Raw genomic sequence first — 40,440 nt, 5'->3', positions numbered from 1 at the left:
CAATAGGTCATCAGTGATAGCATAAATTGTAATTATTTCGTTTAACATTACCCCTCCTAATTTTTCCTCTGGAGGGGATTTTATTGCTTATGCAATGCCACCTGAACACCTGCAAGCATAACTAGCAACTTGGGTTAATAGGGATTTTAGTTGATTGCGATGTTATAGACTTGGTAGGTTCATAAATCCAGAGCTGTTTCAATCCCTAATAGGGATTTTAGTTGATTGCGATAACTTGTAAACTAACTAATTACTAGCTAATGTTGAGTTTCAATCCCTAATAGGGATTTTAGTTGATTGCGATTTCTACTTTTGAGATATTATTGAAACTTTAATATGTTTCAATCCCTAATAGGGATTTTAGTTGATTGCGATTTTATCTAATACTGCTTTAATTTTCTGGTTATACGTTTCAATCCCTAATAGGGATTTTAGTTGATTGCGATAAGAAAGCATCTGGTTGAACTATTCTATTTGGATGTTTCAATCCCTAATAGGGATTTTAGTTGATTGCGATCCATGACAACTAGTTCACTAATCGGTTGATACTTGTTTCAATCCCTAATAGGGATTTTAGTTGATTGCGATCGCTCTTATCAGAGTTACCGTAGAATATCTTGAAGTTTCAATCCCTAATAGGGATTTTAGTTGATTGCGATCCCAGAGTGAGAAAGCCGCTCACAGGTGGGGGGTTGTTTCAATCCCTAATAGGGATTTTAGTTGATTGCGATTTTTAGCTATGAGTTGCCATCCAATATTAGCTTTGTTTCAATCCCTAATAGGGATTTTAGTTGATTGCGATCCTAAGTGTAAAGTTTATGGCTGATTCCGTTGAATTAGCTTTGTTTCAATCCCTAATAGGGATTTTAGTTGATTGCGATGCTGGTTAAATGATGGGTGCAATTCGTCAGTCACTTTGTTTCAATCCCTAATAGGGATTTTAGTTGATTGCGATTTAGTACTCCGAGCGTTTCCTTTAGAATCTGTGTGTTTCAATCCCTAATAGGGATTTTAGTTGATTGCGATGATAAATTAAATTGGATCGCACAATCTCCATCAGTTTCAATCCCTAATAGGGATTTTAGTTGATTGCGATCGTAGGCGTTTGAAAGACTTGTGTTATTTGGTTTTCAAGGTTCAATAGCGCGAATGCAAAAATCATAACATAAAGAGTGGCAATTGTGCTAAATGTAAATAGCTGAAACTCAGTCTACATAAGGTGCGCGGATGGTTTGAAGATGCTACAGCCCTCAAAACCTTGCATATAGGGCAATTCAGCTATTTTTGTATTCCCCCCTTCCCCAACACCTACCCATCCGCGCATCTAGCTAAAAAACTAATCCGATTGAAAAGCTGTTTACTACAGATATCCCAAGATATCCCACTCAACTAGGTCAGATGGCTTTAAGGTGATGCCTAGCTTACGCAACTCCAGGGTATTTACTCATTACTTCAGGCTTTAAGGTAATGCCTACACTTACGCAATTCCAGCATTCCCATAACTAAGCTTATTTGGCAACGTCTTCAAAATCTGTTATTGCACAAGCAAATTCTCTAAAAGCTGTTTTAATCAGAACCTCTTTCGTTCCTCTTTCCAGAGAAGAGTTGCGTATGAGGTCTGTTAATTCTATGAACAACATAGAAAACATAAAACGATCTTGGCGGTCAACTTGTTTCAAACAAGACGATATAAACTGATAAAGCTCTGTTTTTCTGGGTTTGGTTTGTTCATCCCATATTTGCAAACCAAGCCGAAAAGTTCTTAAGCGGATTTCATTTGTGTTGAAGGACGCGTCTTTGTAGCGGACTGATACGCGTTGGGGTAGTTCCATGAGTTTTAGCTATACATATTCAATGTAAAGTAATTATTCACTTATATTTTGGCTCAACCGGAAAAATCTGATATTTTGCACCAATTGCAACAGCCACCATCGGTTAGAAACGAATGACTGGCGTAGAATATAGGAAATTTTGTAGGGTAGTACAAAATTTCTACCCTATGATCGCCAATTTAGAGGATACCCCAGAAATGGAGTATCCCTTGACCAGAAAAAGCTTCAATCAAAATCGCAGAGACAAAACCAATCATTGCAAGCCGACCGTTCCAATTTTCACTCTGAGGAGTGAAGCCAAAACGCACAGCATTAGGATCTTCTGAAACAATAGACGCAGAATTCTTCAAATCTGACATGAGCATAACTCCAAAATTCAAGTGTTGTAGCAGTTATAACTGTCTGTAAAGTAATGTAACAGATGTTAAAAAAAATGCAAGATTGAATGAATTAGGACTTACCCACGCTCTACGAATTCTTTGTCTACGAGACGCTGCGTGATGTTGATGATAACAGCGAATTAGTGCAAGAAAATTGGACTATTAGCTTGAGTATAGACAATGATTTTGGCGATTTTTGATGGTTAAAGTGCTTTTCAAATGCATAGATTTTTCTTATAAAGGACTTCCAAGAAATAAATTATCCATTTTGTGGGGTGGACAACATGAGCGTCCTAAATCTGGGACGGGTGGGGACACCCATCCCACAAGAAAATTTGAGATGTTTTTTTATTTGGAAGTCCGCCCCTACTATGGGATATTTTTTTAACTGGAAGTCCCTTAAAGTTACGCTGGATAAATCCGTAATCTTCTATTTGGTTCTTCGCCAAAACTATGCGACTTGAGGCGATAATGTTCTACCAACTCATGTTGCATTTTGCGAACTTGGGGAGAACGTGGCAATAACTCGACTGGCTGTCCTTTAGGAATCACAATTTGCTCAACGGCAAGTCTAGCTTCTTCCAAGGCATCCATCTCATCATCGCTACCATTGTGCAAAAACAATTGTAGTTCTCGATCGTCGGCCATCTCTGGGTCGTCGATATTCAGCAACCGCCGCAAACCACGGGTAATTTGGGGAATGGTGCTGGACTTAATCATGTGAATGGGTACATGACGAGCTTTGGCCATTTGGCGTAATTTGGCGTGGTTTTTGACGTGCGATCGCAGTGCTAAAATTGCATCGGCACTATCTATATCTTTTGTCAATACTACGGGCAAAGTTAGCACGCTAATCACCTGTTCTAGTTGGTGGCGGCTCACCCCATAAGGGTAAACGTGCAATGGCAAATCTTCACCATTCGGCCCTGGGTGTCTAGTAACAGCATCGAAATCAATGCTCTCAGAATAGTTGAAAGATTCATCCAGCAAACGGTCAAACTCACTGCGCCCAGTTACCCGCTCTACAGGCAATTGCGGTAGTGCAACCATTTGTCCAGATGAACGCCAGCCATTAGACGGTCGCGCCTGTGGGAAAGAATCCTCCACTGTTCCTAGCTGTCCACCACGACCGTTGACAACAGCTAACTGACGTGTAACTGCAATTTTGCCGTGGTCATCAACGGTTCTGGTTTGTGGAGTAGGCTGACGCCCCCGCAACAGATTATCTACGGTGTCAGCAACACTTTCGTGTACTGTCCAGCGTTGGCGTTCCAACATTTCCACCGCAATTTCAAAGGTAGGTGGGGCTTTGCGCTCCAAAACAGTCTTTTGAGAGCCTCGCCGTCTGGCTTCGTCGTCTCCCAACGTCACAGCTTGGATACCCCCAACTAAATCAGCCAGGGTGGGGTTTTTAATCAGATTTTCGATCTGATTACCGTGGGCAGTACCTACCAACTGTACGCCCCGTTCCGCAATGGTACGAGCCGCTAAAGCTTCCAGTTCCGTGCCAATTTCATCAATGACAATGACTTCTGGCATGTGGTTTTCCACTGCCTCAATCATCACTTGATGCTGTTCATTTGGATGAGCTACTTGCATCCGTCTGGCGCGACCAATGGCGGGGTGGGCAACATCACCATCCCCAGCGATTTCGTTGGAAGTGTCAATAATCACTACTCGCTTTTGCAAATCGTCCGCTAAAACACGGGCAATTTCCCGTAAGGCGGTAGTTTTACCCACGCCTGGACGCCCCAGCATGAGAATCGATTTACCAGTTTCTACCAAATCGCGGATCATGCCAATGGTTCCGAATACGGCTCGACCAACGCGACAGGTCAAGCCAATAATCTTACCAGTGCGGTTGCGAATAGCGCTGATCCGATGCAAAGTTTGCTCAATTCCTGCCCGATTATCTCCGCCAAAGATTCCGACTCGTTGAATGCAATCATCTATTTGTTCTTGAGTAACGGGTACTTCGCTCAAATACTCAGCTTGATTAGGAAAGCGAGCCTCTGGGCGACGACCCAAATCCAAGACCACTTCTACTAAACTATCTCGTTTGGGATGACTCTCTAGTACTTGTTGCAGGTCTTGGGGCAAAATGTCTAATAACTTTTGGAGATCGTCTGTAATCGTCATGCGTTCTATGGTGACGTTTTTAGAGATAGCGAGGACATTTGCGTGCAGGAGAACCCGTCCTGGGTATATTTCCGAACGAGCGATTAATGCTCCTGCTGTGACTTGATCTGGGAAACGAGAGAATGGGCAAGTTCTACAGCTTGCCAAAGCAATAATTCATCTTCTTCTAGGCGAACAGTCGCCTTCATATTGGTGTTACTTACCTCCTTATTCTCTAACTGTTCGAGAATTGGTGACAGCAGTACGCGGGCGTAGCTACCGTAGGCGACCCCAGCGATGGAGGCGGAGGGGCAGGGGGCAGGGGGCAGAGGAGAAAAGTTTTCCCCCTTGCTCCCTGCTCCCTGCTCCCTTGCCTCTTTGAGTAGTCTCATTGCCTTTAACTTAGCAACGGTATACTTATTTGTGCCGCCTGCTAACTGCACATATCCTGGTAACTTAGCTGCCAAAACTTTTTGCCCTAATTTCACTGCGGCTATTGTGGTGCCATCGCCAATATCACCACTCATCGGACGACCATCGGTTTGCCAAATTAAAGCACCCTTGAATGGGGCAATCTTCTCGTAGAGCGTTCTTAAGTAATCAATCATCCCTTCACCATCAGGACAGCTGATGGCTAGTAACTTTAGTTTATCAACCCACGGTGAAATTGCTTGCCATAACCGCTCAAATTCTGCCAATCGCCCGACTTTTGTATGGATTTCTACGGCATCTACTCCCGTTGACATTACCAATGGCGCGATCGCTCCTGGCGTTGTCACGTATGAAGCTGTATAAATTATACCATAAGGGCAAACTGGAATGCAACGACCGCAGCCATAACACTTTTTGGATACTACTCCTGAAAAGTCTTCTTTTATACTGTCAAACACAATCGCTTGTGCCGGACAAATCCGTTCGCAGGGTCTAGGGCAGTCTGGAGGACACTCATGAGGATTAAATTCTGCTTTGCGAAAATGGGGGTCTTCTCCATCGTTTAGGCTGACCATCAAAAAGGGTAAATTGCCTTTGTAGTCAAAGCCTCGTTTTTGGGCATCCTGAGCCAGAGATTTGGCTGCTTGTAGCCCTGATTGCGCTGCTGCAATTACTGCTGGATCAGCTGCAACATCTATGCAGTCAGCGCCCGCCAAAGTATAGGCTAACGTTAAACTTCTGACTGCCGGCAAATGCTGGAAGCTGGCTCCGCAGATCAGCTTGAACCAGTCACCTTGTTTGAGAGATTGTAAAGGGGCGAACAGATCAGTCACTATTCTATTATGCGTTTATACGACTAAAAATAGTAGTCTGCGATCGAGAAAAAGTCCGAATTTGCTAATTTAGGGGGCATGGGGCATTGGGGACTGGGGACTGGGGACTGGGGACTGGGGCATGGGGCATTTGTCATTATTATCCTCCCCTGCTCCTCTGCTCCTCTGCTCCCCTGCTCCCCTGCTCCCATGCCCCCCACTCCTCACTGCCGCAGCTGTCTTAGGAGACTGACAATATGACAACTGTATTTTTTGTAGAAGACTCTGCTGAAGATAGAGCTTTGTATCGACGCTTCCTAAAGCGGGACGATCGCTACACTTATGATATTTACGAATTTGAATCTGGAAATCAGGCGCTACAAGCTTGTCAAGGGAAAATACCAGATGTGATTTTGTTGGACTATCGATTACCAGATTTAGACGGGCTGGAATTTCTCACTCAGCTACAGAGGCAAACTTCTAACAGTCAAATTTCAGTAATTATACTGACGGGTCAGGGAGACGAAACGATCGCAGTCCAAGCGATTAAGAGTGGGGCGCAAGATTATCTAGTCAAGGGAAAACTGACTTCTGATAATTTACGTCGAGCGGTTCATGGGGCGATCGAGCAGATGCAGCTAATGCAGCAGCTAAAACAACAACAGGAACAACAAAAGTTAGTAGGAGCGATCGCTCTTAATATTCGCCAATCGTTGAGGCTTCAAGATATCCTTGCCACGAGTGTTCAAGAAGTCCGCCAGTTATTGCACGCCGATCGGGTAATAGTGTATCAATTTACGCCACAAATGCGGGTTAACATCGTCGCAGAGTCGGTATTACCCCAATGGACACCAATCTTAGGACTGGAGATTGAAGATACCTGTTTTCAGGAAAATCAGGGGGGAGAATATCGCCGAGGAAAAATTTGGGCAGCCACAAACATCTACGAAGCGGGTTTAAGTGATTGCCATATTCAACTTTTGGAACAGTTTCAGGTGAAGGCGAATTTAGTTTTCCCGATTTTGTTACAGAGCAAAGAGACTCAAGCTGTTGAACTTTGGGGGCTATTTATTGCACATCAATGTTCTGCCCCGCGAGAATGGCAGACATTTGAGGTGGAATTGCTCAAGCAAATAACGGTGCAACTAGCGATCGCTATCCAACAAGCCGAACTCTATCACAACCTCCAGACCCTCAACACCGAGTTAGAAGCCAAAGTCAAGGAGCGCACTGCCAAATTGCACCAAAGCGATCGCCGTTTTTGTGCCATCTTCAATAATACTTTCCAGTTCATCGGACTGCTAACGCCAGCTGGCATTTTACTGGAGGCGAACCAGACGGCGCTAAATTTTGCCGGACTGAAACTAGAAGATGTCATCAATCGCCCTTTTTGGGAAGCACATTGGTGGACAATTTCACCGCAAACTCAAGCAGAATTAAAACAAGCGATCGCTCGTGCAGCCCAAGGAGAGTTTATCCGCTATGAAGTTGATGTTCTCGGTGCAAATAATCGGGTAGCAACAATCGATTTTTCACTCCGTCCGCTTTTAGATGAGACAGGTCAAATTGTTTTGTTGATTCCAGAAGGGCGAGATATTACCGAACTCAAACAAGCTAAAGAAAAGCTCCAACAAAGTGAAGCACTGCTAGCCACTACTCAACAAATCGCCCATGTAGGTAGTTGGGAATTGAATTTAGAAACGAAAAAGCGCTCCTGGTCAATGGAAACCTTTCGCATCTCTGGTCTAAATCCCACTCAAGACGAACCCGACCAGACGGAACTTCTCCAAATAATTCATCCAGACGATCGCGCCTTGGTCAAAGCCCAACTCGAAAAGATGATGTCTACAACGGGCTATGCCTACGCTCAACAAGCCCCTTTCAATCTTGAGTATCGAATTATCCGACCTGATGGTTCGGTGCGCTACGTTGAATCAAAAGCAGAGATAGCTTATGACCCTCAAGGACACCCAGTTAAACTGTTGGGAGCGGTTATAGATATTACAGAACGTAAACAAAATGAGTTAGAAATCATCCGTAGTCGTGACCTGCTAGAAGCTGTTTATAACGAATCCGCTGATGCACTTTTTTTGATAGATGTCAAAACATTACTGATCGCTGACTGTAACGATCGAGCAGTGGAGCTATTTGCAGCCTCTAGTAAAGCTGAACTGATTAATATTGAAAGTAATACTCTACAAAAACAACCCTTCACTTCCGATGAGATCGCCACCTCTATCGAAGAAATTAACCAGCAAGGGTTTTGGAGTCGAGAAGTTGAATATATTACTAAGCAGGGCAAACCCTTTTGGGGAAATATCGCCGCCAAGCAAATCACAGTCGCTGGTACTGTGATGCAACTGGTACGAATCACGGATATTACTGCCCGGAAGTATGGTGAAAAAGAGCAGCAACGAGCAGAAATCGCTCTCCGAGAAAGCGAGGAACGACTACAATTAGCCCTTGAAGCTTCTGGAGATGCTTTATGGGACTGGAATATTTTGACTAAAGAGGTGTATTACAGCCCTCGCTATTTAGAAATGCTCGGATACCGCTTTGATGAACTCCCACAGAATTTGAGTACTTGGCAGCGATTAGTTCATCCAGACGATCTAGCTTGGGTGGAGAAAATCTTGGCAGCTCACCTCAAGGATAGTTCAATACCGTACAAATTTGACTATCGACTTTGCACTAAGTCAGGGGAATACAAATGGATTGCCAACTACGGCAAGGTTGTGATGCGAAATGCAGATGGTAATCCTCTGCGAATGACTGGTACTCATCGAGATGTCAGCGTTCGACAAGCCGCACTACGCGAACACAAACAAGCCGAAGTAGCCTTAGCCAAAAGTGAAGAACAACTGAGACTAACGTTAGAATTTAATCACATCGGTCTTTGGGATTGGAATATTCAAACAGGCGAAGTTATCTGGAACGACAACCATTTTCGTTTGTTAGGTTTAGAGCCAGAAATATCAGCCAGCTATCAATTATGGCGCGATCGCGTGCATCCAGAGGATGTTGACGGAATTGAACAGACTGTATCAAATGCACTGGCACAACATATTAATTTTCAAGCTGAATATCGAGTGATTTATCCCGATGGCAGGGTTCGCTGGCTCACGGGAAAAGGGCGTGCTGCTTACAACGAAGCAGGCGAACCTCTACGGATGCTAGGAATAATTATTGATGTCAGTGAACGTAAACAAGCAGAAGCAGCTTTGCAAGAAAGTGAAGCCCGATTTCAGGCATTTATGAACAACAGCCCAGTGCTAGCTTGCATCACTGATACAGATGGCTGTGTACTTTACTTAAATCAAATATACCTGCGGACATTTAAATTACTACCCGAACAAGTGATTGGGCAATATATTTCTGACCTCTACCCAGATGAAATTGCTCGGCAGCATTTCGATCACCTTCGCACAGTCATAGAGACAAATCAGGCAATTGAGGTGATTGAATTTGCTCCTCGACCAGACGGTTCCCTCGGTGAATTCTTGGTATACAAATTCCCGATTCTCGGATTGTCTGCACAAAAGCTAGTGGGTAGGGTGGCGATTGATATCACAGAACGCAAAATTCTAGAGCGAGAACTAGCTCACAAGCAAAAGTTATTGGATACCTTCATCAATAATGCACCTGTTGGGATAACCATTCTCGATCGGGAACTGCGTTATTCATTCATTAATGAAGCATTAGCAGAAATTAATGGCATTCCCGCAGCAGAGCATATTGGCAAGACAACGTGGGAGATTGTCCCTGATATAGCACGGAACCAAGATCAAGTCTTTCGACAGGTCTTAACAACGGGTGAACCGATTCTGGATTTGGAAGTCAGGGGAGAAACCCCAAAATTCCCTGGTGTAATCAGGACTTGGCTAGCTTCCTATTTTCCGATTCAGTCTGAAGCTGATGAACCTATGAGCATGGGCATTGTAGTAGTTGAAATCAGCGATCGCAAACGCACTGAACAGATGTTAGAGTTGCAAGCAGTCATTACCCGCAACATGGCGGAGGGAATTTGCCTAGTTCGTGCTACAGATGGCGTGTTTGTCTACGCCAATCCTAAATTCGAGCAGATGTTTGGTTATGAATCTGGTGAATTAATTGGTCAGCACGTATCGATTGTTAACTATGGTGATGAAAACAATACACCTGAAGATGTTAATCAGGCGATTTGCACTGCTATTTTAGAACACCGTGAAGCAATTTATGAAGTCCACAATATTAAAAAAGATGGCACTCCATTCTGGTGTAGCGCTACCGCTTCCGTTTTTGAACATCCTGAGTATGGAAGCGTCCTTGTGGCTATCCAACAAGATATCACCGAGCAAAAGCAAGCGGAAGAAAAAATCAAAGCCTCTCTAAAAGAAAAGGAAGTATTACTCAAAGAAATTCATCATCGTGTTAAGAACAATTTAGGAATCGTCAGCAGTTTGTTGCAAATGCAATGCAGACGAACACAAGATCCTGTAGTGACAGCTATTTTGCGCGATAGCCAAAACCGCATTGCTTCCATTGCCCTAGTTCATGAAAAACTATACCGTTCTGAAGACCTCGCTGATATTGATTTCGCTCAATACATTCCAGATTTAACAACTCATTTATTTGATTCCTATAATGTCAGTTCCAGCCAGATTCAACTAAATATTCAAGTTGATAATGCTAGCCTGGACATCGAAACCGCCATTCCTTGTGGCTTAATTATCAACGAACTGGTTTCTAATGCTTTAAAATACGCTTTTGTTAGTAATCGCGGAGGAAAAATTGAGGTTAAGTTTTATCAAGAATCCGCATCTACTTTGACACTCATTATTAGAGATAATGGTGTTGGCTTACCCGAAAACTTTGATAGTAAGAAAACTAAAACACTGGGTATAACACTTGTCCAGGGTTTAGTCAAGCAGCTAAGAGGAAAACTTGAAATTGACTCTCAACAAGGAACAGAGTTCAAAATTACTTTTACAAACAGCCGGATATGAACATAATTGACCTCTCACCAAACACGCAGAAAAAAGAGACAGTTCGAGTCCTTGTTGTTGAAGATGAATATATCCTTGCTATCAACTTACAAGAAACTTTAGAGTCTTTAGGATATGTTGTTTTAGATATTGCCGATTCTGCCGAAGAGGCAATTGCAAAAGCAACTGAATTACGCCCAAACTTGATTTTAATGGATATCAGATTACGCGGTGAAATAGATGGTATCCAGGCATCAGAGCAAATTTGGCATCATTTGCAAATCCCGATTATCTACGTCACCGGGCACTCCGATCAAAGTACTGTCGAGCGAGCAACGCTGACATCCCCCTTTGGATATATTCTTAAACCCATTAAAGAGCAAGAACTTTACGTTGCGATTCAAACAGCACTCAATCGCTACGATCGCGAGCAATTTTTGAGTTCTGTACTTCGAGGAATGGGTGATGGAGTAATTGTAGTCGATACTGAATTAAATATTAAATACATCAATCAGGTAGCTGAAGCTCTAACAGGGTGGCAATGGAATGAAGCTAAAAACAAGACGTTAACTGAAGTTATCAAAATCATTGATGAACAAACTCAGTTGCCGACAGAAAATCCAATTATTGTAGCCCTCCAACAAGAAACTACTATATATTTAGGCAGTGGTGTTCTACTAGTTGGTAGAAACGGGACAATTATACCAATAGCTGATAGCACTACTCCCCTGAGAAATAACAATGGTGTAATTACAGGAGCCGTATTTGTTTTCCGGGATGACACGCAACGACGGTTAACCGAAGAACGCAATCTTGCAGCTGAACGCGCCCAACAACTAGAAGTTCGAGTGGCAGAACTGCAACGCCTGAACCAATTAAAAGAGGATTTTCTGGCAACAACTTCTCATGAAATGCGAACGCCTTTGTCAAACATCAAAATGGCAATCTCTGTGCTAGAAAATATTCTCGATCGCCAGGGTATTTTAAATTCAAACACACTTCCCCCATCTGAATCTGTAGACCGCTATTTACGTATTGTGCGCGAACAGTGCGAACAAGAACTGGATTTGGTTGACAATTTACTGCATCTACGAATGATTGATGCAGATGTCTATCCATTGGAATTAACATCAATTCAACTCCAAAACTGGCTGCCTCACGTTGCCGAGTATTTTCAAGAACGCGCTCAAGCTAGAGAACAGTCTTTGCAAGTTAGTGTTTCTCCAGATTTACCACCTTTAGTTTCAGACTTGGCTAGCCTGACTGAAATTATCTCAGAGTTACTCAACAATGCTTGTAAATACACTCCACCTGATGGACAGATTGTGTTAAACGTTCAGCTAATTTATATCACAAAAAGTCCGATCGATGAGGATGCTAAATCTGGTGTATTAGATAATTTTCAAGTTCCTTATTTTCAAATCACATTTAGCAATTCTGGGGTGATAATTCCGAAAAAAGAACAATCTCGAATTTTTGAGCCGTTTTACCGGATTCCTGAAACCGAACGCTGGCAACAAAGCGGCACAGGATTAGGTTTAACATTGGTTAAGAAGTTAGTAGAATATCTCCAAGGCACGATTGAAGTTACCAGTTCTCAGGGCTGGACAACGTTTACAGTTCAGCTGCCTTTAAGTTTGTGATGGTATTGGGCATTGGGCAAAACAGTGTTGAGTTAGGAGTTAGGAGTTAGGAGTTAGGAGTTATTCTCCCCCTGCTCCCCTGCCTCACCCTTCAAAAGAGTTCAAACTACGCCAAAATCTAAATAAACGCGATCGCATCTTACTAACATCTTATTAACAATGCAGATTATCCAAAGTCTCCATACAGCGATTCTTGTGACTGACTTAGAACGCTCTGAACATTTTTATGGCAAAGTATTGGGATTATCCAAAATAGATCGTTCTCTAAACTACCCTGGTGCATGGTATCAAGTCGGCGACTATCAAATTCACCTGATAGTTGCAACCACTGTCCCCACGGAAAACCCAAACCAAAAATGGGGACGTAATCCCCACGTTGCCTTCACTGTAACTGACTTAAATGCCGCCAAACAGGAATTCCTCAATCATAATTATCCCATTCAAGCTAGCGCCTCCGGTCGCGCTGCCCTCTTCACTCAAGACCCTGATGGGAATATTATCGAGTTGAGTCAGCAGTAGACCTTTTGCAAAAGTGCTTTTTGCAAGAGAGGGAAAAAGGGTAAAGGTTAAAGGGAAAAGGGAAAATAACAAACCTTTCCCCTGCCCCTTATCCCGACAAATGCCAAGAAGTCTAGTGAGGAGTGAAGAAGGGAATAGGGTACAGGTTACTGGGTACAAATTATTTTCTATCACCTTTCCCCTTTCCCCTTTCCCCTTTCCCCTATTCTGGTAATTTATATTGCCCAACAATACGCTTGGCAAATTCTGGAACGTGCGCTTCTAATTTCTCTGGATGATTGCGCTTTACATACAAATAATTCCGGGTAAAGTGGGAATCAATGGAAAATCGTGCGTATTCTAGACCCTTGGGGCCGATTTTTTCGATTACCACACCCATCAGTTTTGCTGCCCACATCGGTAGAGTAACGCCTTTATCGTAAGCGGGAATACTTTGTTGTACGGCTTCTTTGCGGTTGCCTTTAGACGTTACTGGTTGGGTATCTAACTGGTCTTTCACTAAATCCAGCATTTCCTTACCTGTGTCATTTCTAACTACAATCCATTGCCAGCCGAAGGGTGCGCCCATGTAACCAACAACTAAGTCGGCTAGGGAGTTGACGTAATCAAAGCAACTCATACAGGATGGGGCAAAGACATCTTTGAGTTTGTTGGTCTTCAAGCCAAAGAAAGGCACGGTTTCTGATGAGCCATCTTCATGTTTGAAGTGAACCCGAAAGTCTTGCATAAATTCGTAATGCACAACTGTATCAGGCGAACGGCTGGTGGTTTCTAAGAATTTTTGCAATCCGGCGCGGTTAACGTTGTCTACGCAGGGCGTACCCAAAACATACAGCTTTTCTAAACCAAGTTGTTTTTCTACGGCTCGTAATGCTTGGATTTGGCAACCAACACCAATTACCAACAGCCGCTTCATCCCCGATTTTTCCACCTGTTCTAATATGGAAAGGTTCGGGGAAAGTGTTGGTTTATTTACTCGTGCTGCTAGTATTTCTTCTGGAGTCCGGGCGATGACGGGCATGGGTTGAAAGCGGTCTTCTTTGGTGTTTTGCACGCAGACTACACCTTCAACTAAGCCGCGATTCAACATTTCAATGGCAATGCTGCTCACAATACCCGTCCATTGTGCGCCTTCGATGGGCTGTTGTTTCTTCGCCGCTATCATGTCTTGATGAACACCAAAGTAGAGTTCATCGGGGTTTTCGAGATGACGTGATCGCGTGTGGGTTTCTTGTTCAAGTTCGCCTATTTGCTGATTAATAAAAGCGCAAGCTTCCTTGACATAGTGAATATAGTATGTATCGCATAGTCCGCACTCGCTACAGAGTTCTTTGGCAGGGCGGCGACTGGTAGGTTTTAAGGCTCTGGCTTTTTTGTGTGGAGAAACTGAGGTCATATAAACTTTTTGTTTTATCCAGGAATCGCTTTTATTACAATACCTTCACTGGCTATGAACTTGACGATAGAGATTGAACAAGAAGAGGATGGACGCTTCCTAGCAGAAGTGATTGGTTTTCCTGGTGTGCTGGCTTACGGACAGATACGAAAAGAAGCAGTTGCTAGAGTTCAAGCATTAAGCTTGTTAAATTTGAGTATTTTGATTTTTTCTACTTTACGAAAAGTTAATTGAATATTTCAGTAAAAGTACAAATGTGGTATGAAAAAATCTTTTGTTACTTTTGTTCTAAATTTATTAAATTGAAACGAAAAAAACAATGGCTGAAAAGCGTAAAGAAGACGATATTAAAGAAGCTTCAGGATTCGCAGCAGGCGGAGCAGCAGCAGGTGCAGGAGTGGCAGCTGTGGTTGGAAACATGGGACTAGCAGGAGCATTCGGTGGTATTGCCATTGGGGCAGCCCCAGTTGTAGCTGCTGGCGCTGTAGTTGGACTAGCAGCTTATGGCTTGAAGAAGCTCTTAGATTAAAAAATACAAGAAACAAAAAAATGCTAAACTCTAAAGACTCTAAGACTATACGTGCTATTGCGGTTGCCTCATCTGCTGCTGCTAGTCTAGGCTCAATTACAGTAGCTACAGTTACTTCTACCGCTCCTGGTATTTTAGGTGTTTTGGGATTTACAACAACGACGGTTGTAGCATTGCCAGCAGCAGGAATTGTAGCCACAGCAGGACTTGCAGCTTATGGGGTAAAAAAGGTCTTTTTTGACTAAGCTTTAGATGGTAAAAATTAGTCAAAGATTATAGATAGCCCTTCAGTGAATTTCCTGGAGGGTATTTGCTATTCTCAAAAGGCTTTATCTCAACTGAGGAAGGATGAAAATGTGATAGCACTCAGTACTAAGTAATTGAAATAAAATTTGATTTTTGATACACAGATAAAAGCAGACATTCCCAAACTAGTCGTGGTTGAGCGTAAGAAAGCAAGTGTTTTCGAGATTGTTCTAGTTGGTTAATGATACTAGGTTGATGCCACTGCCGCCAGTAGAACTGCTGAAGATAATCAATTAACCACAGTTGTGCTTCTGTATCTAAATCCTTTTCAATTTTTTTGGCTAACTCTAAGGCGTTACGGTAAGATTTAGGCGCTTTTTTCAAGTCTTCAAGTAACTCAGGGGGAATAGCTTGTAATTGCTCATAAGATGCGATCGCACTTCCAGCACTACCAGCTGCTATACTCAATACTGCCTGATTTGACAAAATTTCTTGATGACCTGTTTGTGTGAGTACAACAGCTAAAGACTGTGCATTTAAGGGATAAAAAGGAATGCGTTGACAGCGTGATACCAAAGTCGGCAACACAGATTCAAGTGTCGGTGCAATTAAAATTAATGTCGCCTGTCCCGGTTCTTCCAAGGTTTTAAGTAAAGCATTCGCTGCGGCTTCTGCCATTGTTTGCGCTTCTTCCAGCACTACCACATTTCTCGGCGCTTCTAAGGGCGGACGACCTAAAAACTCGGTAATTTCCCGAATTTGCTCTAGTCGAATTACCGGAGGGGCTTTACGCTTGAGTCCTTTTTCGGCTGCTTCTGCTGCTGTTAATCGTTGTCCCTGGTATTGGTACGTTGGTTCCACCCACAATAAAGCTGGGTGATTGCCTTGACGCAAACGGTTTTGTAAAGATGCAGTAACTCCCATCCCATTAGAAAATAGCAATTCCACAAAACATCTGGCTGCTAAACTCCTGCCTACACCATCTGGCCCCACAAATAAGTAGGCTGGAGGAACCCGGTTTTGTCTGACAGCCTGAGTGAGTAATTCTATAGCTTGCTGTTGTCCGATAACTGGTGCAAATGGATCGTTAGTCATTAATCAACGTGACAGGACAATCGGTATGGCATAAAGCTAAAATACCTGAGCCTTTGGTGGCAGTTGGTTGATGAGTGCCCAAGTGCTGAGTACGATTCTTACTTTTGTACTCAGCACTGTTTGGGTAAATTAGCAATCAAACCTTAGACGTGAGAAATCTGGATATCTCCGCGTGTGCCAACACAGCACCAGGTTCGCGCTGGAGAGCGTTGTAATACTTTCTCTCGAAGGTATTACCCGTCTCTAACGGTACAATTAGTGTACGGACATCAGCAATCAATTTTTGGAAATCGTCCAGCAATATCGGTTCATCTGCTTGGAGCATTTCATCAACTTGCACAACCATCTCAGAAATGCGATGTAGCCAAGCAAATTGTTCGTGAGCAATGACTAGCTGAAGAAGTTCTCCACTTGATACTCGTCCACTAACCTGTTCGTAGGCAATGCGTTCTGTCTCCAGCAACATCTTGTGAAGGTAGAGTAATTTGTTTCGTAAATCACGCAGATATTGATGCTGACGTATTCTTTCTGTAAGTGTGTTAGAAGTCAATGTTACTTATCCTCTCGTTACAATAGTCTTCAATGGCTTAAGTAATTTCTAAGCATTGAGAATTAGGCATTGGGATGGAATTAGGAAAGAGGGACAGGTAACAGGTGATAGGGAATAATCTATACCCTGTAACCTTTAACCTATTCCTTTCTTCTTCCCCATGCCTTGGTGAATGGAGTTTTTTATCTATTTGGTTTCCTTGCTAAGAAGCATTATAATGAGCATATCTTTATATAACCGTTATGTCTTATATCTGATTAATCATATATTAGCATAAAATTATAAGAAGTACACAGTGTAGAACCAAGCGAGAAAATATCAATTATGGGAAAACCATCTTCATGTCGCTAGCAAATGTAATTTTAGGTCTTCTTCAGCAGCAAGAAATGACGGGCTACGACCTCAAAACGAGCTGCTTCGATCAATGCATTGCCCATTTATGGCCAGCAGATCAGGCACAAATTTACAGAACTCTCGATAAGCTAGTTGAGCAAGGCTGGATTACCTGTAACATTGAGATTCAACACGATCGCCCCAACCGCAAAGTCTACAGTGTGACGGAGCTAGGGAAAGCGGAATTTAGGCGATGGCTAGGGATTCATCAGCCCTTACCGACTATCAGAGAACCTTTACTCGTCCAGTTGCATTTTGCAGATCAGTTGTCGAATGAAACCATCATTCACCTACTAAAGCAACAATTAGCGGCTCGAAGTAAAAAGCTGGCTGAATGTGAAACCATCGATTTGCCATCAATCGGTGATGAATCTGCCAACCGCAAGCAGGTGATGCAAAGGCTGGTGCTGGAGTTGATCATCCGAAGAGAAGAAACTTATATTGATTGGTTGAAGACAGTAATCGAAGTTGTCAGTCGCCAAGAGCCATATCCATTTACCACAAAAGAATTCAGGAGTCAGGAGGTGACTGAGCGACTAGCCTTGAGCGAAGTCGAAAGGAGTCGAAGTGAGCCAGAATTCACAATTGAATTTTGAACGAAAGAACAGATGAATCGTGGATTATTTGTAGGTTTAGTAACTTTAGATTTGATTTACCTTGCTGACTCTGCCCCAAAGAATAATCAGAAGATTGTTGCTACTGACTATACTGTAGCGGCAGGGGGCCCAGCAACAAACGCGGCTGTAACTTTCAATTATTTAGGAAATCAGGCTACAGTCTTAGGTGTAGTGGGTTCTCACCCAATGACGCAGCTGATTCGGGATGACTTGGCAAATTACAAAGTTGCGATCGCAGACCTTGAGCCTATCACTGATTTAGTACCACCTGTATCTTCGATTATTGTCACTCAAGCTACAGGTGAACGCGCTGTGGTTTCGATCAATGCTGTGAAAACTCAAGCTAGCAGCGCATCTATCCCGCCAGATATTTTGCAGAATGTCGATATCGTACTAATTGATGGACATCAGATGGCGGTTGGTGATTCCATAGCTCAAATGGCTAAAGCCAATAATATCCGAGTAGCGATCGATGGTGGTAGTTGGAAGCCTGGATTTGAGCAAATTCTACCGTTTGTGGATTACGCTATCTGTTCAGCTAATTTTTATCCCCCCAACTGCCAAACTGGAGAAGACGTATTTAGCTATCTCAGTGGATTTGACATTCCTCATATCGCCATTACCCACGGACAAGAACCAATTGAATACTTGAGTGGCACTAAAACTGGTATCGTAGATGTGCCGCAGATTCAAGCGGTTGATACGTTAGGGGCTGGAGATATTTTCCACGGTGCTTTTTGTCATTACATTTTAAGCCAAAGCTTTACTGATGCACTGGCACTGGCAGCTAATATTGCTGCTGATTCCTGTAAATTTTTTGGTACTCGGCGCTGGATAGATTTAAGATAATTCGTAATGACGCTCCTGCGGACGCTCGAGTACTCGCTACCGCTACGCTAATGTAATTCGTAATTCGTAATTTAAGACTTTGAATTACGAATTAGTAATTAGTTAAATTAAGTATCGCTGTGCGCCTCTAATCACGTTATATAGCACAAGCCTTGGTGGTTAGGACATCAACAGATGATAAAACTTAGATACAAAAAGACTTTTCATCCAGTCCCCATTACCCCTTATCCCCCTCAGGGGCCGCACCTTCCCCAGTCCCCAGTACCCAGTCCCCAGTCCCTTACTATATATATTTTTAAAAATGAAAGATTTACAAGAAATATTAGCGATCGCTCGTGAGGTAGGTTGGGGCGCAGCAGATATACTGCGATCGTATTACCACGGCACTGCAAAAGACCCTAATTTAGAAGTTCAATATAAGCAGAATGAGCCTGTCACTGTTGCCGATGTCGCTGTGAGTCAATACATTTTGCAGAGGCTACAAACAACTTTGGGTAACGAAGATTTTGCTTACATCAGCGAAGAAACTTATCAATCTTCAAGTAGTGGTAGACAGGCTTCTGCCCCTTGGGTATGGATAATTGACCCTTTGGATGGCACGCGAGATTTTATCAAAAAAACTGGCGACTATGCAGTTCACATTGCTTTAGTCAAGGAAACACGCCCAGTGTTGGCAGTGGTGGCAGTACCAGAGGCTCAAAAGTTATATTACGCTACCAAAGGCGGGGGTACATTTGTAGAAACCCGTAACGAATCTGTTCCTTTACAAGTGTCTTCAGGTAAACGAATTGAGGATTTAACCTTAGTCGTTAGTCGCTCTCACCGCAACCAACGGTTAGATCATCTGCTACAAAATTTACCCTGTCAAAATCAGAAATCTGTGGGTAGTGTAGGCTGCAAAATTGCCACCATTGTTGAGCAACAGGCAGATATTTACATTTCTCTTTCCGGCAAGTCTGCGCCCAAAGACTGGGATATAGCCGCTCCAGAATTGATTTTAACAGAAGCTGGTGGTAAATTTACTCACTTCGATGGCACGCCGTTGCAGTATAACACTGGTGATATCAATCAATGGGGAGGTTTGCTAGCTAGTAATGGTGAATATCACGAACTACTATGTAAAAAAGCAGAAGGTATCTTAGCGCAGTTTGACCATAGCTAACGGGATACTGGATGATGAATATTTTTTAATTTGCTTTAATTTGCTTTTAAGACTTTCGATCGTGGTATGATTAATCTGATTACGAATAATAATCTTTACCTTTTAGTCCACAGCTTAATTTTAAAAACACTAAATATCTGGGCGATCGCGAGTTAATTACGATTTCCGATTAAAAGTGTAACTTGATATAGTACAAGCAAAAAAAGCCAGTCTTTAGAAAGTCTGCAAACCGTCTTTAAAGGTTTGATTTGTGAATAAAATTCACTATCAGACAATATTCAAAGGCTGAATGCTGTGCTACACTCATGGACATAAAGATTATTTTCGGTTGAGTAACTCGTTTTGATTTCTAAAAACCGTCTCTCCGAATTTAACTCTCTACACTCCCTGAATTCGGAGATTTCTATGTCAATTTACGTCGGAAACCTGTCCTATCAGGTTACAGAAGATGACCTAAAGCAGGCTTTTGCAGAATACGGAACAGTAAACCGTGTTCAACTCCCCACAGATCGGGAAACAGGCCGGCCGCGTGGGTTCGCTTTTGTGGAAATGGAATCAGACACACAAGAACAAGCTGCCATTGATGCACTTGATGGCGCTGAGTGGATGGGACGTGATTTGAAAGTGAACAAAGCTAAACCTCGTGAGGAAAGAAGCAACTCCTCTCGCGGTAGCTGGGGTGGCGGTAATAATGCCCGCCGCAACAATAATCGCTACTAAGTCGATTCCTGAAAATTTCACATTTAGAGTCTCCAGCAGATAAAGCCAAAGGCTCGATTCTGCTGGAATATTTTATTTGGTATCTAGTCTTGAACTATTCATCCATATTAAGGAGGAATGAGAATGACACAAGTAGTTCTAGGAGAGAATGAAGGTATTGAATCAGCCTTGAGAAGATTTAAACGGGAAGTTTCTAAAGCAGGAATTTTCCAAGATATGAGAAAAAAGCGTCACTTTGAGACGCCGATAGAAAAAGAGAAGCGTAAAGCAATTGCTAGGCACAAACAACGTCGTCAACAACGTTCTCGCTTCAATTAAAAGTCCAAGCAAATTTGCCCTTCGATTTCACATCTAGCCAACATCTCTTCATTGTTGCCATAGCACTGGCAAGCCACAAGTAATTAGCATACATCAATCAATAAACAACATTGTTCGTAGTATCGCAGTATTGACTTTCGGCGCTACTGAATTATACATGTTTTCAATTGCGTGAAGTATGTATGGGCTTACAGCTAGCTATGTGTCCCTAACTAATATCGTGTCCGGTAAAGACTTATCATCAATCCCGCAGTTCTTGCTGGGGGCTTCTTAGCTGGGGGAAAGAGGAATATTTCCCGTTTCTGCATAGATTACGGGAATTATAACTAATTAACCGGACATGATATTCCTCATCTTCGCACTCACTACTTTGATCGTAAGCGATTATCTGGACATGATATAACGATTACCTGGCATTTCTCCAGGTTACGGTTATACTGCTATCATTGCTGGCTCTACTGGTCAGCTAAATTTACTGAGTATTATTTTACTCAGTGGAATCAGGGTGGCAAATTAGTACTGACTAAATTGAGACATTCTTTAGCTGGAATATTTCAAGGTATTTTATTGTTTTCTTTTTTCTTTTTTCTTTCATCAGTAAATATATAGGACTAGTATTTGATTTCTGAAAAGATACGTAGGGTGTGTTAGCGATAGCGTAACGCACCATCATCAAGGTTTTGGTGCGTTACGAACTGCGTTCTAACACACCCTACAATACTGGAATGTTTCAAGGTATTTTATTGTTTTCTTTTTTCTTTCACCAGTAGATATATTAATTACAACAGACTAAGAATAATATCAAGTCCGGGTAATTCCAATTTAATAAGTAATCACGCGGGCATGATATAAGGTATGGGAACATCAGGGAGAAACCAATCCCCAATAACTAATATTTGAGGAGATTTAATGTGTCTAGTCGTAAATTATCTTTATTACTGAAAATAATAATTGTTTTATTGGTTACTGGTACTAGTAGTTTAGGTATCAGCTTGCTTTTAACCACAAGCGGATTTGAGCATTTGTTGGAAATTCTCAAGCCAAAAAGCGAGAATGCTAAAGCGAGTCATAACAAGCTGATGAGTGCAGATGCACAGAATATAAATCCAGTCACAGAGCAGATGAATGAAGTGCCAAAGGCATTTCAGGGAGCAATCGTTTATCAAGGGAAACTAAAACCGAATGAGAAAGTTATTGCCCTAACTTTTGATGATGGCCCCAGCCCCAAAAATACAGCACAGATTTTAGAAATCTTGAAGAAAAATGATATAAAAGCCACATTCTTCATGATCGGGGAAATGGTGAAATATTTTCCTCAAGTTGCCAAGCAAGTGGCTGCTGATGGTCACATAATTGGTAATCACACATGGCATCATTGGTATCGCCACATGGATTTAGCTACTGCGGCTAGTGAAATCGATCGTACAGCAGAAATCATCTACAAGACTACTGGAGAGAAAACTACTCTATTTCGTCCTCCTGGGGGCTTTCTGAATAATGGACTAGCCGAATATGCCAGAAACGAGAAATACGCCGTCATGATGTGGTCAGAACAATCGGGAGATGCTGAACGTCGTTCGCCTCAAGTTCCAGGGCTGGTCAAAAATGTGCTGAAATATGCAAAACCCGGTGCAATTGTCCTGCTGCACGATGGAGGCGGCAACCGTTCCAAATCTGTCAAGGCTTTACCAGAAATGATCGCAGGTTTAAAAGCCCAAGGCTATAGATTTGTGACAATTCCCCAACTACTAGAAATACAAGCCCAAGAAAAAAGTGTGGAGACAGCAGCATCACCCGTAACAAATCAAGAACATCTAAACCAACAACTTAATCATCAGTGATATCCCAATACGGTTCGGTTAAGGTTTTTTGATGAAAATTATTGCTTGTCAAAGACGCGATAAATCGCCGTCTCTTGCCTTGACCAAACAGTATTGAGTGATATTCTGTCCGGGTAATTAGTTAGTTTATTGGCCAGCAATGCGATTGTTTCGCCTAAGAGGATGTTTGAAAAGTCCTTAACGATGTTGTATCAAATCAGTTTTGTTTGATCCCCCTAAATCCCCCTTTTGAAGGGGGACTTTGATTCTTATTCCCCCTTTTTTAAAGGGGGTTAGGGGGGATCTGAATGTACTAAAAGTCACAGCCGAATACTTTTCAAACAACCTCTAACAATGCCAATGCACCAATCTAAAATCGGGTTTCATACTCAACTTGGAGTTGATTTTCATCCCCCACATCAGTTGAGCCTCGCATCAAAATTTCGTCATTGACTCGATAGAGGACATTGAAACGGAAAGATTCATCGCTAGAAAGAGCGCGTGATAAAGAGGCAGAGAAATTTTTATTAATATCAAACACACCTTCCGCTGATAAATTCAGAATTGAAGCTCTTGATGTTTTTGATTCATCATTATTAATCGATGGAGTCGGAAATATCCGAAATTCACTGAAACCAACAGCTTGTCCGATCGCAGTGATAGTTCCTTGTAAACTACCTAAAATGGTAGAACTAGCGAAATTAGTCAGCCCTTGGCCTGCATCTGCTTGACCAAAAGAACCCAGAATTGAGCCACCCAGCAAAGCAACTATTTCTCCCTTACTACGGCTAGGTTCGCTCGTCAGTTCTAGATTCTCACCCAATTTACTAGCTGGGCCGTTCACCCTCGCTTGAACGGTAACGCTACGTAAAGTCCCAAAGTTGTTTACAGAAACATCACTGACTTCAGAAGACAATGGTGATTCCAAAGTTTGAGTGTTCCTTGCTGATGCTTCCGGTACAATTGCCGTCAGTCGGACATCCAAAGTCGGGTCAAGTCCTTGACTTGGAGTAAACCGCGCAGTTTGTTCGTAGCCCCGCGCCAAGGTAAACTCAGTAGAAAATAAGCTCAGTCGTCCTCCTGTCAAACGAATGGTTCCTTGAGGAAGCGGTTTAGCTAATGTACCATTAATGGTCAAGTCGCCTGTTGCGTCAAACCTCAATAGGGGCTGACTTAATGCCGCTCCTCCTGGTACAAAGCTTAGAAAGGACTGAGTTGTAACCCGAATATCTTTACCTAAAATCAACTTTAAATCTGCAAACGTTACAGGTAAGTTGGGTGGAGTTGCGGTGTTAGTGCTTGCGTCTGTTGTCGCCACTGAGTTAGTGCTTCCGTCTGCTGTAGCTACTGAGTTAGCGTTATTCTCTGCTGTTGGTGTGGCGTTAGGGTTAACTTGTTGTCTATCTAGATTTATGACCTTAGTGTTAGACTCTGCTGTAGCTGCTGATTTTTTTGCAGTAGTAGGCGAGTTGCCAATAATTACCTGACCATCACTCAGTTGAATCTCTCCGCCAATTACAGGTTTTAAGGCTGTGCCGCGAATCACGACATCGCCACCAACACCACCTTCATACAGTCCTGCAAGCTTAAAATTGAGTTTGTCTGCTATTGATACTGTCAGGGGATTCGCTGCGGCTTGTTGAGCATCAAAAATTGGCAAGATACCTGATGCAGTTACTTGCCCTTGATTGTAATTACCTTGGATATTTTCAACGCTTACCGTACTACCATTAAATAGTGCTGTTCCTGTGACATTCGTGAGAGGATCGGATAAGGCTTGAGCGCTAAAGGTAGCATTATTAAATGTGGCGTTGCCGTTAATAATGGGTTCGGTTAAAGTACCTTTAACGTTTAAATCTACTTTTCCTTGACCGTCTACCCAAGCGACTTGATTGTTGGTCAACAGATTTAACAGTGCCAATCCTTCATTTTGCACATTGGCGTCGATGTTGATTTGATTGCTATCAGGTTGCACTTTGGCAAAAGGCAAAGGAGCAGGTACGCTACCTGTAATTGCAACTGGCTGCGTTCCTGTCACGAGTAAGGTACTATCAAAATTCAAGCGAGCGTTGTTGTAATCAAAGTTCACTTGTCCTGTTTGTACGGGTTGTTTGTTAAGGGTCGCATTTGCTAGCGCCACTTTCCCTTGAACTCTGGGGTCTTGCAAACTACCTGCTAAAGTGGCATCAGCATTTACATTACCAGTGATATCTACGGGGTATTTTTCGATAAAAGGCTCTAAAAGTGATAAAGGTAGACTGGCTACATTCAATTTTCCAGATACTTGCTCAGTTCCTAACTGTCCTGAAAACGCCACTAGTCCTCGGTCAATCCCCACACTCAAGGGTGCAAGGGTGACGATACCATCGGCGAAAGTGCCTTGAGCAACGACTGGATTGATGGAATAATTACCCCATTGCCAGTTAGCACCTTGAAAATTAAAGCCAACATTCAACCCAGATTTTAACGAGCCATTGGCTGTAATTGCTCCGCTTAAAGCACCTGTTAATTCTGCAAGGCTGGGTAAAGATGCGGTTTGTTTGGTTTCAGCTTGCTGTTCTTTGGCGATCGCTGTTGTAATATTCGAGAAATATGCTAACTGTGTTTTCAAATCTGCATTCGGCAAGCTGACAGGCTCAGTTTCCAATGCTTCTGCTCCAGCTAACGTCGGAGGCTGCAACCCAGTACTAAGGTCTTGAAAGTCGAAGATATTAAACGCTTGTAAAAGTCTCTGGATATTGGCTTGAGCAAAATTAGCTTGGAATTGAAATTGTGGGTCATTCCCTGCTTGCACATTACCACTGAGAGCAATGTTGCTATCGCCAATCCGCAATAGACCATTAGCCAAGCTAGCTGTACCATCAGCATAATTGATGTTGCCGCGAAATTCATCGGCTGCAACTCTGGCAACGCGAGGCCCTGCGATCGCCACATCTCCCGCAATGGCATAATTATTCAGATTGACAACTAAATTACCCGATAATTGCCCCCCCAGAGGTTTCAATTGATTGTTAGGTAAAAAGCCGCCAACCAGAGCGATGGGAAACTGTTGGGCGTTGATTATCAAGTTATCTCCCTCAGTTCTACCCGTAGTAACTGCCTCATCGCGTTTAACTAAAAATGAAGTGGGACGATAATCTGCGCCTAAGTTAAGCGCAATCCGATCTTGTTTCCCAGCTAATCGCAGACTTCCTCCTTGTCCGCCTTGAAAATTCACATTTCCGGTTAAAAGTGGGTCAAATGCTAAGTTACTCACATTGAAATTCCGCAGCCGGATATTGCCATTAGCTTGGGGTACATCTGGAGTACCTGTAACTTTGCCATTAAAATCCAGTCGCCCTGCTATTGCTACGTCCCCAGGAACTTTAAAACCAGTATTTTGTAAGTTGAAATTCTGCGCCAGTACATTTAAATCAAATCCGGCAATTTGGGGTGCGCCAGTTGGGGGAGACTGAATCGCGATCGCACCATTAGCAGTAAATCCTGCGGTACTTGCATTTTCAACGATAATCTGCTGTCCATTCCACTGAAATCTGGCGGTGAGCGGTTTTGCCAGTTGCGCTATTCCTTGGGGAAGGCTGATTTGTCCGGCGGCGCGAATATCCGCAAGCTGGAAAGATTGGGTTGTGCCTGCTAACTGAATATTGCTATTCAGCCGTCCTCGCAGTTGTGGTGAGAAACGGCTGAGTTGAATTTGAGAAGTTTTGACAGATCCTTGCCAGCGTTGTTGTGCAAGTTGACCTTGAGCTGTGATTGTCCCACCTGCCACGTTCACAACCGCATCGGGAAAGACGATATTCTCTCCTTGTTTGGTAACAACAACTCGTCCGCTAGTGGGATAGGTGGCACTAGGCGCTTGCACCCGCGCGACTGTTTGCAGATTGCTCAGAGTGCCTGAAATATCAGCATTTGCCGAGACATTCCCAATGGTAATCGAGGGTGAAGAATTGTAGGCTTTGGCGATCGCATCCCCTGGTATATTTTTTGCTTGCACATTCAACGCCACCCTACCTTGGGGTGCAAGCTGAACTCGTCCGCTAGCTGTGACTTGCCCTCCCACATCTGGATTTGCTTGAACGCGAGAAACATTGACATTTAACGGTGTACCCAGAGAACCAGAAATTTTAGCGTTCGCAGATATACCACCAACATTAATCGGAGTTGAAATACCATAACCTTGAGCGATCGCATTTCCTGGGATACCCTGAGCTTGAATATCTACGCCTACCTGCCCTTGGGGAGCCAGTTGAATTTGACCATTGGCGGTGATTTGTCCCCCGGCTGGCGGCGTTATCTGAACATTGGAAACATCAAGTTTTAAAGGCTGTTTGCGAAGTGAGCCAGAAATTTGAGCTTTTGCTGAAACATTTCCCACTGCGATCGGGAGAGTAACGCCGTAGGTGCGTGCTAGTATATCTCCTGATATTCCATCAGCTTGAGCATTAAATATTACCCCATCTTTGGTTCCTAAATTAGCTTGACCGCCGCCGATAATCTGACCGCCAGCTGCGGGGACTATTTTCAGATTGGAGACAGCGAGTTGAGATGCAGTTTTAGATGCATTCAAGCGAAAATCAGTGTTGATGGTATTAAATCGAATGCGGTCAACTTGAATCGGTTTGGTGTTACTTACTGTACCGCTGACTACTGGTTGCTCAAGTGCGCCGCCTACCTGAATTTTTGCCTGAATTTCGCCACTAGCTGGAACTGACGAATTTACTTTCAATGTATCTAAGATATTTTTCGCAGTAACAGGTTTTATCAGAGCAGAAACATTAAAACCTGTTTGAGTATTGATTGTTCCATTAGCCTGAATGGGAATTTTGCCAAAGTTTGTACTCAGATTATCTAAAGTAACTGTCTGACCTTGAAATAGAAATTTTCCATTAAAATTAGAAACCGGCTGAGGAATATTTTGGATTTTCGCGGTGATTTGATTAGCTGTAGCTGTTCCCGTAATTGCGATGTCTGAAAGTTTGGGTGGAATCTGAACTCCTAAGTCAGCATTTAAATACCCTGCTTGCAGAGCAATGGGTAACTGAACTAATCGAGTGATATCGGATGCTTGTAAATTTTGTGCTTGTAGTTGGAGGTTAGTTTGTTGAGCTTTTACTTGGGTTTCGCCAACAATTTTAGCAGTGCCTCCCCTTGTGAATTGAGTATTGAAGTCATAACCGATCCTTTGATTTTGATCGGAAAATCGGGCAATACCACCAACTCGATCTAATATGACTGAGCCTTTGGATTTAGTCGGTGCAGTGAATGGCATCAACTCTATATTGCCATCTTGAATTTGAAGTGACTGCAACTCAGTTTGAATAAAGCCTTGTCCTTCCCCAGCCTTAACTTGGGCTGTCACCCAACGACCATCTTTATCTTGTTGAATGTAGACATTGGGTTGAACTAAGGTGACATTTAATGCCAGCTTTCGGGTAAGAAGAAGTTGCAACGGCGAGAACTGCACATCCAAAGCTTTTGCTACCACCCGATCTGCATCGCTGGGAGTGGCTGGTATCGATAGAGAGCTAAATCTCAGACTAGAAAGCGAAAAACGTTCAACGTTCCCAACTTTGACTGGACGCCCCAGTAATTGCTCAAGATTTTGCTGTACTAACGGTGCTAAATCTTTATATACATAGTTTCTAGCCCACCAAGCACCAACTATAATTCCAACTAGTAAAACCCCACCCAAAGCCAAACTGGTACGTCCTAAAAGCAGGAGCCACAGACGACGGTTAGATGGTTCCTGATTGTTTTCTGAATTTGGCGATCGCGTCATGATTGTTAGTACTACCAGTAATATTTTTCTGGAGTGAGGCTAGAGACAAATTAGTTAGTTGTATTAGCAAGTTACAATTTATAGTTTCACAATATCAGGACTTACGCAAGAACTTTGTGGCAAGCTGCTTATATTTTCGAGGCTACGGTGTACACACAAGTGTTGGTGCAGTGTATCTATCCCGCCTCGGAATAAATTCCGAGTCTCATAACGAAAGTCTTCTAAAAGAAGACTAAACTAAATTTCTTGTTTAGTCTTCTTTTAGAAGACTTTAGCTATCAGCCCGGAACTAAAGTTCCGGGCGGGATAATTTGCTCAGTGTGGGACTTTCACTTGAACAGAAATATTGGGTGGGTAGGATTTTTAGAGATGTGTGTACACCTTAGCTCATCAAGTTAAATTTGATACTCAGGCTGTGCTATTAGACATCAACACCCCGGAAATATATCGAGAATATAGCAAGCGAATTAAAAGTTAGGACATCTTGAAAGCGTGGATGTTAGGAATAGTAATGTTTTACCTTCTGCCTTCCGCCTTCTGCCTTCTGCTATAACTACATAATCTTGAATAACAACACATTACTAACAAGATTCGCTACTTCTCTACAAAGTAGCGAATTTGAGCTTTTCGATTACTGTTTTGCAAACTCAATCAATCATTATCAGCTGGATCGTCAATCATTTCTGGTACCAAAGCTGGGTTACTTCTACGTTCTGCTGGTGATTGCTCTCGAATAACATCGTCTATTCTCGCAGGGTGTTTGATTTTGTCCAATACCTCTGGACTTAATTGTGATGGATCGCCTTCTGGATTAGACTTTTCAGCTTGACTAGGAACTGTTTCCTTATTCATAACTATTTCCCTAAACCCTAAACTTATATGCCAAGCTTAAGTTCTTCTATGGTGGGCTACACACTATCTTGGGACTTAATTTCACATAACGGTGGGTGAAAAAGGCGATCGCTTAACGAAACTGAATAAAGGCGTCAGTCACCAGAAATCAGTTGGGTATTTTGAACGAAAGAGTTGATAGTGCAGCGTCTTTGGCTTTGCTCATAAATTCTGACTTCTAAATTTTTCTTCAATAATTGGGGTTTTTGGCTAACCCAGAAAGCAATGTCATTAAAACTTGACATTATATCTGTCGTTAAACACATAGAATGCGATAATTATCATGATTTCATGACAATAAGATCCCAGAAGGGCTGATAAATTCGTGAAACAGCCAAAAAACCTACTTCTGACCCCTTGATCCCTAGATATGCTTAGTGGTTAATATAGACTTAACGAACAGAAATCCTTCGATCCCAAAGAAATGCTGATTTTGGCATCATGAGGAATTGAAAGGATGTTGGCTCAATTTAAAAACAGATTAAAAAACTTAAAAACTGGGCAAGACCAGGAGTCAGTAATAAGAAATTCATCTGGAATGGATGACATTTTACATAGCATTCTTTAACCAGGGGAAATCATTTACCGCTTAAACTACTGGAGGCCAAATTAATGGCAAAAGAACGCCCGCCACTAGAGGAGATGACCTTACGCCAACTACGCAAAGTTGCTAGCGAATATAGCATCTCTCGCTATAGCAGAATGCGTAAATCACAACTGCTGACATCAATACAAGAAGTCCAGCGTAGCAAAAACTTACTCAGTCCATCTCGTTCATTGGAGGCACAAGAAACCGTGGAAGCTGCAAAGTTTGAATTAGGTCAGGAAGATCGTACTGGTGGATCTTTAGCTGATGTTGATGAAGGACTCGCAGATTTGCCCTCTGGCTATGGTGAAAGCCGGATTGTACTCTTACCGCGCGATCCTCAATGGGCTTACACTTACTGGGATGTTCCCAATGAACACAAAGAGGAACTGCGTCGGCAAGGCGGACAACAACTGGCACTACGGATTTATGATGTCACCGACATCGATATCGAATACCAAAGCCCACATAGCATTCAAGAATATCCTGCTGATGAACTAGCTAGAGAATGGTATCTACCAGTTCCAGTTAGCGATCGCGATTATGTAATCGATATCGGCTATCGTGCTGCTGATGGTCGTTGGTTAGTACTAGCTCGTTCTAGTAAAGTACACATTCCTCCCGTTTATCCTTCTGACTGGATTGAGGATGTCCTGATCACTGTAAATTTTGAAGAAGATTTACGTGGCAAAACTCAGTACGAACTAGTTCCTCCTGCCAAGAAGGTTGCAGCTACCGCCAATGGCAATGTTGGTAATGCTGTAAATGGTAACGGCAACCCCATCTACGACGAAATATTTAGTTTAGCAGAATCTGCCGAAGCACTACGGGTTGCTGGCTCTATCTTCGGCTCCCAACAAGGTGCAGCGCGTCCCGAACAAGCTATTAGCTCCTACATTTTCCCATCTGGTGTGGGTATGTGGGCTGTTCCTACCGTGTCTGGTTTAACCGCTTCCGGTGCAGGAATGTCAGGTGTTGGCTTCTCGGCTTCCGCCGTACCAGTGCGTCCGCGCAAGTTCTGGTTAATTGCTGATGCTGAGTTGATAGTCTACGGTGCAACCGAACCCGATGCTACTGTAACTATTGGTGGCCGTCCAATTAAGCTGAATCCAGATGGAACATTCCGCTTCCAGATGTCTTTCCAAGATGGTTTAATTGACTATCCAATTTTGGCTGTAGCTGCTGATGGCGAGCAAACCCGCTCAATTCAGATGAAATTTAATCGTGAGACACCATCTCGGAATACCAACACCAAAGAAGAAGCTGTCTTAGAATGGTTCTCTTAAGTTTTGGTTCTGAGATTGACTCCAGACTGAAATTTTAAATTATTCCCCGCTATAGTAATTCTGTAGCGGTTTTTTTTGTATTATTATGTTTACAAAAAAATTATTTTTGTTATTTATTTTGATAATCAGTGCAAGCTTATTATCAGGTTGTCAAAAGATGGAAGCAAATTTAGTCCCAAAAGCGTCTAAAAGTTGCCCTGGCAAAGATGCCAAGTTCAGTATTGATTTTTTTAAAACCAATAATCAAGGTAAAAAAAATCCTAAAGGTATTAACAATGTGATTATTTTTAATCCCAAATCAGCAGAATTAGATTTCAAAGTTAATGTTGGTCTATCTCATAAACTTTACGCCAAAGATAGTAGAGGTAAACTGCGTAAAGAATATGTAGCAAAACAGTTTCATGAACTCATCGCTGATGAAAATGCCAAGTTAAACGGACAGCTACCCATTGCTGCAATTAATGCCGACTATATAGATACTGATGATAAACCCCAAGGCTTAAATATTTCTCGTGGCGTAGAGTATTCAGGAGCATTTAAAAATAAACGTTCTTCCTTTGGGATATCAGGAGGTACGCCCCAGCAGCGACAGGCTACTATTCAAGCTGGCAGAAGAACGAACGATATTCTCAATTATAATTTAGTGGGCGGTAATGGCAGATTCTATCGTCAGGGTAAGTTTAAAAATATTTGTCAAGATTTAGGAGAATTTGCTTGTAAAAATGCAACTAATCGCTCTCTAGCAGCTATCACGAATCAAGGCTATGTAATCTTATTAGTTAATGACTTGAAAGCTAATTCTGAGATTGAATTATCTCAACTTAATCAAGAGTTACTGCCAGATATGTTTAATAATGTCTTAGAAGGTATTGCTAGCAATAACTGTTTAGGTAAGATACAAGAAGGGATTTTATTTGATGGAGGTATGTCTCCAGGATTGTATTACAACCAGAAAACTTATGTAGAAAATCTCGGGCCAATTGGTTCAGTTTTTTTGATTTACAAAAAATAAAATAGTTATATAGCAAGGGACTGGGGATGGTGGGGTCCCCTCTGGGGATAAGGGGTAATGGGGACTGGGTGAAAAGCCTTTTTCCTCGTTCCCAGTCTCCGACTGGGAATGCATTCATTGAGTCTCTGACTCAATTCCAGACTGGAGGCAGAGCCTCAACGAGGGCATTCCCATGCTCTGTATGGGAACGAGATATTGGTTATTGACCAATAACTAATGACTAATTCACGACTTAATGCTTATTTACGATTTTGTGATTCATCTTGATTTTTAGTTTTTTGATGAGAAAAGCGAATTCCTACAAAGATGTCGTAAATAAACTCTAGAAAGTCTTTCTTTTGTAGCAACCCCGAAGTTTGATAACAGCCTTTTTCATCTAACAAAGGCTTCATCAGATAGTATGTAGACTGATATTTATACCAGGGAATACAAGTCCATAAATGATGAATTAAATGGTAGTTCTGACCTAAAATCAGAATGTTAAGAATTGGGCTAGGGTATACACGAGCATTTTTCCAGCGATCGCGTTCAACAAAGGGACGATGGGGCAAATAATCAAAAAATAAGCCCAGTATTAATCCCACTATACCAGAAGGTACAACCCAAAAATTGAGAACGTACATTAAAAAATGATATTGAACTGAGATATAAAAAATTGCAACAACAATTAAGCGGCTAATTAACCATTCCCATAGCTCATATTTGCGCCACAGTCGCCGTCGAAAGAAAAACACTTCATGGGACAAGAATCGAAATGCAATCATCCACAGCGGGCCACCCGTAGAAACAAAATGATCTGGGTCATCTTTGGGATGGTTAACATGAGCGTGATGCTGCAAATGTACTCGTGTAAACACTGGAAAAACGAACCCTAGCATCAGGGCGCTACCATGCCCTAGTATGGCATTAATGACTCGATTGCGGTGAGCAGATTGGTGACAAGCATCATGAATTACTGTTCCAGCACAATGCAAAGCAATAGTGTTAGAAACAAAACACAGCCAGTCTGGCCATTGCCAAAGCCAGTAACCGCAATGAGATGACACCAGTACTGTCACAGATGCAAAAAACAGTAGTAATGTAGGATTGAAATCACCAGGAGGCGCTAACAATTCCTTTGGTGGAGCTTTCAGTAGTTTTTCTGCTTTTGAAGTTACCGTTATTACTTCTGGATCTACTACGTCTTTAAAGATGACTTCCAAGTTGTTGCCATTTAGCTTTTTATAGTCATCAACGGCTGGGTCGATGATGATTAGGCTTTTGTCCGGGATGTCAAAAAAATTAGGATCTAAAGAGGTCATAATTTTCCTGGTCTTGATTCGTTGATAAAATAAGTTTGAAATCCCAAACTCAGCCAGCACAGAATAGATTTCTTGCCCCGATTAAAGAGATGAAAAGATTGAAAATTTAGCCAATACTCTTCTCTATTCAAATTAGGTATGGACTGTAAGAGATAGGGAATAGTAAAAATTTTTAAATTCCTTGCTACACTACACGCATAAACAAAATATTTGATTTTTCATTTTGAGAGTTGCTCCTGTTACTCAATAATGCCAGCAACAACAGCATACATAGATTTTGGTTTGATATCGACATTTATCGATTTGCCCAGTCAATGTTTTTTGGGATGTGCTGAAATTGTGCTTTGTTATTGCTTTTGTGAAAAGCAATTTTCAACAATATAAAGAATACAGTTATTTTAAGGCTCAATGCAAGAGTTTTATCGGGATTTGACGTATAATAAAAATATTTGAGACACCAATATCATACTTTTAACAAAAATGCATATTTTATTTGCTTAAATAAAAATTTCATCCCTTGCTCTGGATGATGCAATAAGTATATATACTTGCGATCGCTTCTCCTCTTTCGATTTCATGCAGTTGCTGTCTTCTTCTTTTAACCAAAACTCCATCGCTGGAGTTTACTGGTAGGCAAAATAGGGAAAGCTTCGTGCAAACCATGACACTTCTTTGTGGAGCATACCACTTTCTACTCTGATTCTGAGTTCGAGACCACCAAAAAGATCAAATTTCTATATTATTTAAGAACAAAGATTTTGCTATGCGTCAATTATTACTAGTTTTGTCCAGTATATTAATTTTCAGCAGTTTAAATCCCCTCGCCATGACAATAGCAGGCACAACGCCTGATTTATCTGAGATGCGCTTAGTTCAAAAGCTTAACTGCAATAATCCTCAAACTCAAGCAGCAATTAATGAATGTACGAAGTTGTCTTATCAGAATGCAGATAAAACACTGAATCAAGTTTATCAACAAGTGATATCTTCATTAGAAAGGCCTAGAAAACAAAAATTGATTGCGGCACAACTAGCATGGATCAAGTTTCGAGATACCAATTGTGAGTTTGAAAGAAGCAGTTATGAGGGTGGAAGTATTGCTTCTAGCATTTATTTTGGTTGTTTGGAAGATACTACAAAACTGCGTACCCAACAATTACAAGAATATTTAAAGCCCTCACCCTAAATCCCTCTCCTAAGCTTGGGAGAGGGAGTTTGAAATTTGCATTTGTGCTAGAGGTTTATTGAGTCAGAGACTCAATGAATGCATTCCCAGGCAGCAGCCTGGGAATGAGGAAATGGAAACTAGACTAATTATCTTTTTCTGAGATTAACGCAAACCTAAAATTTCGGAAATCGCCGCTACAATATCTAAATAAAAGTTGCCTTTCACCGCCCGAAATAACTCAAATTTAGAGTCAGGCGCACCAAAAAAGGGTCTGAGAAACCATCCTAACTGCATACCAACAAAGGCGTAAAGCAATAACCAGGATCTTAAAATAGTGGTGCGGGTTTTTTTACCAACTTCATCTTGTTGAGAAAGTAACTGCATTCCTTCATACAGGAATTTAACGCCAAATATACCTGTAATACCAAAAATGAACACATTCAGCAGTTTAAAAAATTGGTAAGAATCGGGTGTCGTTATAAGAAAAAATAGCGTAACGGGTGCCAAGCTAAATAAAAGTACGCTAATCACTGACACAGATGTGAGTAATACAACGAAATGCTGTAAGATACTGCTCCGAGAACCAAACAAAACATTAAAAAAGAACAAAGTCGGGAAACAAATAATCAGTGTGATTAAATAGAATACCGGAAGTTTAATGGCACCGGATAATGCCTGTGCCCAACTGTGGGATGCACCGATAATTGCTCCATAAAGGGCAAAGAAAATCGAACTAGATACGAACAAAGAAGTTATTTTATTTTGTAATCGCACTCCCTGACGGATTTCTTCTAAAAATGATTGGCGATCGCGCAGTAAATTAACTAAAACTCCAAATTGTTGAATTCCGCGATTTTGCTTTTTCAGCATATTTTTTTAGGTTGTATATTTTGGGGAATTGCTAACGATTAATTAACGGAATCCAAAGAGATAGCTAAGAGATTTAATCACACTTAAATAGAAATTACCTTCTCTTTCGCGGAATAGTTCAAAGACAGAACCAGGTGTGCCAAAAAACGGTCTGAGAGTCCATCCTAACTGACTGCCGACGAAAGCGTAAAGAAATAGCCAAAATTGCAAAATTTTCTGGCGTGTCTTGCTGCCTTCATTATCTTGTTCTAAAACTAAACTCGTGGCTTGATATAAAGACGAAACACCAATAAATCCAGTGATGGCAAAGATAAAAACATTTAACAAAATTAAAAATTGGTAATTATTGGTGGTAATTAAGAAAAACAGCGTGATTGGAGCAAAGCTAAATAAAAGTACGCTGGTGACTGAAACCGCAGTTAAGACTAATGCTAAATGCTGGGCAAAACTCCGTTTTGAACCAAAAATAATGTTGGCAAAGAACAACGTCGGGATACAAATCAAAAGTGTGATTAAATAAAGGGCTGGGAGTTTAATGGCAGAAGACAAAGCTTGCATCCAGCTATGGTATGCACCAATGATTCCACCATAAGCAGCGATAAATAAGGAACTGCAAACTAGCAGCGAAATGATTTTATTTGGTAATCTCGTACCTTGGCGAATTTCCTCTAGAAAACCTTGGCGATCGCGCAGGAATCCAATCAGCACTGCAAAGTATTTGATTCCTGAAGATTTCCGTTCAATCATGTTATCCTCACACCGATATTATTCTAAGTTTCATCTGAGTAATCACCGCCAGAACCATACTTCCAAGCATCAATCAAACGATGCCAATAATATTGTTGTTCGTTCGGTTGATTCTTAATCCATGTTTCTAGCATTGGACTTAGCGAAAGCAAGGCAGTGTATACACCTAAATTACTGTAATGTAACATCCAATCTAACAAACTTGCCAAACCTACTTGTGGAATTATCTTGACAACTAATACAGGATGATATAAACCAGTTTTTAACAGTGTTTGCGTTAGTGCCGAAAATTGCACTATATCTTGTAAAAATGGTTTTAACACTGGCGTACCTAACTGTTGCATTTCTTGAAATACTGCTGAGAGTAATTGGTTAATTTGATCTGGGGCAATTTTTTGATTTACACCAACACTCATCGCTCTTTGAAACAACCAGGTAACAGTCAAACTTGGCTGATAAGGTTGCAGCAGTGTTAACGCTTTTGCAGATAATTGTTCTGTTTCTAGCGCTTCGTCAATGCCATAAGTTAAACGCTTGAGGTGACGCACCATTGCCCCAAAACCACCAAAACTTAAAGGAGATTGACTACCACTGCTATCTCCGGCTGGTAGAATGCGATTCCAAGGGGTTTTTAGCGGACTTTGGCGATAGGTGGGAAAGAAACCAAATAGTGCCCGTTGAAATTTCAGTTTGTTTAACTCCACTCCCTGATATTCTGGTAACAGACGCAGATATTCCTCAAATAAAGCTTCTAAACTCAAACGTTGAGGTTCTGCATCCATGTAGGTAAATAAGTAAGTGGTTCTCCCATCCCTGGCTGGAAAGGCTTCCCAGAAGTACTGGCATTGATTTTGCAACTCAGTGAATGATAATAATAAATCGCCTGAGTTATTTTCTGGAAAACCTTGAGCGCAACTTCCGACAACCAAGCATAAAGCATCTGGTTTTTTGCCTTGGCGTGCTTGTTGGCTGATGGGTGAAAAATGTCCCATCGCGTCGATTAATAACCGAGTTTTGAATTGGTTATTTACCATCACCCCGTCGGGATGGACTGCTGCTTCGCTAAAAGATGTGTTTTCTAATAACTTTCCCCCGGCGGCGAGAAATCGGGTTTTCAAGGTAGCTAGTAGATAAACTGGATCTACGCCGATATTCAAGACATCTTCTACCCAAACTTCTGTACCGCCAGCGAAACTAACTCGTGCTGGGTTATATTGAGTGGCGATCGCACTTGCTAATTCATCCTCACTCAGCAACTTTAATTCCATAAACACATCTAATTCTTTGCGAGAAATATTCCACTCTTGTTCCCTCCCCCGCAAAATTCCCCGTTCCAGCAACGCTACCCGCAATCCCTTCACCGCTAAGGCGCAACCAATTAAAATGCCCAAAGTGCCACCGCAGATAAGCACATCGAAGTCTACAGCGCCTAAAGGTTGTTGATTTTCTTTAACTAACGTTGGTACTGGTGCGGAGTTTTCACGCACAGATGTTAAGATGCGATCGCCTTGACGCAATCCTTTTAAAACATCGCCGGGTAATTGGGAAAGAATTTCTTCAGTTAAAGACATTTTGGAAAAACTTAACTCTACATTCCAAAACTACCTGAGAATGAAGAAAGTAGATGCGATCGTGGCCAGGTAAATCGCAATTGGAACATGACTTACGCAAGAGAGATCCCCCCTAACCCCCCTTTTTAAGGGAACCGAAATCAAAGTCCCCCTTTTTAAGGGGGATTTAGGGGGATCTAAAACGTTTTGCTACCGACCAAAGAACTTTTAAAACATCGTTTTAAGGATTTTTTATTTAAAAGACCTCACGTTAAATTATCCCAAACCGAATAGTTTTGCGATCGCAGGCAATAATTTATTAGTGGCTTCAACTAGCGAAGCAACAGCAGGTAAGCCGGTAAATATCCCTTTCAACATAGTGATTGCAGTTTTCGCCGTCTTCTGCTTAGTGGATTCTTGAGGACTTTTACCCGCTTCCGCCAAAGTCTTCACCTGTTCTAGCGCTTCGGTTTTGTCTTCTTCTGACAAATATGTGGATTGTACGATCGCATCTTGCAACTGCGATAATAATTCTTTGATTCCTGGTTTCTCGGCATCGGTTGCATCAGGTAACTGATTGAGGGCAATACTCACGTTACCGCTAATGGTTCCTAGATTAGCAATAGAATTATTGCCAGCGATACCGCTTACATTACTGCTACCTTGAATACTGATGCCGCTGATATCAGACATATTTGTATCTCCTTGTGTATAAAATTTTGGCTGCTTGAGAGCAGTATTTACCATATTTTCTAAACTAATAATGCGTTTATCTTTTTCTACCAGCAATAATTGCTGACTCTGCGATAAAGCTTTAAGTTGATTATAGTCATCAAAATATTCTGCACTCAGTTGAGATTTATCACTACCTGCTGCGGTTTTAGCTCTGAGCAAGATTTTATCATCGCCGCGTTTCTCCATTGCCACAATTTCTAACTCGGCTTCGGGATGGTTTTCGGCGAGGTTTTTGAAAGCAATGGCAACAGCGCGGGGGTCAACACCTTGATTATGATAAAGGTCGAGGGTATCAAAAATTGGCTTGATAAAGTTGGCAAAATCACCATCTGCAAATACCTCTTGCTTATTATCAGGTTTGCGGAAGGGGTCGGGGTCTTCTTTGGTGGGTAAGCGCATGAAGACATATTCACACCTCACCCCATGCAATTTAGTTGTATTTGTAATGCCCCAATCTTCGATGTACGCGCCTGTGAGGGTTGCACCTGTTAAATCTGTGCCGTCTAGTTGCGTTTGCTTCAGTTTTGCTCTTGACAAATCGGCATCTTGCAAGTTGGCTTCACTGAGATCGGTACTAATAAAGCTGGCATCTACTAGGTTAGCTTTTTTTAAGTTGATACCCCGCAGGTTTTCACGGGAAAAATTCTTATCCTGTCCCTGTCCGGTAACTAGCAGTTGACGTACTTGTGAGTTTTGCAGATAAGTCGAGCCAGGGCGAACACGATCGAGCATTTTGGCTTGATGCCAACGGCTACAGATAAGAATAGTGTTGCGGAAATCTGTACTTTTGAGTGTGGCTTGGGTGAAATCAGCATTGGTTAAGTCAGCACCACGAAAACTTGTACCTCCTGTTGCAGCAAAAGCAACAGCAATATTACGAACCAAGGAGTGCTTTTGATCTCCTTTCATGGCTCGCCAGCTGATGTAGATACTAAATAACGTTCCGGCTCCGGCGGCTATGACTCCGACTATGCCTCTGGCTACAACTATGGCTCCGGCTATGGCTCCGGCTCCGGCTATGGCTCCGGCTCCAGCTACGGCTCCGGCTCCGGCTCCGATTATGACTCCGGGTGCGGCTGCGGCTGCGGCTGCGGCTCCGGCTTGGGTTCCGGCTATGGCTACGGCAAACACTACAGCGATGCCTACGGCTAAGACTCCTAAACCAGCTGCTACTCCTTGGCAAATTGTGACGAAGAAAAAGGCAATTAATACGATTAGGGCAGCCCAGCCGCCCATCTGAAACTCTAAGCTAGAAGTATCAAATATTCGTGACACCAATAACCCGTTGACAACCCATAACAATCCTGAAAGTCCCGACAAAAGCCACGAGACAAGGACTAGGAAAATTGCACAGCGGCGTTGCAGTCCAGCTTTGGCATGACTGAAGTTTGTACCTGTTAAATTAGCATTAGTGAAGTTTGCTCCTCGGATGTCGGCATAGCTAAAGTTTGCACCCGCAAGGTCTTGTCTACCTTTGAAGTTGCGTCCTCGGAGATTTTCACCGGAGAAGTCTAAAGCCATGTTCCACTTTACGGAGGTGAGCAAATTTTACTACACGCTCACCCCTGTAAATTCAGGAATGGTTAGATATATTTGTTAGTTGAGCTTCAAAGGCGCAACGTTGAGGATCAAAGCCGCAACTTCGAGGATCAAAGCCGCAACTTCGAGGCTCAGAACGTCAACGTTGAGGTTAAAAGCCGCAACTTCGAGGATCAAAGGTGCAATTTCGAGGATAAAAGCCGCAACTTTGAGGCTCAGAAGGTCATCGTTGAGGTTTAGAAGGTCAACGTTGAAGATAAAAGGCGCAACTTCGAGGATAAAAGCCGCAACTTTGAGGCTCAGAAGGTCAACGTCGAGGTTTAGAAGGTCAACGTTGAGCCTCAGAAGGTCAATAATATAATAAAGAAGGAAACAAATCGATAATAAATGGTGTTATACCAATTTTTTATAAAGCTGCATAGAATTCGATCCCCCCTAGCTCACGCCAGTCGCTCATGGGGGAAACCCCCAAGACCGCGCTGGCTCCCCTTATAAAGGGGGGAACCAGAAAAACATATCAAAGTCCCCCAATTTATCGGGGGATTTAGGGGGATCTAGATATGTGTAACTTCACATTAAAT

The 40,440-nt window shown here is 42.2% G+C and carries 28 protein-coding genes, 1 pseudogene and 1 CRISPR repeat array; of the genes and pseudogenes, 15 read left to right on the top strand and 14 right to left on the bottom strand.

Translation table 11 applies throughout. The annotated features are described in order from the left end of the window. Positions 1-195: 195 nt before the first annotated feature. Positions 196-1,096: a CRISPR direct-repeat array (repeat unit 37 nt; unit sequence GTTTCAATCCCTAATAGGGATTTTAGTTGATTGCGAT). Positions 1,097-1,508: 412 nt separating this feature from the next. The 4 genes from RMY32_RS26210 to ldpA all read right to left on the bottom strand — a co-directional run bounded on the left by RMY32_RS26210 (position 1,509) and on the right by ldpA (position 5,595). After that, positions 1,509-1,832, bottom strand: coding sequence for a hypothetical protein (locus RMY32_RS26210; protein ID WP_322693331.1), 324 nt, complete (start codon positions 1,830-1,832; stop codon positions 1,509-1,511). A 179-nt stretch (positions 1,833-2,011) separates the two neighbouring features. Then, positions 2,012-2,191, bottom strand: coding sequence for a chlorophyll a/b-binding protein (locus RMY32_RS26205; protein WP_322710830.1), 180 nt, complete (start codon positions 2,189-2,191; stop codon positions 2,012-2,014). A gap of 426 nt (positions 2,192-2,617) precedes the next feature. Next, positions 2,618-4,351 (bottom strand): R3H domain-containing nucleic acid-binding protein, encoded by a 1,734-nt coding sequence (locus tag RMY32_RS26200; RefSeq protein WP_322710831.1) that lies wholly within the window; start codon positions 4,349-4,351, stop codon positions 2,618-2,620. Positions 4,352-4,434: 83 nt separating this feature from the next. Next, on the bottom strand, positions 4,435-5,595 hold the full coding sequence (gene ldpA / locus RMY32_RS26195) for a circadian clock protein LdpA (RefSeq protein ID WP_322710829.1): 1,161 nt from the start codon (positions 5,593-5,595) through the stop codon (positions 4,435-4,437). Positions 5,596-5,831: 236 nt separating this feature from the next. Here ldpA and RMY32_RS26190 point away from each other — a divergent pair, with 236 nt between their 5' ends. From RMY32_RS26190 to RMY32_RS26180, 3 genes are all read left to right on the top strand, one after another. Beyond that, positions 5,832-10,559 carry a PAS domain S-box protein gene (locus RMY32_RS26190; RefSeq protein WP_322710828.1) on the top strand — a complete coding sequence of 1,576 codons (4,728 nt, stop codon included), beginning with the start codon at positions 5,832-5,834 and terminating at the stop codon, positions 10,557-10,559. Then, positions 10,556-12,181: a response regulator gene (locus RMY32_RS26185; RefSeq protein WP_322710827.1), complete on the top strand. Its 1,626-nt coding sequence runs from the start codon at positions 10,556-10,558 to the stop codon at positions 12,179-12,181. The genes RMY32_RS26190 and RMY32_RS26185 overlap by 4 nt, the downstream gene beginning before the upstream one ends. 159 nt (positions 12,182-12,340) lie before the next feature. Continuing rightward, a complete protein-coding gene (locus tag RMY32_RS26180) occupies positions 12,341-12,700 on the top strand; it encodes a VOC family protein (RefSeq protein WP_322710826.1) in 360 nt (119 codons plus the stop codon). 202 nt (positions 12,701-12,902) lie between these two features. Here RMY32_RS26180 and RMY32_RS26175 read toward each other — a convergent pair whose 3' ends face one another. Then, positions 12,903-14,096: a Coenzyme F420 hydrogenase/dehydrogenase, beta subunit C-terminal domain gene (locus RMY32_RS26175; RefSeq protein ID WP_322710825.1), complete on the bottom strand. Its 1,194-nt coding sequence runs from the start codon at positions 14,094-14,096 to the stop codon at positions 12,903-12,905. Between the two features lie 54 nt (positions 14,097-14,150). On the opposite strand from RMY32_RS26175, the gene RMY32_RS26170 reads away from it, so the two are divergent. The 3 genes from RMY32_RS26170 to RMY32_RS26160 all read left to right on the top strand — a co-directional run bounded on the left by RMY32_RS26170 (position 14,151) and on the right by RMY32_RS26160 (position 14,870). Then, positions 14,151-14,330, top strand: coding sequence for a type II toxin-antitoxin system HicB family antitoxin (locus tag RMY32_RS26170; protein ID WP_322710824.1), 180 nt, complete (start codon positions 14,151-14,153; stop codon positions 14,328-14,330). An 85-nt stretch (positions 14,331-14,415) separates the two neighbouring features. Further along, positions 14,416-14,625 carry a hypothetical protein gene (locus RMY32_RS26165; protein WP_190911601.1) on the top strand — a complete coding sequence of 70 codons (210 nt, stop codon included), beginning with the start codon at positions 14,416-14,418 and terminating at the stop codon, positions 14,623-14,625. A gap of 20 nt (positions 14,626-14,645) precedes the next feature. Next, complete coding sequence (locus RMY32_RS26160) at positions 14,646-14,870, top strand: hypothetical protein (protein WP_322710823.1); 225 nt, start codon at positions 14,646-14,648, stop codon at positions 14,868-14,870. Between the two features lie 127 nt (positions 14,871-14,997). Here the strand turns inward: RMY32_RS26160 and RMY32_RS26155 are convergent, their stop codons facing one another. Both RMY32_RS26155 and RMY32_RS26150 read right to left on the bottom strand, forming a co-directional pair. Continuing rightward, complete coding sequence (locus RMY32_RS26155) at positions 14,998-15,966, bottom strand: DNA polymerase III subunit delta' (RefSeq protein WP_322710822.1); 969 nt, start codon at positions 15,964-15,966, stop codon at positions 14,998-15,000. A gap of 136 nt (positions 15,967-16,102) precedes the next feature. Beyond that, positions 16,103-16,516 (bottom strand): hypothetical protein, encoded by a 414-nt coding sequence (locus RMY32_RS26150; protein ID WP_322710821.1) that lies wholly within the window; start codon positions 16,514-16,516, stop codon positions 16,103-16,105. Between the two features lie 341 nt (positions 16,517-16,857). Between RMY32_RS26150 and RMY32_RS26145 the strand changes: the two are divergent. The 6 genes and pseudogenes from RMY32_RS26145 to RMY32_RS26120 all read left to right on the top strand — a co-directional run. Beyond that, a pseudogene (locus RMY32_RS26145) lies at positions 16,858-17,391 on the top strand (PadR family transcriptional regulator); the annotation flags it as partial. Positions 17,392-17,517: 126 nt separating this feature from the next. Beyond that, positions 17,518-18,375: a sugar kinase gene (locus RMY32_RS26140; RefSeq protein WP_322710820.1), complete on the top strand. Its 858-nt coding sequence runs from the start codon at positions 17,518-17,520 to the stop codon at positions 18,373-18,375. Between the two features lie 301 nt (positions 18,376-18,676). Next, a complete protein-coding gene (locus tag RMY32_RS26135) occupies positions 18,677-19,537 on the top strand; it encodes a 3'(2'),5'-bisphosphate nucleotidase CysQ (protein ID WP_322710819.1) in 861 nt (286 codons plus the stop codon). A 405-nt stretch (positions 19,538-19,942) separates the two neighbouring features. Continuing rightward, entirely contained in the window at positions 19,943-20,257 is a 315-nt protein-coding gene (locus RMY32_RS26130; protein ID WP_292779617.1) for an RNA recognition motif domain-containing protein, read from the top strand. Positions 20,258-20,380: 123 nt separating this feature from the next. Next, the gene (rpsU, locus tag RMY32_RS26125) at positions 20,381-20,575 is read left to right on the top strand and encodes a 30S ribosomal protein S21 (RefSeq protein WP_069073011.1); all 195 of its coding nucleotides are present in this window, start codon (positions 20,381-20,383) and stop codon (positions 20,573-20,575) included. A gap of 911 nt (positions 20,576-21,486) precedes the next feature. After that, positions 21,487-22,416, top strand: a complete 930-nt coding sequence (locus tag RMY32_RS26120) for a polysaccharide deacetylase family protein (protein WP_322710818.1) — start codon at positions 21,487-21,489, stop codon at positions 22,414-22,416. Positions 22,417-22,765: 349 nt separating this feature from the next. On the opposite strand, the gene RMY32_RS26115 is transcribed toward RMY32_RS26120, so the two are convergent. Together RMY32_RS26115 and RMY32_RS26110 are read right to left on the bottom strand one after the other, a co-directional pair. After that, complete coding sequence (locus RMY32_RS26115) at positions 22,766-28,174, bottom strand: translocation/assembly module TamB domain-containing protein (RefSeq protein ID WP_322710817.1); 5,409 nt, start codon at positions 28,172-28,174, stop codon at positions 22,766-22,768. A gap of 651 nt (positions 28,175-28,825) precedes the next feature. After that, positions 28,826-29,026, bottom strand: a complete 201-nt coding sequence (locus tag RMY32_RS26110) for a hypothetical protein (protein ID WP_322693344.1) — start codon at positions 29,024-29,026, stop codon at positions 28,826-28,828. A gap of 651 nt (positions 29,027-29,677) precedes the next feature. Between RMY32_RS26110 and RMY32_RS26105 the strand changes: the two genes are divergently transcribed. Together RMY32_RS26105 and RMY32_RS26100 are read left to right on the top strand one after the other, a co-directional pair. Then, positions 29,678-30,937 carry a DUF4912 domain-containing protein gene (locus RMY32_RS26105; RefSeq protein ID WP_322710816.1) on the top strand — a complete coding sequence of 420 codons (1,260 nt, stop codon included), beginning with the start codon at positions 29,678-29,680 and terminating at the stop codon, positions 30,935-30,937. Between the two features lie 85 nt (positions 30,938-31,022). Beyond that, positions 31,023-31,949, top strand: coding sequence for a phosphodiester glycosidase family protein (locus RMY32_RS26100; RefSeq protein WP_322710815.1), 927 nt, complete (start codon positions 31,023-31,025; stop codon positions 31,947-31,949). 239 nt (positions 31,950-32,188) lie between these two features. Here RMY32_RS26100 and crtR read toward each other — a convergent pair whose 3' ends face one another. After that, positions 32,189-33,250, bottom strand: coding sequence for a beta-carotene hydroxylase (gene crtR / locus RMY32_RS26095; RefSeq protein ID WP_322710814.1), 1,062 nt, complete (start codon positions 33,248-33,250; stop codon positions 32,189-32,191). Positions 33,251-34,013: 763 nt separating this feature from the next. On the opposite strand from crtR, the gene RMY32_RS26090 reads away from it, so the two are divergent. Then, positions 34,014-34,436, top strand: coding sequence for a lysozyme inhibitor LprI family protein (locus RMY32_RS26090; protein ID WP_322710813.1), 423 nt, complete (start codon positions 34,014-34,016; stop codon positions 34,434-34,436). Positions 34,437-34,580: 144 nt separating this feature from the next. On the opposite strand, the gene RMY32_RS26085 is transcribed toward RMY32_RS26090, so the two are convergent. The 4 genes from RMY32_RS26085 to RMY32_RS26070 all read right to left on the bottom strand — a co-directional run bounded on the left by RMY32_RS26085 (position 34,581) and on the right by RMY32_RS26070 (position 39,841). Next, entirely contained in the window at positions 34,581-35,288 is a 708-nt protein-coding gene (locus tag RMY32_RS26085; RefSeq protein ID WP_322710812.1) for an actin-binding WH2 domain-containing protein, read from the bottom strand. Between the two features lie 42 nt (positions 35,289-35,330). Further along, the gene (locus RMY32_RS26080; protein ID WP_322691306.1) at positions 35,331-36,035 is read right to left on the bottom strand and encodes an actin-binding WH2 domain-containing protein; all 705 of its coding nucleotides are present in this window, start codon (positions 36,033-36,035) and stop codon (positions 35,331-35,333) included. 23 nt (positions 36,036-36,058) lie between these two features. Then, complete coding sequence (locus RMY32_RS26075; RefSeq protein ID WP_322710811.1) at positions 36,059-37,606, bottom strand: FAD-binding oxidoreductase; 1,548 nt, start codon at positions 37,604-37,606, stop codon at positions 36,059-36,061. A gap of 255 nt (positions 37,607-37,861) precedes the next feature. After that, entirely contained in the window at positions 37,862-39,841 is a 1,980-nt protein-coding gene (locus RMY32_RS26070) for a pentapeptide repeat-containing protein (protein ID WP_322710810.1), read from the bottom strand. Positions 39,842-40,440: the final 599 nt, after the last annotated feature.

Origin of the sequence: Nostoc sp. ChiSLP03a (assembly GCF_034531215.2) — a bacterium.
Taxonomy (GTDB): domain Bacteria; phylum Cyanobacteriota; class Cyanobacteriia; order Cyanobacteriales; family Nostocaceae; genus Nostoc.
Note: the sequence above shows the minus strand (reverse complement) of the source record. Positions and strands in the feature narration are given on the sequence as shown.

Coding starts and splice junctions, on each gene's coding strand:
- RMY32_RS26100 (WP_322710815.1), top strand. CDS start 31,023: ATGTTTACAAAAAAATTATTTTTGTTATTTATTTTGATAATCAGTGCA.
- RMY32_RS26190 (WP_322710828.1), top strand. CDS start 5,832: ATGACAACTGTATTTTTTGTAGAAGACTCTGCTGAAGATAGAGCTTTG.
- RMY32_RS26175 (WP_322710825.1), bottom strand. CDS start 14,096: ATGACCTCAGTTTCTCCACACAAAAAAGCCAGAGCCTTAAAACCTACC.
- RMY32_RS26105 (WP_322710816.1), top strand. CDS start 29,678: ATGGCAAAAGAACGCCCGCCACTAGAGGAGATGACCTTACGCCAACTA.
- RMY32_RS26115 (WP_322710817.1), bottom strand. CDS start 28,174: ATGACGCGATCGCCAAATTCAGAAAACAATCAGGAACCATCTAACCGT.
- crtR (WP_322710814.1), bottom strand. CDS start 33,250: ATGACCTCTTTAGATCCTAATTTTTTTGACATCCCGGACAAAAGCCTA.
- RMY32_RS26070 (WP_322710810.1), bottom strand. CDS start 39,841: ATGGCTTTAGACTTCTCCGGTGAAAATCTCCGAGGACGCAACTTCAAA.
- RMY32_RS26165 (WP_190911601.1), top strand. CDS start 14,416: ATGGCTGAAAAGCGTAAAGAAGACGATATTAAAGAAGCTTCAGGATTC.
- RMY32_RS26140 (WP_322710820.1), top strand. CDS start 17,518: ATGAATCGTGGATTATTTGTAGGTTTAGTAACTTTAGATTTGATTTAC.
- RMY32_RS26155 (WP_322710822.1), bottom strand. CDS start 15,966: ATGACTAACGATCCATTTGCACCAGTTATCGGACAACAGCAAGCTATA.
- RMY32_RS26180 (WP_322710826.1), top strand. CDS start 12,341: ATGCAGATTATCCAAAGTCTCCATACAGCGATTCTTGTGACTGACTTA.
- RMY32_RS26110 (WP_322693344.1), bottom strand. CDS start 29,026: ATGAATAAGGAAACAGTTCCTAGTCAAGCTGAAAAGTCTAATCCAGAA.
- RMY32_RS26170 (WP_322710824.1), top strand. CDS start 14,151: ATGAACTTGACGATAGAGATTGAACAAGAAGAGGATGGACGCTTCCTA.
- RMY32_RS26135 (WP_322710819.1), top strand. CDS start 18,677: ATGAAAGATTTACAAGAAATATTAGCGATCGCTCGTGAGGTAGGTTGG.
- rpsU (WP_069073011.1), top strand. CDS start 20,381: ATGACACAAGTAGTTCTAGGAGAGAATGAAGGTATTGAATCAGCCTTG.
- RMY32_RS26080 (WP_322691306.1), bottom strand. CDS start 36,035: ATGATTGAACGGAAATCTTCAGGAATCAAATACTTTGCAGTGCTGATT.
- RMY32_RS26085 (WP_322710812.1), bottom strand. CDS start 35,288: ATGCTGAAAAAGCAAAATCGCGGAATTCAACAATTTGGAGTTTTAGTT.
- RMY32_RS26090 (WP_322710813.1), top strand. CDS start 34,014: ATGCGTCAATTATTACTAGTTTTGTCCAGTATATTAATTTTCAGCAGT.
- RMY32_RS26160 (WP_322710823.1), top strand. CDS start 14,646: ATGCTAAACTCTAAAGACTCTAAGACTATACGTGCTATTGCGGTTGCC.
- RMY32_RS26200 (WP_322710831.1), bottom strand. CDS start 4,351: ATGACGATTACAGACGATCTCCAAAAGTTATTAGACATTTTGCCCCAA.
- RMY32_RS26185 (WP_322710827.1), top strand. CDS start 10,556: ATGAACATAATTGACCTCTCACCAAACACGCAGAAAAAAGAGACAGTT.
- RMY32_RS26075 (WP_322710811.1), bottom strand. CDS start 37,606: ATGTCTTTAACTGAAGAAATTCTTTCCCAATTACCCGGCGATGTTTTA.
- RMY32_RS26205 (WP_322710830.1), bottom strand. CDS start 2,191: ATGTCAGATTTGAAGAATTCTGCGTCTATTGTTTCAGAAGATCCTAAT.
- RMY32_RS26210 (WP_322693331.1), bottom strand. CDS start 1,832: ATGGAACTACCCCAACGCGTATCAGTCCGCTACAAAGACGCGTCCTTC.
- RMY32_RS26130 (WP_292779617.1), top strand. CDS start 19,943: ATGTCAATTTACGTCGGAAACCTGTCCTATCAGGTTACAGAAGATGAC.